The organism is Ruegeria sp. AA6 (genome assembly GCF_056542865.1).
In genome coordinates this window covers 1-50,108 of record NZ_JBQGAN010000026.1, presented here as the reverse complement: position 1 = coordinate 50,108, position 50,108 = coordinate 1, and the positions used below count along the sequence as shown (strand labels likewise).

Below are 50,108 nucleotides of genomic sequence, written 5' to 3'. Positions count from 1 at the left end.
AGAAGATGAAATCGCCCGCGTCGAGCGTGCCCTCGGCCACACCGAGCAGGGTCAGCGTGTTGCCCAGCCCATCGCTGATGATCGCCTCGGCACCACCCGACAGGTGCTCGGCCTGCAGGTCGGCGAACCCGGTGATCGCTTCTACGCCGCTGAGGTCGATCAGATCACCGGCGCTGAAGTCGAGCACCTCGTCCGTGCCGGTCGAGAAGACAAACGTGTCGCTGTCCCCGCCACCGCGCAGCGTGTCGTTGCCGCTGCCACCGTCCAGCACGTCCATGCCGGCCCCGGCAAAGAAGTCGTCATCGTCCGCCCCGCCCAGCAGCGTGTCATCGCCGGTGCCGCCAAACAACGTGTCGTTTCCGGCTCCGGCCCAGACCTCGTCATTGCCGGCGCCACCGCCGGCATTGTCGTCGCCGTCGCCACCGAACACGGTGTCGTTGCCGCTGCCACCGAACAACCCGTCATTGCCGTCGCCGCCACCGATATTGTCGTCGTCAGCTCCGCCATAGACCTCGTCGTTGCCGGCCCCGGCAAAGAACAGGTCATTGCCAGCTCCACCGCCCATCAGATCCGCGCCTTGGCCGCCGTAAGCCTCGTCATTGCCAGCGCCGCCATAGATCGTGTCGGCCCCGCCACCGCCGCCCAGAATGTCATTTCCGTTCTGGCCGAGCACCAGATCGGCACCCCAGCCGGCATACAGCTGGTCTGCCGCGTCGCCGCCTTCCAGCGTGTCCGAACCGTTGCCACCCAGCAGCGTGTCGATGCCGATACCACCGTCCAGCATGTCGTTGCCAACACCACCATTCAGAGCGTCCTTGCCGTTGCCGCCATAGAGGACATCATCGCCGCTGTGGCCGGTGATGCTGTCATGACCGTCGCCACCGTCCAGCGTGTCATTGCCGTTTTCACCGCCCTCGATGGTATCCCGGCCACCCCGACCTTCGATCAGGTTATCCTGGTCGTTCTTGCCGGTGAGGGTGTCGCCGCGATCACGCGAGCCCCACACCTCTTCGAAATTGCTGATCGTGTGGGTGAAGGCCTCACCCCGCCAGATGCCGGTCGCAATGCCGGTTTCCAGATTGACGTTCACCGCCTCGACCCCGGTCCGGTCATAGCGCAGCAGGTCGAACCCGTCGCCGCCATCGGCGGTGTCATTGCCCGCCATCAGGATGATCCGGTCGCGCCCGTCGCTGCCGATTACATTGTCGTCCAGCATCGTGGCTCGGAAGCTGGAGACGAGCTCAACCCCGTTGATCGTGTCCTGTCCGCCAAACCCGTCATTGGAGATGATGCCGGTCTGTAAATCCGCCGTCACACCGGTGCTGACACCCCACCAGATGGAGTCGATGCGCACATGAGTGCCACCGGTGCCGCTTAGATTGATGGTGTCGTCGCCACCCCGGGCGCCGATTGAGATATACCCTTCCGGTCCGGTGGTGAAATTGATCGTGTCGTCATAGTAGGTGGCGTAAAGTCCGAAGCCGCCATTGCTGGCGGTCAGTGGATTGTTGAGGTCGTAGATCGTGGTTGTGCCGTTCACGCCCTTGTCAATACTGCCGCTGTTGGTGGCGGCGTTGAGGGTGGCCGTTACACCGGCTTCCAGGCTATACATGCCGATTTCGGAAAAGTTGTCAGGGCTCGACGCACCCGAGAAATCTACAATGTCATTGCCCGTGCCGGGCAAAATCCAGTCAAACCCGTTGTTGTCGCCGGGATTGAGATAGTCGTGGCCAGCGCCACCGTGCAGCGTGTCGTCGCCCTCGCCGCCGTACAGCAGGTCATTACCATCCCAGCCATCCAGTACGTCGTTGCCTGAATTGCCATACAGCTGGTCATCTTCACCATCGCCGACCAGCGTGTCATGACCTTCACCGCCGTACAGCGTGTCATTGCCGAAATCGCCGAGCACCAGGTCATTGCCAGCACCGCCATACAGCTCGTCATAGCCACTCCACCCATCCAGCGTGTCATTGCCATCGCCGCCGTACAGCAGGTCATCACCACCATCGCCGCCCAACTCGTCATGACCTTCGCCGCCGTACAGCGTGTCATTGCCGAAATCGCCGAGCACCAGATCATTGCCTGCACCGCCTTCCAGCAGGTCATTGCCCTCACCGCCATCCAGCAGGTCATGACCTTCACCGCCATCCAGCGTGTCATTGTCGAAACCGCCGAACAGTAAGTCATTGCCTTCACCGCCGTCCAGTGTGTCATCGCCATCCAGTCCCCCGATGGCGTCATCCCCGGCGCCTCCTTCCAGTATGTTGTCATTGTTATCGCCGATGATATCGTTGTGCTCGATACTGGTGCCGCTGATCGAGCTGAACGGGATTTCCTTGTCCGGGCCAAACGTGCTGGCTGCAGGGGGGATATCAAGACTCACCAAGGAATTGGCGAGGAAGTCGTTCCAGTCCGCCAGCGAGTTGAAAGTGGGCAGTGCATCGCCGCCCAGAAAGAAGATGTTCTGGGCATCGACCAGTCCGTGGGGTGGTACATCGGCGTCGATATCTTCGACAATCAGGATGGTTGATACGCGCGAAATGCCACCCGCATCGATCCAGTCCACCTGAAAGATCGAGGTGTCGGGTTCGTAGTCGGAACCCGAAAACAGTTCGCCGTCGATGCGGACAAAGTATCCATCCAGATTAATTTCAAAATAGAGATCGTCCGGCGCCGTATCACCCGGAGCCAGAGGCAGAACGCTGTAGCTCAATGAGGTAGTGTCGTTGTCCACGATCAGTTCCAGCGTGGTGCTCGATTTCACGCCCACATCCGCGTCGGCAAAATAGTCGTAATAGACGGAAAATCCGTTAATCGTATAGGTTGTCATGTGGATGGCCCCTTAAGTTCACTTATTTGGTGGCACCTGGTCCGATGTGCCCCAAATTTTTGTTTTTACCCAATAGCATGAGCGTAGCTTCTTCTATTCACCGCTAGTGGATAGACGCAAGATGTATTTGCCGGGTGCATCAGAATGACACTGGCTACACCCACAATCTTTGGTTGAGGTGGCGGAATATTAAGATGCAAAAAGCCCGGGCGTTTGGCCCGGGCTTTGCAATTCCGCAATTGGTTTATGTGGTTCAGAAGATGAAATCTCCGACATCGAGCGTGCCCTCGGCCACACCAAGCAGTGTCAGTGTATTGCCCAGGCCATCGCTGATCACCGCCTCGGCCCCGCCGGACAGGTGGTTGGCTTGCAGATCGGCGTAGTTGGAGATCGTGGTTACGCCGCTGAGGTCGATCACGTCACCCGCTCTGAAATCGATGATCTGATCGGTGCCGGCTGAAAACACAAAAGTATCGTCACCGCCGCCGCCGTGCAGCGTATCGGTGCCGGCTCCACCGTTCAGAGTGTCGCTGCCCGAACCGCCATAAAGCAGGTCGTTGCCATTGCCGCCCCAAACTGCATCCTGTCCGGCTCCGCCACCCGCAGTGTCATTGCCGCCGCCGCCGTAAATCTCGTCGTTGCCGTCCTGTCCCCAGAGGCGATCCCGGCCGCCGCCGCCACTGATTTCATCGTTGCCGGCTTCGCCATGAACGTTGTCGTTGTCGGCCCCACCCCAGATCGTGTCGTTGCCGCTGCCACCGTTGAGGTTATCGTTGCCGTTGCCACCGCCAATCAGGTCGTTGTTGTCGCCGCCGCTGACTGTGTCATTTCCGGTTCCACCCCAGATCGTGTCTTGCCCGGCATTGCCGGTCAGCCTGTCGTTGCCGCTGCGGCCGTTCAAGAGGTCATCACCGGTATTGCCAGTCAGCGTGTTTGCGCTGCCATCGCCAAAAAGCTCCAGGTCCTGCGGGGGCGGGGGGGTGGTGTCGCTGCCGCCATCACTGCCGTTATCCAACTGCAGCGGGGCGCTGGTGCGGGCAAATTTCTGGGTGACAATCACCGCATCCCAGTTGTCGTAACCACCGGTTTCGATGCCAATGCCGATTACTTCGAAATTCGGGTTCAGGATATTGGCGCGGTGGCCGTCGCTGTTCATCAACTGCGCGTGCAAGGCAGCCACATCATCTTCCAGCCCCGGTGCGCCCCCCTCGCTACGCAGTGCGAGGTTTTCACCCCAGGTCCAGCTGCCCGAAAAGACAAAGCCTGCATCTTCCATCCGGTCATCCGGGCGCGAGCCGTCCAGCCCGGTATGCGAGAAGAAATCCTCGTCCAGCATATACTGGCTGTAGTCTTCCGCCGCATCGTTGAGACGCAGCTCGAGCTGAAGGGGGTTCAGACCACGCGAGGTGCGTTCCTCGTTGATCAACTCCAGCATCAAGCGTTCGAGTGAGTTTGCCTGTGACATTTAAATGCTCCTGTGCCTGCCGAGGAGATGGCACGGAGGGCGCAGTTGGTGCAATCGGCCCGGCACAGCTTGGAATTATCCTGCTCATATCAGGCACAAGCTTGGCGGGAATTTGCCATAAATAAGGCCCGCCAGCGGATTGCGGAGCACTGCGTGCAGAAAAGAAAGCCCCCCTACATGGCTGGGCGGCTTTCTTGCGATTAGATGTGACGCGGATCAGTCGCCAGTAGTCGTTGTCGTTGTCGAGCCGTTGTCATCGTCGCCATCGCCACCGCCTGAAATTGCCACGATAGCTGCAATACCGAGTACAGTAGCAGCTGCAATGGTTCCCGTGCCAAACGTCGTGCCACCAATCGTCGTGCCTTGCGTGACAGCACCCTGGGTAACGGTCCCCGCTTCGGGAACGGTCTGTGCCGCAGCAACATGGGCCATGCCCAAAAGGCTGACAGCGAAAATCGCAATTATCTTTTTCATAATCAAAGAAACCTCTGTCGCTGGAGTTCTTGGCAAGCCTAGTCGAAAACGAGACCGTTTTCAACGAAACCTGTAACAATTTAACGTATATGTGGCATCTTGCCGAAGGATTAATCCTATCTCGTCAGTCGCCGGAAGCGCAGATAGCCGATATGGGGGCCGGCCCATTGCCGGGATTGCCAGACCAGCCCAGCCGAATCGTCCACCCAATAGTCGTTCGTCACCGCGTCACCACCACCCCGGCAACGTTGTTGCATGTGCCGTGTCTGATGCCTGCGTTCGACGATCACAATGACTTCCGGCCCCAAATCGACCAGATCGCAGGCCAACGCCAGCGGCACCTGCCGGTTGTCCAGAGAGTGGATCATCTGAACATGTTCTCCGCCCGAGGCCGGGCCGGGGCGGGTGCCTGCCACCTGTACCGTGCTGGACAGCAGATCGCCGCGCAGGCCGCGGGTTTCGATCAGCACCCCGTTGCGGGTGGCTAGCGTGACGTCATCTTCGCTGCGCCAGACCACGATCTGGCCCGGATATTGGTCTGTCCGTTTGGCATTAACGTATAGATAGGCCAGAGCATCGGTGCGTTCGAGAGTGGCCTCAAGGAATGATCCGTTCAGCCCGTCCAAATCGGCCCGACGCAAGGGCGGACGTTCAGGGGGCGGGCCTGCGCGGCGCTGATTGATCGCGTCCCGGCCGGCCTGAATCACTTCCAGTTCCAGTGGCACCTGATCCGTGCCGCCGGAACACCCGGTCAGGATCAGCAGGGTCAGAGTCAGAAATCCACGCCAGATCATTGCCAGAACCTCGGCCATCCGTCGCTCAGCGCCTTGCGATGCGCCCCGCGCACCTGCCCATAAAGCCGCCCGGGCACATAAACCCGCGCACCGCCATCGCGCTGGATCGGACGCACGACCATGCCGACCCGTCGTTTGTTAGGCCTACCCAGGAACCAGTTCAGTGGCATGCTGAAGCGGATGCCCTTGTCGAATGAACCTTCGCCGAATTCTTCGGATGACACATTGGTCAGGGTAAAGAACCCACCAACGGACCAGCCATTGTTGAAAACCCGGTCAATTCCAAACGTGGCGCCGTAATCTCCGGCCAGATACCGCCCGGCGTCAATCTGACCGTGAAATCCGTTATTGAAATCCATATAGGCCGAGGCATGCCCGGTCACGATCCGGTAGTCCTGAAAGCCGAACAGCTGATCAAAGTCGCGTTTGATTGCATAGTTGACCTCGGCCCCCAACCCCAGCTGGCTGTTGACCGGTTTCCACAGCAACTCTGTCGACAGGCCGCCATAACCGTATTCGAAATACCCGCCCGTTGCCCGAGCGTAAAGATTTTGCCCCGGGCGCCAGTATTTTGCCGCGTACAGGTTGTTTATCGTGGTGTCGAATTGTGCATATTCCAGCTGATCGGTGCGTACCGGGGGCAGTTCCGAAGGTGATGCGGTGCCGTCCTCGATATTGCCGGCCAGGCGCTGGCGCAATGTGCCCGAGAGGATCCAGCCCGGGGCAGGCCGGTAGGAGCCCTCCAGATCCAGCCCGACATCTATAAGGATCGGTCGTTCGGGATCGAAGTAGGCGGGCTCGAGATACGGGGCCAGCGACCAACTGAAATCGGGGTAGATATCGGTGAACACAGTGGTTTCGGACAAAGCTGGCGCGTCGCTGAATCCGGTCACCGCCAGCATGGCGTCCACCGCGTTCGGGTCAAATTCCAGCGCTTCCAGATCCGACCGGCGGATTGTTGTGCTCGACAGGCCCATTTCACGCGATGTGGGGATCAGATGAAATGTCTCGACCGAAGGGGGCATCGTGCGCGCCATGGCCCGCGCCGCCCGGCCAATCGCGGCAGCATAAGGTAGATAACGCGTGTTGCGGAACCGTATCTCGGCCGAGTGTGCCGAAACATCCAGAGATTCCAGGATCAATCCGTCCTCGGCCAGCACAGGATCAATCCGGTCGCGCAGGGTCAGGGCCGAAGCCTGGCTTTGGGCCCAGCTGGTATCCCAGGCCTCGGGGTTTTGAGCCCGGTTGGGTCGCAGCAGTACCGGCTGCGGGGCGGGTTGGCGCAGCAGGGTAACGGGATATTTCGGGTTCAGCTGAATCTGCGCGTTGATCCCGAAGGAGGACCCGTAAAGATAATAGGCCCCCAACCGGGTGCGCGGCGTGGCCTGATATTCGACGCCAAAATTGACCGGGGACTTGCGCTCGAACACGTCGGAAGTCTCAGTTTCCAGCGTATAGGCATCTGATGAGTATTCCATCTTGAAGGCCAGCTTGTCATTGGCCTGCCATTCGATGCCACCGAAGGGTGCGAACGGCCCACGGAACCATTGATCGACCGAAGGCTCGCCTCCGACATTGTCGCTGCCGTCAAAGACGGGGCGCTCGCCGGTAGAACCGATCGAGTCATATGAGCCCAGCCGCCCCCAACCCAGACCGGCGGTCAGCTTGAGCTGTCCGGGTTTGAGCGACGTACCCAGAACCGGCGTCTCGAAGGTCTTGGTGGCGACGATATATTCGCCCGAGTAAAAGCCGGTGCCCGCAAAATCCTGCAGACCCAATGTGATCTCGGGAAGGTACTCTCGCTCTCGCAGCAGGCGGAAACGCACATCGAAACTGCGGTCGTAGTAAGTGGAAAAGCCGAAAAGGTTCAGATCCTGAATGCCGGAATAACGAAAGCTGGCAGACATCCAGGGCGTGGCCTGAAAGGTCAGCGTCAACCGGGTCTGCCCTGCAAAGTTCGAAATCCCGGTGGTGAACTGGCCTTCGGGAAGCATCTCGGCCGATGGCATGTCGATCAACCCGGGAGATCCATAGAAATTCAGGCTGGGTGCTGGCGGTGGAACGAATTCCGGCCCCGTCGGTTCGGTATCCTGCGCCTGTGCGGCGACTGCCATAAAAGAGGCTGCAACAACCAAACCGCATCTTATCCTGCGGCTTCGGTCTGCAGGGAAACTCAGCATGCCCGGATCACACTCATCAGGGAAGATCTGCCTGTAATTATTGTTCTTCTATCTAAGAAACTTAGAACACACGTCCTTGCGAGAATCAATGTGGCGTAAGGGCGGATGCTGACGCGGGGCACAATTTGCCGCTAAAGTGGTATCGGCGATATGTGACTCAATCATATATCACGATCTTATGCGCGCATTCCCGCCGATTTTGCCTTTTGGGGAAGGATGATAGGGCTATCATGCGCCCTAATTGGGCTGTTTGCTTGCCCGGTTTTTCTACGCTTGTTACTCTGCTCATGCATTTTTGAAGAAAGTTTATTCAGTAGTTGGTTTTGGGGGCTGTCGGGGGACATGTCTGCAGTTGATTGTAATGTGCAGGAATATGATAGCCGGGTGAAAATGGCATCACGGCTGGCGGTTTCGGCTGATGTCGGAGCAGCCTGTATCGGAATCATGGATTGGCGGAGGCGCAAGCTGGTCGACAGTTGGGTCGGACCGGGTCGATCTGATGCCGATCTGCGCGAGGCTGATGTCATCCAGCTTGTATCAAAATCTCTGGCGACTTTTCTGGCCTGCCAACAGCCGGACCCCGCGCTGCGTCCAAACAATCAACGATCGTCGCCGACAAGCGAGGCGGAAACCTGGCTGCAATCCACACGCTATCTGATCGGTGTTGGCGAGCGGGTCGGTGACTTCGTCCCGATAACGGCGTTTGTGAATGCGCCTTCGGTGGTGGTTCCAGGCGGTTTGCTGCGGCTGGCGCGTATCGGCCTGACCTATGCGGATCAGGTTCTCCGTGATTATTCCGGCAATCAGCGTGAGCGCCAAAAGACCGGCCGCGGAGGTATTCCCGAGACCATCCTACACAGCCTGTCCTTTGGTTTCGTGGTAACAGACGCCAATGGGGTTGTCGGGTATATGACCGAGCAATCCAGGCAATGGCTTGAAGACAGCAAAGAGCTTTGTGTCGCCGGTGGCCGGTTGAGCGCACGTCTGCCGCAGAACCAGAAGATGCTGCATAACGCGTTGGCGGCGGCGACCGGAGAAGAGGGGAAGTTGTCTGTCGTTCAAATCGACGTGTCCGGCGGGTTGCCGACAACCATCAGCGTACTGCCGTTGGGTGCGTCGTCAGGATTGGCACTGGTGGTGTTCAGATATGTGAGCGGCGATGGTGCACTACGCGACGGGTTGTTGGAAACGATGGGGCTGACTGTGGCCGAAAAACGCTTGGCCAAGCAATTGCTGGCAGGAAAATCCCTTGCGGACGCAGCCGAGGAAAACAACCTGACCATCTCGACCGCGCGCAGCTATCTCAAACGGATATTCGCCAAGACAGGTATCCATCGGCAAAGTCAGTTCATCACGCTGTATCATACACTGATGCCGCCGCTGCTGGTTGACGATAAGGGCCAGCCGGAAGAGCGGTCGCACTGACCCGAGGCTACAGACCCTTTCGTTTGCGGAACCGGTCGATATGGCCAAAGGCAAGGCCGGGTTTGATCATCAGCACCACCAGGTCGCCGGGCCGGGCTGTGTCCAATATCTGCCCGACCAGCGCATCGGTGTCGGTGTCGATAAGGATTTGATCGTCGGACGCTCCGTTCGCGATCAGCGTCTCCCGCGAGACCTGCAGCATTTCTTCTTCCGGGTTGTCGCCTGTGTAATAACCGTATTTGGGCAGGCTTACCGGATCAGGCAGCACTGCAATGTGGTCAAAGACAGGCAGCAGGAAAGGGGCACCGCTTTCAAGCTTGAAGGGCCCGCTGTTGCCCAGAATCTGGACGGCCAGAAGGCGGCGACCGGATACAGGCATTTCTCGCACAACCCGGCAGAGCTCGGTCACGCCGGTATCGTTATGGGCGTAATCAACCAGCACCGAAAAGGGCAGGTCGCCGATCATGTTATAGCGACCCGGATTCATGTCGCGGCTGCTCTCAAAGTCTGACAGGGCGCGGCGGATCACATCCCCAGGCAATTCCTGGGCATCCGCCAGGGCAATGGCGAACATCGCGTTCAGCGTGTTGAAGCGCAGCAGACCGTCCAGCGTGGCCGGGATGTCCCTGACCGGCATGACTGGGACGCGGTGTTTCCCGCGTGCCATTACGATCCAGTCTGTGCCGTCCTGCGGGGCGACAAAGACACCGTCGCCACCCTGATCCAGATGCGCGGCCAATGCCGGAGCCTCGGCGGACTGGGCCACCAGAATGCGACGTGGCGCGGTGACCGTCTGCAGTGCCTGCAGGCACAGGGGGTCTTCGGCATTGACCACCACGGCTGTCCGAGCCCGCTGGATCACACTGGATTTGAGACGCGCCATATCTTCAAGCGTTTCGACGCCATCCTGCCCCAGATGGTCCTCCTGCACATTCAGCAGCGCCGCCACATCATAGTGATCGCATGCCTGACCAAAGCGAATTAGTCCAAGGCGCGGCATCTCCAGCACCGCAGCCTCGACGGCCGGATCGCCAAACAACATCTCGGCTCCTGGCAATCCGCTCAGGTTTTGCGCGTCGATCTTGTCGGGGCCGATCCACGTTCCGACGGTGGTGCAGACACCAGCGGTTTTCCCGGCGCTCTGCCAGATGTGATGCAGCATCATTGCCGTGGTGGTTTTTCCGTTGGTGCCGGTGATCGCGGCGGTCGGGATGCGGGCAGGGCGCCCGGCAAACAGCGCGTCGAGCACCTCTCCGTTGATATCGCGCTCGGGATTGCTCAACCAGTGCGGGCGGAATCCCGGCTGGGCGTTGACCTCGCAGATCGCGCCACCGCCCTCGCGGTAACTGACCGAAATGTCAGGGCAGATGAAATCCACCCCCGCGACGTCCAACCCGACCAGCCGCGCGGCGCGCAGCGCGGCCATCCGGTTGTCGGGGTGCACCTTGTCGGTCACATCGACAGCAGTGCCGCCGGTGCTGATGTTTGCCGTCCGGCGTAGGGGCACGAATTGCCCCGCTTCGGGGATGCTGTCTGGGGTCAGCCCGGCATCCGTCAGGCAGGCCAATGCTTCGTCATCGCCGCGAACCCTTATCAACATGCTGCGCATGTCGCTGCCGCGCCGGGGATCTGCGTTGAGCTGGTCCAGCAGCGCGTCCACGCTGTGCTTGCCATCTCCTGTCACACCACCGGGGATGCGCCTTGCGGCCATCATCATGTTGCCGTTCACCACCAGCAAGCGGTGATCGTCGCCGGGAATGAGAGCTTCGATCACAACCCCCTGGTCTTGCAGTTCGGTTGCTACACCAAAGGCTTTAGCCAGCTCTTCGTCCGAGGTGATCCCGACATGCACCCCGCGCCCCTGATCCAGCGCAACCGGTTTCAGTACCACTGGCCATCCAAGCTCTGCTGCTGCGGCTCGGGCCTGATCCAGCGTGCGAACATAGCGCTGTTCGGCCACAGGTAGTGCTGCGCGGGCGAGACGTTGATTGCAGAAAAATTTGTCACGCGACAGCTTTTCGGACAGCGATCCGGTTTGGTCGGTAAAGCTGCTGCGGAATTTGCGTGCATGGGCGCCCCAGCCGATTTGCACGGTAAGCTGGTTCAGTGCCGTGACCGGCATGTCCCGCTCAATAGCGGCCCGGGCAAAGCGCATCGTGCTGGGGGCCACCCCGCCGGATTGCTCCCGTTCGAGAAAACCGGACAGGCGTTGCTGAAGCGCGGCGAGATGGTCCGGCTCGTCCGAGGCCAGCGCGGACAGCGATGCGATCATCATCTCAGTTGCATCCCGCACAAGCTGCTGGCGCTGCCATGGCAGCGCCAGCCGAATGCGGTCCGAGGTCTGATTCAGAACCTGTGCCCGGCCTATTGGCGTTCGCGCCCATTGTTGCAGAGCCACGATCAGGGCTGCAGACAGATCCGCCAGCGCAAACGGGCTGCGTCCTCCGACCAGCAGCGGCGGCACCCAGTCCGGCCCGGCGAGATCAGGCATTTCACCGGTTAAGGACAACTGAGCCAACCCTTCCGGTTGCCCAAGACGCGCCAGTACCGTGTCAGGGACCAGCCCGGTGATGCCCAGATCAAGCAGCGCGGTTTTGCCCGCGATATCGTGCTTGCAGCCGTGAAAAAACGTCAGAGACCGAACCTGAAGACATGTCTGCATATGCGCTCTCCACAATAGGTGCCACGAGCTTTAACACGGTTTTTGGGGCTGCCGGGTCAGAACTTCCCGAACATCTGATGACGTGAAACCCAATGGTGGATTTGTGCCACAAACGGTCGATCTGCTCCGGAAACGAAATATCCCATCTTGGACAATTGTTTCCCCAGATTGGCAAATTTTGTAGCTCTTTGAGCTCACTGAACTAAATCTTGTCAATTTTGGGGCGAAAATATTGACGGATGATGCCACCTGGTTCCTTATATTACGTGAAGTCCGAAACAAGGAACTTTAACCAAGACAGAATACCGGGGGACGAGCATTTTTGGCCTGTGACACATTAAGTCTGTTTGCCATGAATGTATTGACTATATCGATTGGAAAAATCTGATCGTCGGGGGCTGCGTGAACTCATTTTAGTGCAGCCCCTTTTGGCAGATATCGGTTTTTTGAATGTTCCCTGATATCTGCATCCTGCTTACCGCAGGTGGCGTTTTTTGAGTACGAGTATATAGGTAAGGGGAACAACTGTGACCTACAGTTATCAGGAATATGAATGGACGGCTTTGACCGAAGCCGATCTTCTGGGCCAGGGCGGCAACGGTTCAAGTATCGGGTGTGGCGACACATTTACCATGCCCGGCAGCGCAACTGTCTGCCTGTCCACCAAGGACGACGACTATTCTCTGTCGGGTGACACCCGTTGTAACGAAAATGCTAATGATCGCAGCGGTCAGAAAGCATATGTCGATGGTGAAGCTGTTGGCGGGCAGATGTATGCCGAAAGCTACCATGTCCTGAAAGGGTCGGACGGCCAAACTTATTACATGATCGAAATCGAGATCGAAGGCCACAACGCACCCGGGGCAGGCGACGATTATTTCACATTCTACGGTGATGTACCCCCAGCCGGAACGGAACTGACCGTTGTGCGGACATGTAATGTCAAAGGCAACTGGGTTGACTACAAATGCCTGGGTGCCGGTGACAAGGTCGAAACCGGTTCGATCTCGGGCACGGTTTTCTGTGACGTGGACTGCGACGGGATCAATGGCGAAATTAAGGTTATCCCGGGTTGCGATTACACCATCGAAGCCGAAGACATGTACAGCAGCGGGTTCAAGGTGGTCGGCGGGGCGCAGGCCTCAGGCGGAGAGCTGGTAAAGCTCTATTGCCCCGGTGGTAAAGGTGCGCTTTGCAAAACCTTCGATGGTAAATCCGGGACCTATGACGTGAAAATCCGGGTGCAGGACGAAAATGATGGACAGAGCACCATCAAGCTGAAGGTCGGAGGTGAGTTTGTCGAGGCAATTCGCCTTGATGGAGATGCCGATGGCGGTGGGTCGAACAACGGCGGTTTCTCGACCTACATCATCAAAGACGTTGCAATTCAGAACGGCGAGGACCTGACCATCAAGGCCTGGGGCGACGGCTACGAGTATGTCCGCATCGACAATATTGTCCTTGAAGGTCAGGACGAGGTTGAAGTTGTTTCGGAACCCACCAAGGCCGGTGTCACGATCAAGCTACTGGACCTGGACGGGAACGTTATTGCCACGACACAAACCGATGCAGATGGCAATTACCGCTTCGATGATGTGCTTGTCGGCGATTACAAGATCATGGGTGTTGCTCCGGACGGCACTGAATTCACCATTCGGGATGCGGGCTCCAACGATGCGATCGACTCGGATGTCGATGCGAATGGTATGTCCGGCGTTGTTACTGTAACTGGCGACAGCGAAACCGACATCGACCTTGGTGTTTGCGAGAAACCCGAGCCGGGTTCGCTGTCGGGTCGCTATTTCCGTGACACGGATGGGGACAGCATCGATAACAACAACGGGGACGAACCAGGCATTGCCGGGGTTCTGGTCACCTTGCTGGATGCGGCTGGCAACCCGACCGGTGCGACCACTGTGACGGATGCAAGCGGGAACTACGCGTTCACCGGACTTGAGCCGGGCACCTATGGGGTCAGGTTCACCGATCCTGACGGTGTTCTGGTTGGTAAAGAGTTGGTGGATGCCAATGTCGGCGGTGACGATACATCTGACAGCGATGCGATCGGCGATTCCACGTCGTCGCTCATTGAAGGTATCGAGGTCGTCTCCAATGCCGACACCGGTGATAATGACGCTGGCGTTCGCAACTCCGACCCGATGACGGCCGAACTGGGCGACACCGTTTGGCTGGACACGTTTGGTGACGGTATCCTCAACGACGAGACCCTTGATCCGTTCTTCTCGGGTGCTGAGCAGGGCGTGGAGGGCGTGACCGTACATCTGCTTGCATCGGATGGTACCGTACTGGACCAGCAGGTCACTGATGCGGACGGTAAATACCTGTTCACTGGCCTTGCGGCTGGTGATTACAAAGTTGGATTTGTTCTGCCGGCAGGCTTTGCCTTTACCGCGGCTAATCAGGGTGGCGACGATGCGCGGGATTCCGATGCCGTAACCATGGCTGGTGACCCGGACTATGCAATGACGCAAGTGGTCACGCTGGCTGAAGGGGAATCCAACCTGACGCTGGACGCTGGCCTGCTGCGCTGTGGGTTGATCGAGGGGTCTAGTCAGATTGACGAAAACTCGCCCGTTGGCGGTTTCGATCTGCTGGTGGGCTGCGAAGGAAGCGACACGATCTTCGGACGCTCGGGTGAGGATACGCTGATCGGCAATGGTGGCGACGATACCCTGAACGGTGACAGCTATGACGACCTTCTGGAAGGTGGTGAGGGCGCAGACGACCTGAATGGCGGGTCGGAAAATGATACCCTCATCGGTGGCGCCGGCGATGACGATATCAACGGCGATGGCGAGGTTGACACCGCCGTCTTCGGTGGAAACTACGCGGACGCAACGATCGAGATCGTAAACCTGTTCACCGGCGAGTTGATGATCAATTCTGTCGACGGTTTGGACCGGGTGCGCAATGTCGAATTCCTGCAGTTCGATGATATGACAGTCGCGGTTAGCGAGATCCTGCCGGGCGGAACGGGCGATTCAGTGGCGGCCCCGCTGCCTGGCGGCTCGGTCAATATCGATGTTCTGGCCAATGACATTGAGTTGTCAGAAGGGACCTTGTCAGTGGCGCAGGTCAATGACGGCGGGTTTGGTTCTGTTGTGATCGAGGCCGATGGCACTGTGACCTACACGGCAGGTGCGGATTTCAATGGGTTTGATTTCTTCAACTACACCGTTACCAATAGCGTCGGGTTCGTCAGAACGGTCGAGGTTCAGGTTGGTGAAGTGCCCATGCTTGATCCGGCTGACTCCGATGTGACCGTTCTGGTTGAGGCGCCGGGTGACAATGGTGTGACTTATGACGGCACCGGGGGTGATGACCAGATCCTTGGCACACGTGGCGAGGATATCATCAACGGACTGAATGGAAATGATATTATTGATGGCGGCCGCGGAAACGACAATCTGCGTGGTGCGTCAGGCAACGATATGCTGATCGGTGGCGAAGGTGACGACCGCATTAACGCAGATGGTCAGGGTGATGTCGCTCTGGGTGGTATCGGCGACGACGCCTTGGCTGGTCAGACTGGCGATGACATTCTGTTCGGGGGCGTCGGAAATGACTTCGTCCGCGGCTTGCAAGGTTCTGACTTTGTGTCTGGCGGTGCAGGAAATGACCGCTTCCTCAGCCCCAATGACGGTGCCGATACAGTCCTCGGTGGCGCGGGGTCGGACGAGTTTGTCTGGTCCGAAGCCGATGATGCTGGCGAACGCGATTTTATTGATGGGGAAAGCGGTGTCGACACGCTCGAGATTACGCTGAACGGTGCTGATGCGGTTGAGGTTCAGGCCGAAATCGATGCCTACTTGGCAATCGTCGATGCCAATGCACCGGCACCGGGCAGCATCAATGACGGCAGTGTGTTGACGGATACGTTCAGCTTCACAAGCATTGAACTGGATATCCGCAATATCGAGGATATTCAGCTTCTCTGATTTGCCTCGAAGGTTCCTGTATTCACAGCGGACCATTCCATTTTAAGATTCGGGCCTGTTTCTTCAGGCCCGGATTTTTGTGTTTCAACACACTCTTGAAGCTAGCACAGTCAGCCCCTTCGAGGCGAGTGGGGTCTATTCCAAGGCGGAGGAACGCGCTGTGTGAGAATTGCGAGGCTGAGAGCCTTTTCCGGATGGATGATTGCGGAGGCACCATCTTGCAGTGCGCAGGTAGTCAGTCATGCGCTGATCTATGATGTTGTCTCTGACCAACCCGGGAGAGATTGCGCATATGCTTGAGGTATGGAGCCTTGCTCAAACCTATGTCGCCTCGGGTGTCTAAAACCGGATGTGCAACGATGCCGGACAGTTTTTCAGGGGATTACAAAATCAGAACACCGCCCCTGAAAAAATCAGGGGCGGTGCCCGGGGGACGAGTTCCAGGTCTGTCCTAAACCGACCGGGCGCTCGGTCCTTTCTCGTTGGAGTTATACGATGACATCTTCTGCCAGAAGGTCATAGTACAGGTAGCCGCCTCCGGAAGAAACGTTTGCGTCTGCATCAAGATAACGGTCGACAAAATCCGGAACGGTGGTGTTCGGCAATGTGTCGCCTGCAAATCCGTCAAGCGGCTTGTAGCCAGCCGGATATTCCGGACGTGTGCCTTCCCAACCGGTATCCGGGCGATCCGGATCGCAGGTTTCGACGCCAATGCACTTGTTTTCAAAGTAGATGACGCCTTTACCTTCACCGAAGTCTGTTTTCTCCAGATACTCCAGCAGAGCTGCGTTGAATTCACCTTCATCACCCGGAACATCTTCCGGAGGCAGGAGATCCAGACCCAGTTCCGAGAACAGATCTTCGACCAGAACCGTATCACCGGTCAGGTTCGATCTGATCTCAATGTCATCGCCATTGACAACCATGGCTTCCAGGAAACCTTCATGGGCTTCATGGAACACGAGACGGTCATTGTTGATGTAGCTGAAGTCAGTTACCACATTGCCTTCGCCAAAGCTTGCATAGGCAGCAAGTACGATTGGGCCACTGCAAATCTGATAACCGAAGACGAAGTCGTCGCCATCCGCACCACCGGTCAGGGTGTCAGCACCCTGGTCAGCGATCAGGCAGTCTTCGTCCTTGTTACCAAAGAGCGCGTCGTCGCCATCGCCACCCAGCAAGGTGTCGTTGCCTCTGCCGCCATGCAGGCCGCCAAACGGCGCGTCCGGATCAACGGTGTCGCCGCGGAAGTCGTTTCCTGCCTGACGATAGCCAGCTTCACCCGCGGTCATGTCGCGGTCGTCGCCGCCGCCACCAAACAAGAGGTCGTTGCCTTTTCCGCCGAACAGTTCGTCGGTTGATCCCTCTTGGTTACCTACGTTGAAGAACACGTCGTCGTCATCGCCGAACAGGACGTCATTACCGCCATCTCCAGCGACATAGTCTTCGTCTTCACCACCGCACAGCGTGTCAGCACCGCCGCCACCGCGCATCCGGTCATCGCCCGAGCCACCATCGGCCAGGTCAGCGCCGCCGCCGCCGCCGATGTTGTCTTCACCTTCACTTCCGTGAATGTGATCGCGGCCAGAGCCACCCCAGATCCGGTCGTCGCCGTCGTTGCCGTCGATTGTGTCAGCACCGGAGTCGCCGCTGATGTCATCATCGCCGTAGCCGCCGTTGATGTGGTCGCCGTCTTCGCCGCCGTAGATGGTGTCGTTGCCCCAGCCGCCGTCGATTTTGTCAGACGCCGGGCCGACTGCCGCGTCACCGTTGGCATTGTCACCCCAGATAAGGTCATTGCCGAAGCCACCGTCGATGCAATCTTCGTTGTCATTACCCTGGATGTTGTCGTCGCCCCAGCCGCCGTCAAGCGAGTCGTCGCCGCCGTTGCCGCGAATGACGTCATTGCCGCCGTCGCCATAGACTTCATCGTGACCGCGTTGACCAGCCAGGAAGTCGTCGTCCTCGCCGCCCGACATCCAGTCGTTGTCATCGCCGCCGCGCAGAGCGTCCTTACCGGAGCCACCCCACATGGTGTCCTCGCCGGCACCGCCATTGAGCGCATCCATGCCCGCATTACCGGCCATCACGTCGTTGTCGTCGCCGCCATACATGGCGTCATCGCCTTCGCCGCCCGACATGTGATCTTCGCCGGATCCGCCGTACATGAGGTCATTGCCCGACTGGCCGATCATCAGATCATTGCCCAGCCCGCCATACATATCGTCGTTACCCGATCCGCCGATCAGGCAATCGTTGCCGGTACCCCCGACGAGGGTGTCTTTTCCGGCATTGCCCATCAACAGGTCGTCGCCGATACCACCGTTCAGCAGGTCGTTACCGCCGTTACCGGCGCCCACGTCGTTTCCGGCTTCACCGAACAGGCAGTCGTCGCCGGCAATGATATCCAGTACTGCGCCGTCACCGAGCATCACGTCGTCGCCCCAGCCGCCGCCTATTGTGTCGTCGCCGAGTTCGCCGCGCACATAGTCGTCGCCTTCATTGCCGAGCAATACGTTGGCGTTGTCGTTGCCAAGAATATAGTCGTTATCACCAAGACCTTTGGCTTTGTTGATGCCGGCATTATCAGCGAGTTTAAGGTTGAGATTATCCGATTGCGGCGTGCCAATTAGGACTCCGCCAGGCAATGCATCCCATGCTTTTGAAAGTTTATCAGACATATTTACCCCCGGTAAAAATGATCACTTGAACAAATTCGAGCCGGGCAATCCGGCCCGAGTGCAAAAAGCATGGCGGCATAAAACCGCCAAGCACTGTACAACTGAGCCATTTAAGAGAGACGCAACGCTACCCCCATTTGGGGGCAATCACCGGAGATGGGCTGGAAACAATGCGGGCATATTGTCTTTATTGCGGGAACCTCGAGGCGTCTTGCGCCTTGAGGCCCCAGGACCCGCCCCCCGAGAGCAGGATAATACGCCTGACGGTTGGAACCCGTGCGTATTCCGCATGTACCACGGTCAGAACCCGCCCGGCAAGCCGGGCAAGGGTGCCGCTCACGTCATGTTGATTGAAAAACAAGGCAAAATTTAGGCGTTTGCGCTAGGTCGATCTGGTCGACAGGAATGCTCAATGTCCCGGGTATTACCCGTAAAGGCGGATTCGTGCTTTAGGCTCAGCTATCCCGGAACGCCCTGTCAAAATAAGTTGTCAGCGGCGTCAGCAGATAGGCCAGCGGCGTCCGGTCCTGCGTGCGGATGAACGCGGTGACCGGCATCCCCGGAATCAAAATCTGACCTTCGCCCAACTTGTCAAGCTCTTCCTCCGGCAGTTCGAGTTCGACATTCTCGGTCCTCCGTTTCTCAAACATAACGGTGGTCCAAATCAAATGGGGCACTCCAAAAAAGCGGATCTTTGACAATGGCTGAGAGTATGGGGACTAGTACATTGGTGGCAGAACAATTCAAAGTACCTTGTGTGTATAAGCTTGATTGGTGTGTGAGACGGCGGCAGTATAAGGTATTCTATTTGGGAGTGTTGGATGAACGATATTAAGGTGTGATCCTTTTGCGTTTACTGCGGAGAAGTAAATAAATGGGATTGAGCTAGTGATGAACTCACTCGGAGTTTCTAGGAAAGCTATCAGGTACCTCGCTTAAAAACAGGATTTATTGATTTAGAGACGATGAACCCAGCAAGTTCGGCACTTATCAAAGATTGCCTGCATGCAGTCGCAGGAAGAGTTTCAGAAATTTTTCTGCCAGACCTCAAAAAATATGTCATTATTTCTTCTGGGCGGTCAGGATCTAACCTTCTTGTTTCATTACTTAAGGCCACTCCCAATAACATTCAGCACGGTGAGATACTTGGTGAGTTCCAACTGCAAAGCATGGCCGTACGCCGCCGTATTAACAAGATAGGTCCTAACGCGTATCTCGACCGCCGCTTGAGCCGCATGACGACCGAGAGGCTTACCGGTGTTAAACTACTCTATAGGCACCTCGAGAACGACTACGGTGAGAAATTTGGTGTTCCGGGCACCGGCGCATTAATCAGTCATTTGCTTTCGAACGCAGATATTCGAATTATCCATTTGAGCCGCAAGGACAAACTGGCCGTCCTGATCTCTAGTCGTCTGGCATATGAAACGGGGGAATGGGTCGGGGGCTCCTATGGTGATAGAACCGTTGTTCTGCCCGTTGACTGGGTTCGCGGTCGGTTTGCGTGGCTGGAAGAATGGGAGAGACGGATTGCTGAAGTATTTCCTGCGCAGCGGATATTGCAGATGACTTACGAAGAGCTCGTGTCTGACACCGAAGAGGAGATGGGGCACCTTTTTCGGTTTCTCGAAATACCAGTTTCGCCTGTACACTCAAGTTTGTCGAAGCAGAACAGACGTCCTAAGGCTGAAGTGATCGAGAATTATGCTGAATTGTCAGAGGCGTTTTCCGGTACGCGGTATGCTTCCTTGTTTGAAGGGTAATGCTAATCGCAAGGGGCTTGCCGGAACACGTTTGTCTTATGATGTGCCCCAGACTCTGCTCAGTTAGAGTCACCTTATGCCAAGCCAATTGCCTTCGATGCTTGCGTTTGTGCGCCTCACCATCCTCAGCTTTGGCAAGCAAGGGTGTATCCCGGAGCGCGTCTCAGCTGTCTCTGAACGCCCTGTCGAAATAAGTTGTCAGCGGCGTCAGCAGATAGGCCAGCGGCGTCCGGTCCTGCGTGCGGATGAACGCGGTGACCGGCATCCCCGGGATCAAAATCTGACCTTCGCCCAACTTGTCAAGCTCTTCCTCCGGCAGTTCGAGTTCGACACGATACCACGAGGTGCCGGTCTGGTCGTCCACGAAGGCATCGGGCGAAACCTGGGTGACCGAGCCATAAAGATCCGGTGTGCTGCGCGTGTCGAAGGCGGAAATCTGCATTACCACGTTCTGGCCGTTATAGACCTGATCCACGTGAATTGGGTCAATCCGCGCCTCGATGATCAAAGGCCGGTCCTGTGACACCAGGTACAGGACCGGATCGGCCGGTCGGATGACCGACCGGCGACCAAAGACACGCAGGTCATAGACAACCCCGGCAATCGGTGCGCGGATGTCCAGCCGTTCCAGCCGCTCGATCAGCGAACGGCGCTGTTCGGCCAGTTCCAGTTCGTTGAACTGCAGATCGCGCAGGCGGGTGATGGCCCCTTCGCGGCGGGCCGTATGGATCTGCAACTCTTCGATCTCCAGCTCGGAGATGCGCTCCAGGGTCTGGGCACGCTGTGCCACAAGATTGCCGAGCGTCCCGGCCAGGCGGGCATCTTCCCGTTGTAGGCTGAGTACTCGCGAGGCCTGCGCCAACCCTTTTTCCAGCAGGGCCTCCTGGCTGATCAGTTCGCTTTCAAGCAGCGTTTGTTGGCGGTACAGCGCATCCATCTGAGCATTGATCCCCTCGACCTGATTGTTCAGCTGGACCCGCTGGGCCCGCAACTGTTCAACTTCCTTGGCTTGGGTGTCGTTGCGCGCTTTGAACAGCCGTACCTGCCCGGCGGCCACAGTGGCAATCTCGGGGCGCTGTTTCACATTTTCCAGCAACATGGGATCGAAGCGGACCTCGTCCAGACCGTCGCGCTCGGCCTCAAGCCTCCCGCGCCGGGCGATCAGTTCAAACAGCTGTCCTTCAACGATCGTCAGTTCCGATTGCAGCAGCGTGGGGTCGAGCTTTACCAGGATGTCATCCTCGGCGACGGTGTCGCCTTCTTCGATCAGGACCGCCTCGACCACGCCACCGTCGGGGTGCTGGACCACCTGCCGGTTCTTGTCGACGACGATCCGGCCCGTTGCCACCACAGCCCCTGCAATGTTGGCCATCACCCCCCAGGCACCGAAGCCGCCGATCAGAAGGGCCATCATTGCCACTCCCACGATCAGGGGGCGGGTGGCCGAGAAGGCGCGTTTTGGGTCTTCACTCATGATACACCGACTGGATTGTTGGCCGCCTTGCGGATTTCAGCGTGGTTCTTGACCACCTCGGCCAGAACGCCCTCGCGCGTGCCCCAGGCCTTGCGTCCGCCGTTTTCAAGCATCAGCAACATGTCACATTCCTTGATGGCTGCCGGGCGATGCGCCATGATCAACACCGCATTCCCGGCCTGTTTCATCTGCCGGATCGCGCTATTCAGCGCATTCGAGCCTTCGTTGTCGAGGTTCGAGTTCGGCTCATCCAGCACCAGGATCACCGGGTCCCCGTACATGGCACGCGCCAGGCCGATGCGTTGAATCTGGCCACCGCTGAGCTGCCCGCCCATCACGCTGACCTGTGTGTCATAGCCATCGGGCAGCTTCAGGATCATGTCATGCGCGGCTGCCTTTTTGGCGGCTTCGATGACCTTGGCGTGATCCGGCTGGGTGCTGAGGCGGGCGATATTTTCGGCGATGGAGCCATCGAATAGCTGCACCCGCTGCGGCAGGTAGCCAATATATTGTGCTAGTTTTTCGGCTTCATATTGTTCCAGCGGAGCACCATCCAGACGGATCTTGCCACCCGCCGGGAGCCACACCCGGGTCAGGGCGCGGGCCAGGGTCGATTTACCCGATCCGCTCGACCCGATCACGCCAATGGCCTGTCCGGGTTCTACGTTGAAACTCACCATCCGCAGCGACGCCTGCCGCGAATTCGGCGGCACCACAATGAGCTGCTCCACGTCCAGTTTTGCCTTGGGTTTTGGCAGTTGAACACGGGGCACTTCGGGCTGCACTTCGGACAGCAGTTCGATCAGATTGTCCCAACCGCGCCGGGCGCGCTGAACCATGGTCCACTGGCCCACCACCAGATCGACCGGCGCCAGCGCTCGGCCCAGCAGGATCGAGCCGGCGATCATCGCACCCGGTGTCAGTTCACCATACAGCACCAGATAGGCGCCAAGCGCCAGCATCGCCGATTGCAGAAACAGCCGGAAGGTCTTGGTCGCCACCGAAAAGCTGCCGCCCAGATCGTTGGCATGCACGCTTTGCTCCAGAGCTTTGCCGCGGGCCTTGTGCCAGCGTTCGAACGAGCTCTCCTGCATGCCCAGACTGCGAATATGCTCGGCTTCGCTGTGCAGGTGCTCGGCCATGCGGTCGGCGCTGTAGGTGGCCGCGGTCGACTGCATCACTGCGTTTTTTGTGGTCAGCTGGTTCAGCACCGTGATCAGGATCAGCAGACTGCCGCCGGTAACCGCCAACGCGCCCAGCCAGGGGTGAAAAATCGTGATGCCCAGCAGGAAAATCGGGGTCCACGGAATGTCGAACAGGGCGGCAAAGGTCGGAGAGGCATAGAACCGCTGGACAGCTTCGAGGTCCTTGAGCTGATTGTCTGATTGCTTGGTATCCTGTTGCAGTGACGCTTTCATTAGCATCGCGCTGAACACCCGCCGGTCGAGCTGGGCCTGGAAACGCGCGCCCATGCGCGCCAACACCCGCCCGCGGGCCCAGTCCAGCACCCCCATGGCCAAAAACAGAAAGGCCATCAACACGAATAGTGCTAGCAGCGTTTCTTCGGACCGGCTGCCCAGAACCCGGTCATAGATTTGCAACATGAAAAGTGGGCCGGTCAGCATCAGCATGTTGACGAAAATGCTGAATATTCCGGCCGCCCAAAGCAGCCCCTGGTTCTTGCGGCGTATATCGCGCAACTCGGCTTGTCCGGCCGTGCGTTCAGACTTCCGCATTCAAAATCTCCATTTCCGTCCGCCCCCCCCGGCAATTCAGTCTGTATCCCGTCCGTATCGCAGTGGAGCACTGACCCTGCGGTCCAAAAAATATCATGTGTCAAAGATAGGTGAATGTAATCAAGTGAATCGTCCATAAAGATTAGCCTTTCGGGGGGCGACCCGTCACCATCGGATTGCGGCGGCGCCTGAGGGGTCTTGCGGACGATCAGTATATTGAGGGCAGGCCACCAGGCCACACTCCATATGGAGTTGCTCTGGTCGGCGATTGTGCTTTTCGGGTCATACCTGCACCGAAAGAACATGTGACCGTTAATTTTTTGGACACAATAATTCCAATTCCCCGCGTTTGTTTTCAGGTCTGTCGCGTCGGTTCAGGAGGTTTTCAATTCCGGTGCTACCGTGCGACCGACTTCAACGCAGTGCAGGATCAGAGCATGGGCTGCCGCTTCGTCGCCGCCCGAGATGGCCTCGCGCAAGGTACGCAGCGCGCCGGCAATCTCGATTTCTGACAGGGCCTCCTCGCGGGCACAGAAAATCTTGGGATGCCGGGTGCCGGTCAGATCCTTCGACAGGGTCAGCTCTTCCTCGATCTTTTCGCCCGGGCGCAGGCCGATCACCTCGATCTCGATATCGCCGTCGGGTGTGTCCGAGTCGCGTACTGTGTAACCAGCGCTGGCTATCACCTGCCGGGCCAGTTGCATGATTGGCACCGGTTCACCCATATCCAGCACGAAAACCTCACCGCCGCAGGCTTCGGCCCCGGCCTGCAACACCAGTTGCGCCGCTTCCTGGGTGGTCATGAAATAGCGTTTCACATTCGGGTCGGTGACGGTGACCGGGCCACCCCGGCTGACCTGATCCTGAAACAGCGGGATCACCGAGCCGCTCGACCCCAGCACGTTGCCGAACCGGACCATGGTGAAAACCGTTTCCGTGCTGCGGGTGGCCAGATCCTGTACGACCAGCTCGGCCAGACGTTTTGAGGCCCCCATCACATTGGCCGGGCGCACCGCCTTGTCCGATGAGATAAGGATGAAACGTTCGACTCCGGCCCGGGCCGCTTCTTGCGCCAGAGTCTGGGTTCCCAGAACATTGTTGGCCAGCCCCGGCAACGGGTTCATTTCGACCAGGGGGACATGCTTGTAGGCCGCCGCGTGCAGCACCACCTGCACCTCATGATTGATCAGCGTTCGGTTGACCTGCTGCGGGTTGGTCACCGATCCCAATATCGGAATAATCTCGGTGTCCGATCCTTCGTTCAGCTGCATCAGCTCCTGATGGATGGTATAAAGCGCCAGTTCGCTCAACTCATATAGCACCAGCCGATTGGGGCGGCAGGTCAGCAGTTGGCGGCAAAGTTCCGACCCGATCGATCCCCCGGCGCCCGACACCAGAATTGAACGTCCGGTATAACTGCCGCAGGCCCTGGCCATCTCCATGTCGCGGGCGGCGCGGCCAAGAAAGGCCTTTGGCGCGATAGGGGTAAGCTTGTCGACCAGTTCCTCCTTACCGATCAACTGCGCGAAAGAGGGCAGCGCCTGTACTTCAAGCCCCATCTTTTGCAATCGACGGGCGATCTGGGCCTGTTTCGGCTGGCTGAGCGATGGCATCGCCAGCAGAACCCGGTGGATGTTGCGCTGCTCCACCAACTCGGCGATTTTGTTGGGCGAGAGCACGGGCAGACCTGTCATTAACACCCCCTGCAAAGAGGTCTTGTCGTCGACAAAGGCGACAGGGGTGATGCTGTCATGGGCACGCAGGGCCTGAACCAGCTGCATGCCGGTGGGCCCGGCGCCATATATCAACACCCGGCAGCTTGGCTGGCCGCTTTGATAGATGGCGCTGACAATATGAAATAACAGGGTACGGATGCCCGCAGTCATCAGGAAATAGATGATGCCAAAAACGATGTAGGTCCCCAGTGGCAGGCTCAGCCCGGAAACCCGGGTCAAGGCCACAGACAAACCGGCCACTGCCGCCGCGTAGATCGCGGTCAGACCGACGGCGTTTCTTTCGTAAGATTTGAGCTTGATGTTGGGCAGCCCCAGTCGTCGCGCGATGAAGGCCGACGCGAATATCAGACAAAGCAGAACCGGAATGATCTGATCCGAGGTGATGTCAATTGTTTCGGGAATAGGTTGCAAGGCATAGGTTGCCAGTACGGCGAGCAGGATCAGCCCCAGATCAATGGATAAAAAAATCCACGCCTTTTGTTTCCGGCTTAGAGAATTAATCAAATTCAACATTATTCGTGTCCCTCGCAGGATATCCCACAATCCCCGGCTGTCTGCTCAACCAGCGTCATGAGATGCCCCGTCGGTGCCCGTTTTCGGATCTCCCGGCGGGGTACTCGTCAGGAAACACTAACGCAAGGTCAGCTATCTCCCAAAAGGAATTCTTCAATGAATCCAAGCGGGCAAATAATTGCCTGCAGGGTGGCAATGCTGAACCCCGTTGCATTGACCCCGAGGAATGGCCGCCCTTTTCCAGGATCATCGGATGCCTGCCCGTGGCCATCTTGCGTGCCATCTTCAATTCCCAAAAATGACTTTGACCGCTGTTTTGCATCTTTTGCGTTCATACTGGTAAAGGCTTAGTTAATGATCAACGCCGTTTGGGGGCCAAACGGTGAAATTTAATGAAACTTAATAAATCGGTATGCGATTTGGGCATCGGATTAGTGTGTAGTGCACTAAATCCGAGCATGTTTCTCTTTCACGCGTTCAGTAGCACGATCCGATTCAGCGGCGAAACAGATTGCCGATCGTCTCAAACACCAGCGTGAAATCGTAGCACATGTTCTGGTGACGCTGATAGATCAGGTCGAGCCGCGCCTTGGTCGGAACGCAGCAGCGGGTGTAAACTGCGTCGGTTTCTTCGGGTGTGGTGCAGCGTGCCAACAGCGCGGCTTCGTGCCGGTGATAAACGATTGTGGCAAGACCGGTGACGCCGGGGCGTGATTTCAGCACCTGCGCGTAAAGATCGGGACAGCGTTCGACATATTCGCGCAGAGGTGGGCGCGGGCCGACAAAACTCAGATCGCCCTTCAGGATGTTCCAGAGTTGCGGAAGCTCATCCAATCGTTTTTCCCGCAGCCAGGCGCCGGATTGGGTTATACGTGCCGTCTTGTCGCCACCCGACACCCCGCTATCGGTGTCCACCACCGTCATGGTGCGCAGCTTCCATAGGTTGAATGGCTTATCCACGCCCTTCATCCGCTCGGCCACGTAAAACACCGGTCGCCCTTCGCGCCACAGGACCCACAGCGTCAGCGTCAGCAGGAACGGCCCCAGGATTACGATCAGCAGGCTGACGAAAAACAGATCGAATATGCGTTTGCGCCAGGTCATGCGTGGTGGCTCTCCTGTGTCACACGTGGTTTCAGACCGTACCACTCTGCCACCATATCCTTCGGAGCGGCAGGGGCGGGGGGGCACAAACGCAACAGTCGCTCGGCTGACAGATGAACTTGCGGGATCGCGTCTTCGGGAGCCGGGCGCGCAGCCCATTCCAGCCCGGCGGCATCCAGCAGAGCGCCCATTTCGATCGGGGTGGGGGCGGCAATGTTCAGCACGTCAGGCAGATCCGGCGCGATGCACAGTGTGGCCAACACGCGGGCCAGCGACACCGGTCCGATATAGCTGCGCAGGGGCGTCCTGCCATCGGCAAACCGATCCAGCATAAAGCTCGGTCGCCAGCCGCCCAGTATGGCGTCGAGTCCGGCGATATTGCCGATCCTCAACGATGTCACTCTCGCCCCCAGTTGCGCGCCCAACTCTGCGCCCTCGGCCTCCATCGCTGCTTTGACACGACCGTAATCCGATACCGGTGCAAGGGTGCGGCTTTCCTCCAGAAGCCCGGGGGTCGTCCCATACACCGCTGCTGACGAGGCCAGCAATACCCGCGCTCCGGTCTCGGCCCCGGCCCGGATTGCCGCGCGGGCCAGTGTCAGATTGTCATTCAGATCATCCCCGGTTGCGGCGCGGGCGCTGGTGACACCGGCCAGGCATAGGACCGTGCCACACTCTTGTGCGGCGCGGATCAGCGCCCTCGGATCATTCAGCGGATCGAAATGAAACCAGCCCGGTCCGGGTATCGGATGCCGGGTTTGCCAGCGGGCTTGGTCCGCAGACCAGCATTGCCGCAATACGCGCCCGATCCGACCTGTTGCGCCAAGGACCAAAACCTCAGGAAATTGCATGGAAATCTCTGTTCATGTTGACCCTTTTTCAGGGGTCAGTATCTTAGCCGCAAAAATAATCACAAGGCGTTTCGCCAAATCGAGCAGTCGAACATGCGCTTCAAGATCCATATTCTGGTGCTGATCAGCCTTGCGCTGGTGACAACTTCCTGTGCCCGCGGGCGTCTTCCCGGCGGTGCCCCGGTCAGCGAGGAGATCCTGGACCAGGCCAGTGCCGAAGGTCCCGGCTTTGCCCTGTATTCGGTCAACCGCGCCTTTCTGCCCACTGCCGCGCAATGGCCGCCCACCGGCACGCAGGAAAATCTGCGCTGGATCGGTGCCAGCCAGGGCGCGAAGACCCAGATCATTCAGCCCGGCGACAAGCTGACATTGCGGATCTGGGACAGCAGTGAGAATTCGCTGCTCACCTCGATCGAGCAAAAGCTGGTGCAGTTGCAGGATGTCACCGTGGCCTCGAACGGCACGATCTTCATGCCCTATGTCGGCAATGTCAGCGTCATCGGCCTGACCCCGGACCTTGCCCGCGAAGAACTGCAGGGCGCGCTCGAGGCGATCATCCCTTCGGCGCAGCTGCAGTTGGATATGACCGAAGGGCGCAACAACTCGGTCGATCTGGTCAGCGGCGTGGCCCAGCCGGGCATCTACCCCATGCCCGACCGCAACTTTACGGTGATGGGGCTTATTTCCGCGGGTGGCGGCATCAGCTCGACCCTCAACAACCCGCAGATTCGGCTGGTGCGCGGCGGAGCCATCTATGGCACCTCGGTGGATCGGCTGCTGAACAACCCCGGGCTTGATACGTTGCTGCGCGGGGGCGACCGTGTGTTTGTCGAAGAGGATGAACGCTATTTCCTGTCCTTCGGCGCCACGGGTGAGGAATCTCTGCATATCTTTCCCAAAGATCAGGTCTCGGCGATGGACGCGGTTTCGATCATGGGCGGGTTGCAGGATAACAAGGCAGACCCCAAAGGGCTGCTGATCCTGCGCGAATATCCCGGATCGGCGATGCGGGCCGGTACTCGCGGGCCGCGGCAGACGCGGGTGGTGTTCTCGGTGGATTTGACCAGCGCCGACGGGCTGTTTTCCGCCCGCAAGTTCCAGATCAATCCCGACGATCTGGTGATCGCAACGGAATCGCCGATCAATGACGTTGTAACCGTATCCAACATCATCGGTAACTTCGTCGGCGTGTTCAACGCGACCAGTAATATCGGGAATTAACCTGCAACGTGTCAGCCCGGCATCGCGATCCGTGCTGCTTCGGGCACCAGGCTGTTCATGCGGGCGATGTGTTCGGGTAGGCAACGGGTCAGGAAGTCGTATTTCCCGACGACATGCGCCCGTGCCTCCGGGCCTATATGGGCGTAGGCATCCGGGTTGGCCAGCACGTCGATCACCTGATCGGCCAGTGCGCCGTGGTCGAAAAAATCCACCAGTAGTCCGGTTTCGCCATGGGTGATTGCCTCGCGCACCGGGGCCACATCGGAGGATACTACTGTGGCCTGCATCGCCATCGTCTCGAGCAGCGACCATGACATCACGAAAGGCATGGTCAGCGCGACGTGGCAGCGGCTGAGCTGAACGATCTGGCAATAGTTGGAATAGGGCACCTTGCCGACGAAATGGACCCGGTCCCAATCCAGCAGATGGCCGACTTCGGCTTCCATCTCGCCGCGGAACCCGCCGGGATGGCCGCTTTTCTTGCCGTAAGAGATATCGTCGCCGCCGATGATGATCACCCGCGCATTGGGCCGCGCCTCCAGGATTTTCGGCAAGGCCCGCATGAAGATATGGAAGCCCCGGGCGCGCTCCATGTTGCGCGCCATATAGGTAAAGACCTCATCTTCACGCGAGAGGGAACGTCCCAACCGACCCAGCGACAGGCTGACCTGCGGGTCGGGGCCCAGCAGATCGGTGCGGATGCCGTCATGGCAGGTGTAGAACTTGTCATGGAAGCTGTTGGGAAAGGTGTTTTTCTGCCATTCGGTGGGCACATGACCCAGATCCACTGTCTGGATATTGGCAAAGGGCACCGCATTGCGCGCATGCAACAGGAAGGGTGTATGCTCTGAAACAGGCTCTTCGGGGTCGAACCCGACCATCCCGCCGCTGCGCAGGTAAAAATATTCGAAGAACCCCAGGATCGGAACATCGGGCCAGATTTCCTTGAAGAACAAAAGCTCGCCCCAGCCGGTATGACCCAGCACCAGATCCGGTTTGAACCCTTCCTGACGCTCAAGCTGCCGCGCTGCCATGGCCGCACCGAACCCGGCGCCGGTGGCCTCTTCCCAAACCTTGGACAGGCCGTAGGCGTCATTGGCCGGGGTGTGGTGCGGTGTGTAGACAACGGATTTCACGCCAGCGATCTGAGGTGCCGGGTTGCGCTGGGTCAGAAAGACTAGCTCATGCCCGCCCTGGGCGGCCAGCCATTGGATCAATTCGCGGTACTGGCCCGGCATGTTTTGATGGACGAGCAAAATCTTCATTTCAAAAGCCTTTCCAGATAGGCACCATAGGTGTTCTTTGAAAACATATCGGCCCGGTTTTGCAGCGCCTGATCGCTGATCCAGCCCTGCCGCCAGGCGATCTCTTCGGGGCACCCGGCCTGCAGGCCCTGCCGTTCTTCGAGCGTGCGCACGAAGTTGCCCGCATCCAGCAGGGACGCATGGGTGCCGGTATCCAGCCAGGCATAGCCGCGCCCCATGGTTTCGACCTGCAGGCTGCCCGCGTCCAGATACATCTGCAGCAGATCGGTGATCTCAAGCTCACCCCGGGCCGAAGGCGTGATTTTTCGCGCCCGCGCCGGAGCGGTGCCGTCGAGGAAATAGAGGCCCGTCACGGCATAATTCGACGGCGGTTGCGCAGGCTTTTCGATGATTTCTTTCGCGTGGCCCTGATCGTCGAAATCCACCACCCCATAGCGCTCGGGATCGGCCACGTGATAGCCGAACACGGTGCCGCCGCCCCGCGCATCCGCAGCCGCCAGTAATTCCGGCAGACCGTGGCCAAAAAAGATGTTGTCGCCCAGCACCAGCGCGCTGGGACCGCCATCCAGAAAATCCTCGGCCAGCAGATAGGCCTGCGCCAACCCGTCCGGGCTGGGCTGTATAACGTAGGTCAGCCGCACCCCCCACTGGCTGCCGTCCCCCAGCGTGCGTTTGAATTGATCCTGATCCTGCGGCGTGGTGATGACGCAGATATCGCGAATACCCGCCAGCATCAGAACACTGAGCGGGTAATAGATCATCGGCTTGTCATAAAGCGGCAGCAGTTGCTTGCTGACGGCCATGGTGATCGGATAAAGCCGCGTGCCGCTGCCGCCGGCCAGTATGATCCCCTTGCGTGTGCTCACCCGATCTCTCCCAATTCAGTCAGAATATCTTTTAAACCTGTTTTCCAGTCCGGACGTGTAATGCCGAATGTGGCCGTCAGTGAGGTGCAATCGAGGCGGGAATTGAGCGGGCGTTGCGCAGGCGTCGGATAATCGGCGCTGGGAATATCCACGACATCGCAGGTGATCCTGGCCTGCGCGAAAATTTCGCGCGCGAAACCGGCCCAGCTGACATCCGGAGTGCCCGCAAAATGATAGGTCCCCGCCTTGCCCGGATCGGTGCCGAGTTGCCTAGCCATCTCTAGACAGGCTGCGGCGATGGCGCGGGCTGACGTCGGCCCCCCGATCTGATCGGTGACGACGGTCAGACGGTCCCGTTCCCGCCCGAGCCGCAGCATGGTCTTGACGAAATTTGCCCCATGGACGGATACCACCCATGAAGTGCGCAAGATGGCCGCCACACCCCCCGCTGCAGTGATGGCCTGTTCGCCTGCCAACTTGGTACGCCCGTAAGCGCCCAGTGGTTCGGTTGTGTCGCCGGGCGTCCATGGGGCCTCGCCCGTCCCGGAAAACACGTAATCGGTCGAAATCGAGACAATGGGAATCCCCAAGGTGGCGCATTCCCGTGCCATTTCACCCGGCGCGGCCCCGTTGATGGCCATGGCCAGCGCCTCTTCCTCGTCGGCCCGGTCCACTGCGGTATAGGCGGCGGCATTGATGACCGCATGTGGCTGCGCCGCGCGGATGGCTGCAGCACATGCGCCCTGCGTGCTGAGATCCGCTGCCGTCCGATTCAGACATTGTACATGCGGATACCGTGCCAGTTCGCGCGCCACCTGCCCGGTTTGCCCGAACACAAGAACGGTCATAGGCGCTGCTCCCCATCTTCATCCTTTTCCAAATACTCCCGCCGGAGGCGCGATTTTTCTGGGAAAAATCGGTTTTTTATGCCTCCGGCGGGGATATTTCCGGCCAGATGAAGCAAGCGGATCATGCCTTCACCCCCAGCCGTTCCCCCACGCCATCCCGGTTTTGCAGGGCCCGCCACCAGCCTTCGTTGTCGAGATACCATTGCACTGTGCGCTCCAGCCCTTCCTCCAACGTCACTGAGGGCCTCCAGCCCAGTTCTTCACGGATGCGGGTAGCGTCGATGGCATAGCGCAGATCATGGCCGGGGCGGTCGGTGACAAAGGTGATCTGCTCCGCATAAGGCACAGTTTTGGGGCGTTTAGCGTCAAGGATCGCGCAGATCATCTGCACCAGATCGATGTTGCGGGCCTCGTTTTCACCGCCGATATTATAGGACCGGCCCACCCGGCCCTGCTGCACCACCAGCAGCAGCGCTGCGGCGTGATCCTCGACATAGAGCCAGTCGCGCACGTTCTCGCCCTGTCCGTAGACCGGGATTGGCTGCCCGGCCAGTGCGTTCAGGATTACCACCGGGATCAGCTTTTCAGGGAAATGATAGGGGCCGTAATTGTTCGAACAATTGCTCAGCACCACCGGCAGGCCATAGGTTTCATGCCAGGCGCGCACCAGATGGTCGCTGGCTGCTTTGCTGGCCGAATAGGGGGAACGCGGATCATAAGGCGTTTCTTCGGTGAACTGCCCGGTCGCGCCCAGCGAGCCATAGACCTCATCGGTCGAAATGTGATGAAAGCGAAAGTTGGCGGGTTTGCCCAGCCCAGCCCAATAGGCGCGTGCCGCCTCGAGCAGCGTATAGGTGCCAGTCACGTTGGTGTCGATAAATGTGCCCGGCCCGTCGATCGAGCGGTCCACATGGGATTCCGCGGCCAGGTGCATCACCGCGTCCGGCCTGTGTTCGGTAAAGATCGCGTCCAGCGCCGCACGGTCGCAAATGTCGGCCCGCACAAAGGTGTAATCGGGCGAGCCCGAGACCGGTGCCACATTCTCAAGGCAGGCGGCATAGGTCAGAGCATCAAGATTGACCACCTGATGCCCGTCGCGGACGGCCCGCCGCACCACCGCCGATCCGATGAAACCGGCACCGCCCGTGACCAACAGCTTCATCCCTACCCCTCCCAGACAAACGGGCTGTCGAGCGCAGCCAAGGGTGGCGCCGCTTTGTCCCTTTCACTCAGCACAGGTTCCTCGTTGAACCCCCAGTCGATATTGCAACTGTCCCAGCGTACCGCACCGTCGCATTCAGGCGCATAATAATCGGTGCATTTGTACAGAACCTCGGTATCCGGCATCAGGGTGACAAACCCGTGCAGAAATCCTTTGGGCACCAGAATTTGGCGCCCGTTTTCAGCAGAAAGCTCGATACCGAACCATTGCCCGTAGGTGGGTGAGCCCTTGCGGATATCAACGACCACGTCAAACAACGCGCCACGTCCGCACCGAACCAGCTTGTCCTGAGCATGCGGCGGTGCTTGGTAGTGCAGCCCGCGAAGGGTGCCGGTAACGGCAGAGAGCGAGTGGTTGTCCTGCACGAAATCCAGATCAATACCCGCCTCGGCCAACCTGCGCCGGTTCCAGCTTTCACTGAAGAATCCCCGCGCATCCCCAAACCGCGCCGGCGTCAGGATAAGTACACCTGGCAGGGCGGTTTTTTCAATTTTCATACTCTATAAGCCTTCTCAAAACCTTTCATTTTGCATAGCAACCAGTATGGGGGATGTCACGTCTTACACGGGTTGACCATTACGGCTTGCGCAGTGCGCATTCACTGTGTCGCCTCAAAACGCAGCCATGGGTTCTACCGGGCTCGGAGCTGTCGTTGGAAAATATTCGGTGCCGAAAATCTCGGGGTGCTGAATGGCCAGTGAAACTTCGGTGATGTGCAACGAGAATTCTCCGGCCAGCCGCGGGGTGGCACCGTTGCGAATTGCCCCGGCCATTTCCGCGATCCCCAATGCGAAATCCATCGGGTAACCCCGTTTGGCCGTGGATATTTCCCGGGAGGTTTCAGGTGCAATCCAGCGGCCGAAATCAAGCCCCAGAAGCTTTTTGGCTCCGCGTTGAAATCGGGTTGTCGGCGCTGGCGATGATCGGACAGGAGAGGAGAAGTCCCATGTTTCTGCAAGGCTCAGCACACCATCGTCGCAGAAAATCCGGAACTGGTGATCGTGTGGTGCCAGTATGCTGTTGGTCAGCCGAGCGGCCAGGCCATTATCAAACTCCAGACAGGCGACGGTGAAGTCTGGGGTCGAATAATTCGGCGGCGTATGAGGGCCTTTGTCGCGAACCAGGCAATTGGCGAAGGAAACCATACGGCGCACCGGCCCGAACATGCCGACCATCCAGGTCAGGGCATAACCAGCATGTTCCAATGTGCATCCGGTCTCGAATTCATTTTCAGCCGGCCAATATGCCCCTGACGCCGTCTTCCAGTTTTCGTACCCAATCCGATGCACCATGCCATCGTCCATCTCGGCATAGATCAGCCTGGGTTTCCCGCGTTCACCGCTAAGTACGGCCTTGTACAGTGTCTGCGCCGCTGTTCCCAGAAAGCTGGACGGCGCAGAAACCACATGGAGGCCCTGTTTTTCGGCCAGTTCGACCAGGTGTCGCGCCTCGCCGAAATCAAGCGCCAGAGGCTTTTCGGAATACACATGTCGACCCGCATCAAGGCATTGTTTTGTAACAGCATAATGCTGCTCCGGAGGCGTCAGGTTGACCACGATCTCGACGCTTGGATCCGTCAGGACTTCATCAATGCCGCCAAACTCTTCCAGATTGTAGTATTTTGCGAATTGTCGCTGTCGGTTGGCATTGCGGTCATGGACGCCGCGCAGGGAAAGCAACGGCGCCCAGTTGGCGAGCGTGGCCTGGTATAGATCAGCCACATAGCCACATCCAATGAACGCAATTCCGATACTTTCAGAACTGCTGGTCATCGATACATATGTCTTTTGCTCGGTGGGAAGCAACGACTCCCCAATGATGCCAAATCACCAATCTTCACAGAATGCACCATTACCCAAGGACACCCGAAACAAACCGTTGCCGGCAATACTAATTCCATTTCACCAAACGCTACAATCATTATCATAGGAACGCGAATACAGTGTCTCTGGCTCATCTCTGGCTTGCGCCTTCTTTTTCGTCTGTTGCCAGTTTGGAAATAGGCGGCTGACGCGCGGGCGGTCCGGTTTGCAGGGATTTTCCCGCTTTTCCCATCGCCACATGTTTCCAAGTGCGAAGGCAGGCGGTGTCACCGAATGGGATTGTTGCCGAAATGTGGCAGACCGAGCCGTCGTGTAGCCCGGTTGATGGTGCCATCGGTGATTTGGTGTGCAGGTTTAATCATTTGGCTCCTTTGGCTGAACAATTCAGTTAATATGGACCTGATTGCCTTATTTTTATCGACAGTTATTGGGGGCGAAACACAAATCTTTGCGCAGGGAACGTCCTGACTTTTCACAGGTTGGAATTGGCTGTAGTCTCGGAAATCGAGATATGGTTGTGTTGATGGGCGAATTTCGCTCAAAAGTAGTGATCTTGGACGGAAGAAGGGTTCCGTGACCTGCGGCAAAGTAACCGCCTGGGAATAATGGCCTCTGAATCCTGTGAAAAAATATGAACAAAGCTATACCGCCTGACGGAAAACTTAACCTTCGTATGCCGAGCGCTGCAAGACCCGCTCCGAAGGCGCTCGAGTTCGGGGATGTTGTAAGGGCATTGCGCAATCGCATAGTCCTGATCGCAGCGACGGGGATGATCTGTCTTGCGGGCGCTGTCTATTATCTTCAGTCGATCACGCCGACCTATACATCAGGTGGCCAGCTTCTGCTGGGCGGGCAGGGGCTGAGTGAGCAGAACTCGTTTGATCTTGTCGAAGCTCAGGTGCTTAGCAACGCGGTGATTGAAGGTGAGATCGCAATCATGCGATCCAATGATATCCTGATCAATGTCGTGCGCAAACTGAAGCTGGATGAAGATCCGGAATTCAACCCGGCCCTCAGAGAGAAACAAGATCTGAACCCGGTGATCACCTGGCTCAAGACAACAGTAAAAGCGATCATCAGCCCACCCCAGCAAGATACGGGCGCTAGCACCACTGCAGGGGCCCTTACAAACTCGGAAATTTTCGAAGCAGCTACTCTCAATGACCAACTGGTCGGAGAACTCGGTGGCGCTGTCAACACCGTGAGAAATGGGCTGTCCATCCGCCAGCAGGGAACCTCGTTTCTGATGTCGATTCAGGTAACCTCCGAAAACTCTCAAAAAGCTGCCGCCATCGCAAACACGGTTATGAGCGAGTATATCCGTTTTCTGGCCGACAAACGCTTTCAGGCGGCAGGGCGTTTTACCACCTGGCTGGAAGGGCGCGTTGAGGAACTGGCCAACAACGTAGAGGCCTCGGAGCGGGCGGTTCTGGAAATGCGCAGCGCGATGGAGGCCGATGCGGAAAACGGGGCGCGTCTGGACCAGCAGATGCAGGAGTTCACGACGAAACTTGTGAACGCCCGTGCAGAACTGGCGCAGGTCGAAGCGCAGGTTCGGCGCGCCTCTCAGATGAACGAAACCGAAGGCCCGATGGCAACGGCCAATATCCTGGCCAGCGATGCCCTCAATGATTTTCGCAGAACGCTTGTTGAACTGCGGCGCGAAGAAGCGGCGGAATCTCTGAACTTTTCTGAAGAATCCGCGCGGATGGAATCGATCCGCCGGGCAATTGCGAAAACCGAGTCCGACCTGTCCGATGAGGTTGATAACCAGTTGTTGCAGTTGAACAACCGCATGGAAACCCTGCGGCTCAATGTAAGAACGCTTGAAAGCAGCCTGCGGAGCTTCGAAGGTCTGAACTTGGAACGCTCCAAACAATTGATTGAATTGAATCAGTTACAACGTGTCGCAGACATCAACCGCAGCGTCTACGAGGACTTTCTTGGGCGCTACAGAGAAATCAGCGAATTCCAGAAAATCCCAATCTCGGACGCAAGGGTTGTCAGGTATGCAAACCCACCGTCCAGCCCATCTCATCCACGCAAGAAAGTCTCGGCGGTTTTGGCTTTGATCGGGGGGCTGTCGCTCGGCGTAGCATTGGCGCTGGCTCTGGAATGGCGGCCAAGGAAACTCTCGACCAGCAGACAGGTTTTTAATGAGACCGGATTGCCCATTTTTGGCAATACGCCGCGCCTGTCGAAGATCGGGTCGGCGCATGACTTGATCAGAAGGCTATCCAAAGACGAAGATCTGGCCCAGGCGGCTTTGCGCCTGACAGACAATGTAAACCTGCATACCGAGCATACCTTGCGATCCATTTTTGTGACGTCGCATAATACGAATACAAGCAAGACACTTACGGCTGTACTTCTGGCCTGGGCAAGCGCCCAAAACGGTAAGAGTTGCGTTTTGGTGGACGGAGATTTCCGGACTGCTCAATTGACCAAAAGCCTTGGTATTCGAGAAAAGGCCAACTTGTTGCCAACGATTCACAGCAACAAACCGTTGAATGAATGCGTGCTGACGGCACCCTCGGATGGCGGTTTCGATTGCATCGGAACGCAGGTGTCCGCAGCGGACCCCTCGATCATTTATAACGCAGATCGAGTTCAGGAACTGATAACGCTGTTGCGCAAGAATTACGATGTGGTGATTATCGACGCACCGGGGCTTGAATATACCTCGAACAGTTTTGCCAATCAAGGTGCACAGGATCTTGGTATTTTTACGATTGAAGCAAAGAAGGTAACTGCGGGGAGCATTGCGGATAGCATGGATATATTTAGGGAAATTAACCTGAGCGGAGCTGGCATTGTCCTGAACGGACCAGCCTGATAAATTCAGCGGTCTTCACTTTTTCCGGTTGGGAGTTTTGACCCCAAGCACATTTGAGGCAAAGCACTCTGAAATATTGATGGGGCAGCTTTCTGCCCGATTTCAAATGCGAATTATATTCTGGTTCGAAACAGCAGCAGACATGGCAGCACATTGAAACCGATATCCGTGGCAGATGCGCAAAAGGTCGGCTGGGATATCATCCTGATTGGGTCAAGTTTTGCCTCGTGTTTTTTTGCCTACAAGCTGAAGGGCAAGGGCCTGAAAGTCCTTGTTGTCGAACGTGGATCTTTTGTCGACCACGCGACACAGCTTGAGAACCGTCTGGATCCTACGCCGTTCCCAGTAATCCAGGAGAACAGTTCCGGTCAGCGCAAAGACTGGATCGTGCGCCATCAGTTCGGCGGATGCTCGAACTGCTGGTGGGGGAACACGCCACGCCTGCAACCCAGTGATTTTGAGTTGTATTCGCGCTATGGCGTGGCGCAGGACTGGCCGATTTCGTATGCCGAACTCGAGCTTTACATGGTCGAGGCGGAATACATCATGGATATCGCCGGTTCTGACGAGGCCGGGTATGCGCAGCGCAGCGCACCGTTTCCCTTTCCGCCACATGTGCCAACCCGCGCGGAACGTAGGATGTTTGAGGCCGAGCCAAGCTGGCAACCTATGCCCTGCGCCCGCTCCAATGGGGGGCGGCGGGCCAATTGCTGTGCGTCCGGGGCCTGTAACCTTTGCCCCATCGATGCAAAATTCACGATCCTGAACTCGCTGGATCTATTCGAGGATGAAGGGTTCCATTTCCTTCTCAATGCCGAATGCAGAACGGTGGAGAATGCTGCCGGGCAAGCGACAGGGGTTGCGGTCAATACCGCTGAGTCAGGCCTGGTCACCTTGCGCGCTGATTTTGTGGGGCTGGGTGCCAATCCGATTTACAACTCTGCTATTCTTCTGCGGTCCGGCATAGGGTCCGATCTGGTCGGGCGTGGGATTCATGAACAGCTGGGTCAGTTCGTTTGGGTCGATATTCCATTCGACAATTATTACGGCGGCACGTCTTTGACCGGCATGGGGTACGGGCTTTACGACGGTGATTTTCGTAATGAGGCGGCGTCAGTGTTGATCGAAAGCTGGAATGCACCGCCCTCGCTGCGGCTGGAGCGCGGGAAATGGCTGCAACGCCTCAAGCTCAAACTGGTGGCCGAGGATTTACCGCAAGCCAGTAACCGGGTTGTGTTGAAAGACGACGAACCGGTTATCCTGTGGGCCGGGCATAGCGACTACACTTACGCGGGCCTTGCGCGTGGGCGCGAAATTCTACCCTCTCTGATTCCGTTTGAGCATACGATCGCCAGAACTGGCGGTTTTGAACCAACCGAGGCGCATATTATAGGTGGCACGCCCATGTCCACTGACAGTTCCACCGGTGTTGTCGACAGAAACTGCCGTGTCTTTGGCGTGTCGAACCTGGCCTGTCTGGGGTCAGGTGTATTCACGACTGGGGCGGCAGCGAACCCGACTCTGACACTTGCAGCTTTGTCGCTTTATGCGGGAGAAACGTTATGAGCATGCACCGCCGGATGTTTCTGATTGGCGGTGGTGCCGCTGCAGCGTTGGTCGCGCTGCCCCTGGCCCTGGGCGGAACAACGCAGTTTCTAAGGCGCACACTTCGGCATCACTTCGGGCCTGAGGTTCTAAGACTTGACGGCATTGATGATTTCATCAACGAGTTTGCGTCTCTGGCTGGCGAAGGCAGCCCGGCCAAACAACTGGCCGCCGAGGTGTATTTTGCATGGCACGGTGACAGAGTGCGATTGATCGGTCCGGCCGCAGCCCTGCAGGATCGGTTTCTCTATACTATTCTGACCAGAAGCAACATCATTGCGATCCAGCAGAGCCGGGAAACCGAGTTCGACTATGGTTTTGTCGACCCATGGATACCTGTCTGCGATCAATATCTGTCAGCAGCTGCTGACGATACAATTTGAGGTTTGGACTGTCCTGCTAAAATGCGTGCAGCCGCTGACGGTACGCCGAATTCTGGCAGGTCTACGCATTCAGCGGGTGGCACCATTGTGGTGCCGTGCTCCCATCCGACTAGAGATACTCCGTTTCCAGTTTGCAGCGCGAAGCCGATATCCGACCCGCGAGTGTCCTGAAGGACTTTGATGATATTTGGTTTTTGGATGCCGTTTTGGTTCGTAATGAAAACGCCTACCTGTATACAACGGACCGTCAGTTCGAAATCAGAAAAGTCTCCAATCAGAGGTCGCCCGTTTCTGTGATCTATACTGAAGGGCGCTGCTTCAGTGCCATGCCTGTAAAGAAATTCCGAAAACCGCGGTTTATTGTATGCCAGATCGAAGTCACCCAGCCATTCGATGGCGCGCATCTCTTCATCCGTCACGATGAAGGCATTTTTTATAAGCCATGGCGTAATTAAAGCTTCAGCGTCCACCCACTGCCATCGAATTTTGCCCAACAACATGTTTTTGTCTTCTCCCAGCATCAGTTTTGTGCTGCGTACAAAGGCCGGGTTGGCAAAAATGAGGAATCCGGAGGTTATGGCGAGCACTAACCAGGAGAATGTTTTTCCCAATGAGGTCGGAAAAATAAAAGACATCGCCTCGGTCGCGGCACTGTTCAAAAAACGCCAAATAGTAGGCAGAACAGCTTGCAGACCGATTCCCCAAAGTACGAAAAAGAAAGGCATCGTCGGATAAAGATAACGGATATTCTTTAATCCACCGAAGGATTGCAGCACGAAGGTTGTGCCGAATAAGATTAGACAGAACGCTGCGGGTACGAAATTGGCCCGTAGCGCGATGATGGCGATAACAGGAAACAACGGCCAAAACGTGGGATAGTTGTCCCTGAAATTCCGGTGATAAAATGTCGTGTCGTTCTGGGCAGGCCACGGCTCCCAGTTGTATGTAGTCCAGAGCCAGCGGATTTCTTCCGAAAACACACCGTTCAGCAACATACCTGCCATCACTACCAATATAGCGCCAACTGGCCACCACAGGCGCGGATATTTTCGTAGCCAATCCGGCACAAAGACCACAAGCACCCAAAGCCCGACCGCGCCGACTCCTAATGCCGTAAGCACTTGCAGATCAAGTGCACACAGAAACAAAACCGCTGCAGACACCAGCGCCGCAATTCGCCGAGAAATGGCTCTGTGGCTGGTAAGTGCCAAGTAAACGAGAAGTGCACCGGCCACAAAGAGGATACCCTGTAACGAATAGAACCTAATATACTGGGATACTTCGATGCCGTTTGGCCAAAAAAGCAAAAAAACGAATGTAATCAGGGCCGCTATCGTACCACTGACATGATAGGTCCAGACAACAACAAACGAAACCAACAAGGCCCCGGGGATGATTGATGGGATTAGGCGTGCTGCAAGGGCTGATTGTTCTCCGATGACGCTGAAACTCGTGGCAATCAATCGAGTAAAACGCTCAGCTCGATCATAGACGCCATCCAAAACCGTAAAAGTCTGATCTTCTTGCCAGCTGACAGCGGGCAAATATTGATAAAGCTCGTCATAGATCAGAGGGTGATCGATCATTCCAATCCGAGTGAGAAGAGCCGCTGCAAACGTGACCACGGCAATCAGAACAAGAGGGGTAACGCGTACACTGTTACGGCCATGCTGGAAGTGCCGGTCTGAACTGCTCATCTCTAATGCTTCCCTGAAGGCAGCGCACAGCATTCAGAATAGGTAGCGAGCCAAGGGGGCGGGTCACCCCATTGACTATCAGACCCTTCAAGAAAGTGTGCCACTGTTAGTAAACTATTTTCCGAGAAGAAGAGACCCATACACTAAATAATTCCAACCTCAAACCCTGCACGGCAACAAAGGGATGAGCCAACAAAACAAGCGTTCGCCGCTGAAGATTGAGTGAAGCAGCGCATGCGTCTTTCGTCAATTACAACAAACCTAGTCCATTTCTAACACTTTGATATGTTTCCCCATCCGGGACAGTTTGGCAAATAGTGTTAAATTAAAGCAAATTACAAAGCCTTTTCGATCTGCCCTGCAATCGCCTCCACGCTATGACATGAATACTGATTTGATAGTGCTTCAACACCGGCGCCGGGTTTAGTATCGGTAGCGAATTTTGGAGGTATCCAGTGTTAGAAATGGACTTCACTTCAAGTAATATGGCTAAGGGCCAAGGTGTTTTCTTTTGGTTTTTTTATCGTGCATAGTCTTTTGATTGTCGATCCCTGTGCCGGGTCGTTGCTATGAAGATGGCTACAGTGACTGCATCAAAAAAGCTGATTGCTTTGGACGATACCAGATTGGCGAATAACCATACCCCCCCTAAAAGTTCATAAAGAGTTCGGATATTCTTATTTTCAGCTAGATTTAGGTGTTGCACAAACACTGGACGGTGCCCTCAGTAGTCCTGAGGGCACCGTTACACTGCAAAAATAAACGGAGCTCTATATATTTGGCCGGGATTGTAGATATCATCCATCGCAGCCAGTTCGCCGATGATGTGGGCGCGTGATTTATGCCAGCCACGCTAGGTCATATTGGAGCGCAGTACCTGGTGACGAAACTGTGCTTACCTGAGGCCGATACGAAGTGGGTATTGGCTGGGTGCGTTGTGCCAGATGTCCCGTGGATCCTTCAGCGTGCCCTCCCAAACGCGACTGATTTTTCACCGACTGAACTGCGCTTATACGCTATCGCTCAAAGCACATTGCTGATGAGTTTGATCTTGTGTGCTTTCCTGGCGCAATTCAGCCGCAATACCCGAAGCGTGTTTGTCGTTCTTGCCCTGGGAACGGTTCTGCATCTGGGTTTGGACGCATTGCAGACCAAATGGGCAAATGGGGTTGTTCTGTTTGCACCGTTACGCTGGGATCTGCTGAATTTTGGTCTGTTCTGGCCCGAGGATTGGCCCACCTATGCATTGTATGCTCTTTCAGGTGCCGTCGGCGTCTGGATCTGGGTAAAGGAAACGCGATACGGCAAGGATCTTCAGCTGCCCGGTGGATGGCAGGCAGTGATAGCCGCGCTATTTTTAGTGGCCTATGTCGTTCTTCCGGTGGGTATGAAGGAGGGTGCCCGGGCTGCAGATTTACACTATGCCGCAACACTGACTGATGTCGAAAGCCGGGCTGGAAAACCGATAGAGTTCGATCGGAGTCGCTTGATTACCCATCCAGACGGAGCTCACCTGAAGGTTTGGGCCGGAGAAGAGTTTGAGCTGATTGCACCGTTCCCCATGCGGGGTGAAGTCGCCTCGATCCGGGGGCAGTTTGAAACACCCGCAACGATCCGCGTCGCGGAGTTTCACATTCATCCCTCAACCATCCGCAGCCTTGCGTCTTATGTCGGACTTTTGATGATCGTCATTTGGTGGGGTCTCTGCCTTATGGATCGTTTCCGCGTCTGAACTGGGTACAACTGAAGGCCGACCACGCAGGACCTCATCGATTTCATAGCTTCGCAATCTTCGACTTGACGAGAAGATGATAATTTCTCCCACCAGCCCCAGAGCCACGACCTGAATGCCCAAAACCAGCATCAGGACCGCAAACACCAGTGCCGGACGGTCCGCGAGAGGTGTGCCGAAGAAAAGACGCTCAATCACCAGATAGGTGGTCAGCAGCCCCCCGATCAGGATGAGGGGCACACCGACCGATCCAAAAAAGCGCAAAGGCCGGCGGAGATATTTGAGCCCGACAAATAAGGTGAGCACATCAACCAAAGCCCCAACATGGGCGTTCGGTTTGAACTTATAGATCGCCTGCGCATCAACATCCCTGACAATCGGCAGATCCACTTCTTTGACGCTGTAGCCTTCGGAGGCAGCAATCAGAGGCAAAAAATGTTGGCGTACGCCAAGCTCTGCCACCTTCAGGAAGACGTCACGACGTCCCGCCCGCGCGCGGCAGAAGACATCTGTGAAATCCTGTTTAAACAGCAACTTCAAAAGGCCGTGCGTAGCCCGGGCCCGGGCCTTATGCATCCCACTTCTATTCAGTTCGCTCCGCTTGCCCACGACCATGTCATCCTCGCCAAGCGCATCGATCAGCGTATTGATCGAGGACGGGTCTATTTCGGGCCAGGACGGCAGGGTCACAACAATATCTCCAACCGCTTGGCCGATCCCAAGTTTGATTGCCGCGTCTTCGCCGTTCCACGGTCTTTGCGGGACTGGTTTCAGGTTAGGCCACTGGGTCGCCAGTGGCTCCAGCGCCGCACGGATACCGGGCGAGGCCTGCTCGAATACAACGATAATCTCGTATGGCTCGGGTCTTTGATCCAGCACGGATAGAAAATCCGTCAACAGATCCGCCAGACCCTTGCCATCGCCTTCCGTACCGACGATCACGGATATCAGCCCGGTTGCGGCTGCGTTGGTTACGGTCGGGTTTTGGTCGTGAATCATATTAGTCCCTTTCAGGCAGGGTACGTGCGGATTGGCCGCCCAGCCAATACAGTTCGGCGGGCTCGATCTGGCGATGTACCAGGGCGCACACCACGCCGATTAAAAGCAAAAACAATGTCAGAGATCCGCAGAGCATCGCAACCGACGTGTACACCATGACACTGCCCGACCCGGTCGCACCCGTTCCAAACAGGATTGGCCAGGCAAACAGAACAGCCACGATAGCCGAGACAGCCGCCAGACCCGTAAACCGACGCATCGGCCGCCGGGCGAACAAAAGCAACGTTTTGATCGCAATCAGATCCAGCAGAACCTTGAAGATTCGGGATAGCCCATACTTTGACTCTCCGAACTGACGCGCGTGGTGACGCACGCCAACCTCGGCGATCCGGGCCCCGACGGGCTGCGTCATGGCCGGGATAAAGCGATGCATGTCGGAATAAAGCGGTACACGTTTGATGATGTTCGCGCGGTACACCTTGAGCGAACATCCATTATCTTTCACCGGCAGGCCCGTGACCTTGCCAATCAACCGATTGGCAATCATCGATGGTAGCTTGCGCGACAACCATTTGTCCTGCCGGTTGATCCGCCAACCGATCACCATGTCATAGCCTTCGTCGATCTTTGCAAGCATCATCGGAATGTCCGCCGGATCGTTTTGCAGATCACCATCCATAGTCACAAGAACCGAACCGCGCGCATATTCGATGCCAGCAGTCATCGCCGCTGTCTGACCGTAATTCTTGCGAAATTTAAGCACGACAACCCTCGGATCAGCAGCGGCCAGTTCCGACAATTTCTGAAAGCTCGTGTCTGTTGATCCGTCATCGACAAAAATCAATTCGAAAGAAAGACCAGCGGCATCCATCGTGTCAGCAACCTTGCTGTACAACAGACCAACGCTTTCTTCCTCGTTCAGTATCGGAACGAGGACCGAATACCTGATGGCCAATATCTTACTCCCGATCAAACATCTAACGGTACAAAATCTTAAATGCGCTACCAATATGGGCCGTCGCTTTACGAAGCGCGCTGACCCTAGCAACGCGTGTATCTGAAAGCAATTCTTGAAAAGAATACCATCATTCTGTCACTCACCGCCAACAGAGCGCACTCAATGGTGACTACAATACGATGTCTTATCCGCGATGAGTTTGACGGCCTCGCCGCTTCATATGAATTAGATTAAGAATTTGTTTTATAATTACAAAAATTAGTTTTATGTTGTTTGGCTCTTTGCTGAATCTTCTGAAGATAATTATTCTGGTTTTTAGTGAATTGGCGCAATGTAAATAAGCAACAGTGAACCAATCCGACCGATCTCGGCAAGACTGTTGACCCACAACCTCAGGTCGGAGGATTGAGATGTTGATGGGCTGTGCAGGTTCAGAATGGGCTATAAAACGCAGATGCGTGCGCGGATCAAGGCAGGTTGTTCAACCCGGAGAGGCTCAATCCACTTCTGTATTGAACCCGATACTCACATTGCTACTTGATCAAAATAACCCATGCACGTTTGATGCGCAGGCAATATGCGAGACACCAAATTATAGATACCTTGAGGCAAACCAAAGCAGTTTTGCAGATACGGCTGATTAGCATGTCAAAGAGGGGTGATTATGAAGGATGACCAGCGCATACACCCGGTGGGCAAAAGAGCGGAGATGCTTGTCGTCGCGCCGCACCCTTTTTTCACACCCCGCGGCACACCATTCAGCGTCTACTATAGGACGCTTGTGCTGGCCGAGGCAGGTGTAAAAATAGATCTGTTGACGTATCATCCTGGACAGGACGTGGATATTCCGGGTGTGCGCATCGTGCGTATCCCGCGCATCGCGTTTCTGGAACCTGTTCCGGTCGGGCCGTCTATAAAGAAGATGTTTCTGGATGTCTTTGTCCTGCTCTGGACGATCGGCATGCTCATCAGGCACCGGTACGGATTGGTCCATGCCCATGAGGAATCCGTCTTCTGGTGCCGGGCGCTGAAGCCGATCTTCCGGTTTCGGATGATCTACGACATGCATTCCAGCCTACCTCAACAACTCGAAAACTTCGGCTTCACGAAATCGAAAATACTGATCGGCATCTTCCGCTTTCTGGAGGATAGCTGTCTGAAAGCTGCGGATGCGGTAATCACGATATGCCCGGATCTGCGCGACTATGCCCTGCAACAGGGTGTCGCCAAGCAAAAGCACTTTCTAATCGAAAATTCGATCTTCGACGATGTCAAACTGAAGGCCTCTCACGGCGCATCTGCAGCAGTGGATTTCGAGGCTGAAGATGTCGTGTTTTCCGCAGAAAACCCAACTATGGTCTACGCTGGGACATTCGAAAAATACCAGGGCATCGATCGGGTCATCAAAGCGTTTGCAAAGATTGCCAATCAACACCCAAAGGCACGGCTAATATTGGCCGGCGGTACTCCGGATCAGGTCAATGCTATGAAAAAAGTGGCGGTCGATGAAGGGTTGTCAGATCAATGTGTGTTTACCGGCCGAGTATCCAAGAAGGCTGCCTTGAGGTTGAACCGGGACGCAGACGTTTTGTTGTCTCCCCGTATCGATGGCACCAACACGCCACTGAAGGTCTACGAACAACTTGCAAGCGGTAAGCCGTTGATTGCTACGCGCATCTGGTCGCACACGCAGGTGCTGGATGATGAATATTGCTTCTTGGTCGACCCGACACCAGACTCGATCGCCGAAGGTATGCGTGAAGTGCTGGATAGCCCCGACGAAGCCAAGCGACGCGCGGGGAATGCCCGCACACTCTATGAACGAAAATATGCGCGCCCAATCTATGAGGCTAAGATTCGCGACCTCTTAGCTGAGGTCGGCTTCGAAGGTGCTTACCCCACAACATCTTCCCCCGGGGGCGAAGAGCAGGTCGGGCACGGACCATCTGGTTTGATTAGGTCCCGAGTCGAGCGTATCGCTGACAAGTAATAGTAATAAATGTGCGGATCTCAGGAAAACGAGTAGTCTATTACAATCACGCCATTTATTTGCGGTCAGTAGACGGAATGGGAATTTGAGAGTAAACGTTCCAATAAGGGAAACGATTATCCGGTGATTTTGGCGTAGAGTTGATTTGCCCTTAGGCCCTTCTTAGCTATACAAATACATAGGGCTGAGATTGTTTGAGTTTTGTTTTAGCCAGTAGGGTGACAACAACCTAGTTTCACGCGCTAGTTTCGCGCGGGGTGTGGTCACTGGTTTAATAGTGGGTTGGGTTACATGGCGACATTTTCTGAAGAATTTGATTCTCCGTTGCATGCCAGTGATTGGCTGATATCCGACTACGCATTGCCCGGAGGCTGGATTGATACAGCCTGGTCGCCTTCCAATGTCACGGTTGAAGCGGGTCAACTTACCCTGACACTTGATGATCAGCCACTGGATGGAAAATCCTATAGCGGTGGCGAAATACGTACGGTCGAAGACTTCAGCTTCGGGACCTATACCGTCACAATGCAGACGGCAGATGGTGGCGGTGCAAACTCGACATTTTTTCTATATTCCCCCCAGACCGAAATCGATTTTGAGTTCCTTAGCAGTGATCCAACTCAGGCACTGGTGACATATCACTTTGGCGGCGAGAGTTCGGGAGTCGTTGTTGACCTAGGCTTCGACTCTTCAGCCGGATTGCACACCTACACGATCGAATGGGGACCAGACTCGATTGAATGGTATGCAGATGGGAATCTTTTGCATTCTGTGGTCGATCCCACCGATCTAGAGGTCCCAACTGCAGACGCGCAGATTTTTCTGAACATCTGGCACGGGACGCCAAGCTGGATGGGCGACCCCGTGTTCGCGCCATCTACTTCCGCAAGCTACGATTCCGTGAGCTTCACTGCGCGCACGGCACCCGTTGCACAGGACGATTGGGTCGTCTTGGCCGAGAGCGGGCCGGTTATTTTGGATCTGCTGGCAAACGACAATGATCCCGATGGCCTACCACTTGAAGACAGCAATATCGTAATCACGCAGGCGCCGATATTCGGCAGCCTGTCACAAGACCCCGGAACTGGCACGTTTACATATACACCATCTGATCCCAATTTCGTGGGAATCGAACGCTTCGAGTACACGGTTTCGGACAGCAATGGAGAAGTCTCAAACACAGCCTGGGTTACTGTACAGGTCGGACTGGACCCGATTGATCCCGAGGCGGTTCAGCTGACGGATGGCAATGATGACAATCTTGCGCTGATCAGTGGCGGGACGGATATTTTTGACGGTCTGGCTGGCGATGACACGCTGTATGGCGGCGATGGCGGCGACCGTCTGTACGGCAATATCGGCAATGACGTGCTGTACGGCAATGGCAGCGGCGACAGTCTCTATGGCGGGTCGGGCGATGATGTGCTGGATGGCGGCAACAACAACGACGTTATGGACGGCGGTGCCGGGGCGGACACGCTGACCGGCGGCAAGGGCAATGACACGTTCAAGTTCTCGGTGGTCGACGGCGCGGTGGACACGGTCGAGGATTATGCCTGGTGGAACTTCCTGGATGTGGGCGACGCGCTGGTGGGCTACACGCAGGGCGTAGACACGCTAACCGATTTCGTGCGCTTCACCACGGTTGGCAATGACACGCTGCTCGAGATCAACCCGGACGGCACCAGCGGCTTCGTCCCGGTCGCACTGCTCACCGGCGTCAAAAACCTCGCCGGAACCGAAACAGACATGGAAGCCAATGGACGGTTGCTGACGGCGGGCACGAATACGGCGCCGGATGCGGTGGATGACGCGGCAACCGTGGACGAGGATCAGAGTGTCACGATCGACGTGTTGGCCAATGACAGCGATGCTGATGGCGGCACGCTGTCGCTGCAATCGGTGACCCAGGGCCAGTTCGGCTCGGTGGTGATCAATGCCGGCCAGCTGGAATACACCCCGGATGCGGATGCCAACGGGATCGACAGCTTCAGCTATACGGTGTCGGACGGGCAGGGTGGCGCAGCGGTTGCCACGGTGACCGTGACGGTGGCGCCGACGCCGGATGCGCCGGTGGCGCAGGATGATGCGGCCAGCGGTGAGCAGGACGGCCCGATCCAGATCGACGTTCTGGCCAATGACAGTGACGCGGATGGTGATGCGCTGACGATTGATGTGTCCGGCTCGGTGCCGTCGAACGGCCAGGTTGCGGTGTCGAATGGCCAGATCGTCTATACCCCGAATGCCGGTTTTGTCGGCGAGGACAGCTTTACCTATGCCGCATCAGATGGCACCTCCAGCAACACCGCCACCGTGACGGTGACGGTCTATGAGACCAACGCCGCGCCGGTGGCCGCACCCGATGCCGCCACCACGGACGAAGATCAGGCGGTGGCGATCGATCTGCTGGCCAATGACAGCGACGCCAATGGCGACCCGCTGAGCGTGACCGCGCTGACCAGCGCTTTTGACGATCCCGGCACCGCTGGCGTGGTCGAGACCGAGCATGGCTCGGTGACCCTGGCAAACGGGATTGCGACCTATACCCCGGATGCGGATTTCAACGGGGTGGACAGCTTCGGCTATACGCTCAGCGACACCAAGGAGAGTTCGGTGGGCACGGTCTCGGTGACGGTGGACGCGGTCAATGACGCGCCGGACGCGCAGGATGACACGGCAACCACCGATCCCGATGTGGCGGTCTCGATCGACGTTCTGGCCAATGACAGCGACGTGGATGGCGATGCGCTGAGCATCGATATCTCGGGCTCGACCCCGGCCAATGGCTCGGTCTCGCTGGTCAATGGCGAGATTCTCTATACCCCGGATCCGGGCTATATCGGCTCCGACAGCTTTACCTATGCGATCAGCGACGGCACCGAGAGCCGGACCGCCACGGTCTCGGTGACGGTGGGCTCGCTCTATGACCCGATTGATCCCGAGGCGGTTCAGCTGACGGATGGCAATGATGACAATCTTGCGCTGATCAGTGGCGGGACGGATATTTTTGACGGTC

General features: G+C 57.0%; 34 protein-coding genes. 10 read left to right on the top strand and 24 right to left on the bottom strand.

Annotated elements, in window-relative coordinates:
• The 5 genes from ACR0LN_RS20335 to ACR0LN_RS20315 all read right to left on the bottom strand — a co-directional run.
• A partial coding sequence (locus tag ACR0LN_RS20335) for a calcium-binding protein (RefSeq protein ID WP_480432247.1) occupies nucleotides 1-2,830 on the bottom strand: 2,830 nt, incomplete at its 3' end.
• Between the two features lie 253 nt (nucleotides 2,831-3,083).
• Entirely contained in the window at nucleotides 3,084-4,295 is a 1,212-nt protein-coding gene (locus tag ACR0LN_RS20330; protein WP_480432245.1) for a CAP domain-containing protein, read from the bottom strand.
• A 216-nt stretch (nucleotides 4,296-4,511) separates the two neighbouring features.
• Entirely contained in the window at nucleotides 4,512-4,769 is a 258-nt protein-coding gene (locus tag ACR0LN_RS20325) for a hypothetical protein (RefSeq protein ID WP_480432243.1), read from the bottom strand.
• A gap of 116 nt (nucleotides 4,770-4,885) precedes the next feature.
• On the bottom strand, nucleotides 4,886-5,581 hold the full coding sequence (locus ACR0LN_RS20320) for a YjbF family lipoprotein (protein ID WP_480432240.1): 696 nt from the start codon (nucleotides 5,579-5,581) through the stop codon (nucleotides 4,886-4,888).
• On the bottom strand, nucleotides 5,560-7,743 hold the full coding sequence (locus ACR0LN_RS20315; RefSeq protein WP_480432238.1) for a YjbH domain-containing protein: 2,184 nt from the start codon (nucleotides 7,741-7,743) through the stop codon (nucleotides 5,560-5,562). The genes ACR0LN_RS20320 and ACR0LN_RS20315 overlap by 22 nt, the downstream gene beginning before the upstream one ends.
• Nucleotides 7,744-8,085: 342 nt before the next feature.
• Here ACR0LN_RS20315 and ACR0LN_RS20310 point away from each other — a divergent pair, with 342 nt between their 5' ends.
• Nucleotides 8,086-9,168: a helix-turn-helix transcriptional regulator gene (locus tag ACR0LN_RS20310; protein WP_480432237.1), complete on the top strand. Its 1,083-nt coding sequence runs from the start codon at nucleotides 8,086-8,088 to the stop codon at nucleotides 9,166-9,168.
• Between the two features lie 7 nt (nucleotides 9,169-9,175).
• On the opposite strand, the gene ACR0LN_RS20305 is transcribed toward ACR0LN_RS20310, so the two are convergent.
• Nucleotides 9,176-11,830 (bottom strand): Mur ligase family protein, encoded by a 2,655-nt coding sequence (locus ACR0LN_RS20305; protein WP_480432235.1) that lies wholly within the window; start codon nucleotides 11,828-11,830, stop codon nucleotides 9,176-9,178.
• A gap of 527 nt (nucleotides 11,831-12,357) precedes the next feature.
• Here ACR0LN_RS20305 and ACR0LN_RS20300 point away from each other — a divergent pair.
• Nucleotides 12,358-15,789, top strand: coding sequence for an SdrD B-like domain-containing protein (locus tag ACR0LN_RS20300; protein WP_480432233.1), 3,432 nt, complete (start codon nucleotides 12,358-12,360; stop codon nucleotides 15,787-15,789).
• A 488-nt stretch (nucleotides 15,790-16,277) separates the two neighbouring features.
• On the opposite strand, the gene ACR0LN_RS20295 is transcribed toward ACR0LN_RS20300, so the two are convergent.
• Together ACR0LN_RS20295 and ACR0LN_RS20290 are read right to left on the bottom strand one after the other, a co-directional pair.
• Nucleotides 16,278-18,470 (bottom strand): calcium-binding protein, encoded by a 2,193-nt coding sequence (locus ACR0LN_RS20295; protein WP_480432231.1) that lies wholly within the window; start codon nucleotides 18,468-18,470, stop codon nucleotides 16,278-16,280.
• Nucleotides 18,471-18,925: 455 nt separating this feature from the next.
• Nucleotides 18,926-19,120: a hypothetical protein gene (locus ACR0LN_RS20290; protein ID WP_480432230.1), complete on the bottom strand. Its 195-nt coding sequence runs from the start codon at nucleotides 19,118-19,120 to the stop codon at nucleotides 18,926-18,928.
• 315 nt (nucleotides 19,121-19,435) lie between these two features.
• Between ACR0LN_RS20290 and ACR0LN_RS20285 the strand changes: the two genes are divergently transcribed.
• Nucleotides 19,436-20,233, top strand: a complete 798-nt coding sequence (locus tag ACR0LN_RS20285; protein WP_480432229.1) for a Stf0 family sulfotransferase — start codon at nucleotides 19,436-19,438, stop codon at nucleotides 20,231-20,233.
• Between the two features lie 163 nt (nucleotides 20,234-20,396).
• Here the strand turns inward: ACR0LN_RS20285 and ACR0LN_RS20280 are convergent, their stop codons facing one another.
• From ACR0LN_RS20280 to ACR0LN_RS20255, 6 genes are all read right to left on the bottom strand, one after another.
• Nucleotides 20,397-21,707 (bottom strand): HlyD family type I secretion periplasmic adaptor subunit, encoded by a 1,311-nt coding sequence (locus ACR0LN_RS20280; protein ID WP_480432227.1) that lies wholly within the window; start codon nucleotides 21,705-21,707, stop codon nucleotides 20,397-20,399.
• Nucleotides 21,704-23,443, bottom strand: a complete 1,740-nt coding sequence (locus ACR0LN_RS20275) for a type I secretion system permease/ATPase (protein ID WP_480432226.1) — start codon at nucleotides 23,441-23,443, stop codon at nucleotides 21,704-21,706. The genes ACR0LN_RS20280 and ACR0LN_RS20275 overlap by 4 nt, the downstream gene beginning before the upstream one ends.
• Nucleotides 23,444-23,817: 374 nt before the next feature.
• Entirely contained in the window at nucleotides 23,818-25,692 is a 1,875-nt protein-coding gene (locus ACR0LN_RS20270; protein WP_480432224.1) for a polysaccharide biosynthesis protein, read from the bottom strand.
• Nucleotides 25,693-25,820: 128 nt separating this feature from the next.
• Complete coding sequence (locus tag ACR0LN_RS20265; protein ID WP_480432222.1) at nucleotides 25,821-26,027, bottom strand: hypothetical protein; 207 nt, start codon at nucleotides 26,025-26,027, stop codon at nucleotides 25,821-25,823.
• A gap of 160 nt (nucleotides 26,028-26,187) precedes the next feature.
• Nucleotides 26,188-26,796 (bottom strand): sugar transferase, encoded by a 609-nt coding sequence (locus tag ACR0LN_RS20260; protein ID WP_480432220.1) that lies wholly within the window; start codon nucleotides 26,794-26,796, stop codon nucleotides 26,188-26,190.
• Nucleotides 26,793-27,647 (bottom strand): NAD-dependent epimerase/dehydratase family protein, encoded by an 855-nt coding sequence (locus ACR0LN_RS20255; protein ID WP_480432218.1) that lies wholly within the window; start codon nucleotides 27,645-27,647, stop codon nucleotides 26,793-26,795. The genes ACR0LN_RS20260 and ACR0LN_RS20255 overlap by 4 nt, the downstream gene beginning before the upstream one ends.
• A gap of 93 nt (nucleotides 27,648-27,740) precedes the next feature.
• Here ACR0LN_RS20255 and ACR0LN_RS20250 point away from each other — a divergent pair, with 93 nt between their 5' ends.
• Nucleotides 27,741-28,868 carry a polysaccharide biosynthesis/export family protein gene (locus ACR0LN_RS20250; protein ID WP_480432216.1) on the top strand — a complete coding sequence of 376 codons (1,128 nt, stop codon included), beginning with the start codon at nucleotides 27,741-27,743 and terminating at the stop codon, nucleotides 28,866-28,868.
• Between the two features lie 11 nt (nucleotides 28,869-28,879).
• Here the strand turns inward: ACR0LN_RS20250 and ACR0LN_RS20245 are convergent, their stop codons facing one another.
• From ACR0LN_RS20245 to ACR0LN_RS20215, 7 genes are all read right to left on the bottom strand, one after another.
• The gene (locus ACR0LN_RS20245; protein WP_480432214.1) at nucleotides 28,880-30,133 is read right to left on the bottom strand and encodes a glycosyltransferase family 4 protein; all 1,254 of its coding nucleotides are present in this window, start codon (nucleotides 30,131-30,133) and stop codon (nucleotides 28,880-28,882) included.
• Nucleotides 30,130-30,999 (bottom strand): glucose-1-phosphate thymidylyltransferase RfbA, encoded by an 870-nt coding sequence (gene rfbA / locus ACR0LN_RS20240; protein ID WP_480432212.1) that lies wholly within the window; start codon nucleotides 30,997-30,999, stop codon nucleotides 30,130-30,132. The genes ACR0LN_RS20245 and rfbA overlap by 4 nt, the downstream gene beginning before the upstream one ends.
• The gene (gene rfbD / locus ACR0LN_RS20235; protein ID WP_480432210.1) at nucleotides 30,996-31,847 is read right to left on the bottom strand and encodes a dTDP-4-dehydrorhamnose reductase; all 852 of its coding nucleotides are present in this window, start codon (nucleotides 31,845-31,847) and stop codon (nucleotides 30,996-30,998) included. Before rfbD ends, rfbA begins: the two co-directional genes overlap by 4 nt.
• Nucleotides 31,844-31,972 carry a hypothetical protein gene (locus tag ACR0LN_RS20230; RefSeq protein WP_480432208.1) on the bottom strand — a complete coding sequence of 43 codons (129 nt, stop codon included), beginning with the start codon at nucleotides 31,970-31,972 and terminating at the stop codon, nucleotides 31,844-31,846. Before ACR0LN_RS20230 ends, rfbD begins: the two co-directional genes overlap by 4 nt.
• Nucleotides 31,969-33,009: a dTDP-glucose 4,6-dehydratase gene (rfbB, locus tag ACR0LN_RS20225; RefSeq protein ID WP_480432206.1), complete on the bottom strand. Its 1,041-nt coding sequence runs from the start codon at nucleotides 33,007-33,009 to the stop codon at nucleotides 31,969-31,971. The genes ACR0LN_RS20230 and rfbB overlap by 4 nt, the downstream gene beginning before the upstream one ends.
• 2 nt (nucleotides 33,010-33,011) lie before the next feature.
• Nucleotides 33,012-33,566: a dTDP-4-dehydrorhamnose 3,5-epimerase gene (gene rfbC / locus ACR0LN_RS20220; RefSeq protein WP_480432205.1), complete on the bottom strand. Its 555-nt coding sequence runs from the start codon at nucleotides 33,564-33,566 to the stop codon at nucleotides 33,012-33,014.
• A gap of 114 nt (nucleotides 33,567-33,680) precedes the next feature.
• On the bottom strand, nucleotides 33,681-34,841 hold the full coding sequence (locus ACR0LN_RS20215; protein WP_480432204.1) for a Gfo/Idh/MocA family protein: 1,161 nt from the start codon (nucleotides 34,839-34,841) through the stop codon (nucleotides 33,681-33,683).
• A 682-nt stretch (nucleotides 34,842-35,523) separates the two neighbouring features.
• Here ACR0LN_RS20215 and ACR0LN_RS20210 point away from each other — a divergent pair.
• From ACR0LN_RS20210 to ACR0LN_RS20200, 3 genes are all read left to right on the top strand, one after another.
• Nucleotides 35,524-37,728, top strand: coding sequence for a GumC family protein (locus ACR0LN_RS20210; protein WP_480432202.1), 2,205 nt, complete (start codon nucleotides 35,524-35,526; stop codon nucleotides 37,726-37,728).
• 153 nt (nucleotides 37,729-37,881) lie between these two features.
• Nucleotides 37,882-39,294: a GMC oxidoreductase gene (locus ACR0LN_RS20205; protein WP_480432201.1), complete on the top strand. Its 1,413-nt coding sequence runs from the start codon at nucleotides 37,882-37,884 to the stop codon at nucleotides 39,292-39,294.
• Entirely contained in the window at nucleotides 39,291-39,716 is a 426-nt protein-coding gene (locus tag ACR0LN_RS20200; RefSeq protein WP_480432199.1) for a hypothetical protein, read from the top strand. Before ACR0LN_RS20205 ends, ACR0LN_RS20200 begins: the two co-directional genes overlap by 4 nt.
• Here the strand turns inward: ACR0LN_RS20200 and ACR0LN_RS20195 are convergent.
• Entirely contained in the window at nucleotides 39,680-41,413 is a 1,734-nt protein-coding gene (locus ACR0LN_RS20195; RefSeq protein WP_480432198.1) for a hypothetical protein, read from the bottom strand. The two genes, ACR0LN_RS20200 and ACR0LN_RS20195, sit on opposite strands and share 37 nt — an antisense overlap.
• Before the next feature lie 1,039 nt (nucleotides 41,414-42,452).
• Here ACR0LN_RS20195 and ACR0LN_RS20190 point away from each other — a divergent pair.
• Nucleotides 42,453-43,145 carry a hypothetical protein gene (locus ACR0LN_RS20190; protein ID WP_480432196.1) on the top strand — a complete coding sequence of 231 codons (693 nt, stop codon included), beginning with the start codon at nucleotides 42,453-42,455 and terminating at the stop codon, nucleotides 43,143-43,145.
• Here the strand turns inward: ACR0LN_RS20190 and ACR0LN_RS20185 are convergent.
• Entirely contained in the window at nucleotides 43,056-44,144 is a 1,089-nt protein-coding gene (locus ACR0LN_RS20185) for a glycosyltransferase (protein WP_480432194.1), read from the bottom strand. The two genes, ACR0LN_RS20190 and ACR0LN_RS20185, sit on opposite strands and share 90 nt — an antisense overlap.
• A 1-nt stretch (nucleotide 44,145) precedes the next feature.
• The gene (locus ACR0LN_RS20180; protein WP_480432192.1) at nucleotides 44,146-45,099 is read right to left on the bottom strand and encodes a glycosyltransferase family 2 protein; all 954 of its coding nucleotides are present in this window, start codon (nucleotides 45,097-45,099) and stop codon (nucleotides 44,146-44,148) included.
• Nucleotides 45,100-45,766: 667 nt separating this feature from the next.
• On the opposite strand from ACR0LN_RS20180, the gene ACR0LN_RS20175 reads away from it, so the two are divergent.
• Complete coding sequence (locus ACR0LN_RS20175) at nucleotides 45,767-47,092, top strand: glycosyltransferase family 4 protein (RefSeq protein ID WP_480432191.1); 1,326 nt, start codon at nucleotides 45,767-45,769, stop codon at nucleotides 47,090-47,092.
• A 291-nt stretch (nucleotides 47,093-47,383) separates the two neighbouring features.
• Nucleotides 47,384-50,108: Ig-like domain-containing protein (locus ACR0LN_RS20170; protein ID WP_480432189.1), on the top strand; the 2,725-nt coding region annotated here is incomplete at its 3' end.

Coding starts and splice junctions, on each gene's coding strand:
- ACR0LN_RS20250 (WP_480432216.1), top strand. CDS start 27,741: ATGCGCTTCAAGATCCATATTCTGGTGCTGATCAGCCTTGCGCTGGTG.
- ACR0LN_RS20185 (WP_480432194.1), bottom strand. CDS start 44,144: ATGATTCACGACCAAAACCCGACCGTAACCAACGCAGCCGCAACCGGG.
- rfbB (WP_480432206.1), bottom strand. CDS start 33,009: ATGAAGCTGTTGGTCACGGGCGGTGCCGGTTTCATCGGATCGGCGGTG.
- ACR0LN_RS20280 (WP_480432227.1), bottom strand. CDS start 21,707: ATGAGTGAAGACCCAAAACGCGCCTTCTCGGCCACCCGCCCCCTGATC.
- ACR0LN_RS20275 (WP_480432226.1), bottom strand. CDS start 23,443: ATGCGGAAGTCTGAACGCACGGCCGGACAAGCCGAGTTGCGCGATATA.
- ACR0LN_RS20320 (WP_480432240.1), bottom strand. CDS start 5,581: ATGGCCGAGGTTCTGGCAATGATCTGGCGTGGATTTCTGACTCTGACC.
- ACR0LN_RS20245 (WP_480432214.1), bottom strand. CDS start 30,133: ATGAAGATTTTGCTCGTCCATCAAAACATGCCGGGCCAGTACCGCGAA.
- rfbD (WP_480432210.1), bottom strand. CDS start 31,847: ATGACCGTTCTTGTGTTCGGGCAAACCGGGCAGGTGGCGCGCGAACTG.
- ACR0LN_RS20195 (WP_480432198.1), bottom strand. CDS start 41,413: ATGAGCAGTTCAGACCGGCACTTCCAGCATGGCCGTAACAGTGTACGC.
- ACR0LN_RS20285 (WP_480432229.1), top strand. CDS start 19,436: ATGAACCCAGCAAGTTCGGCACTTATCAAAGATTGCCTGCATGCAGTC.
- ACR0LN_RS20190 (WP_480432196.1), top strand. CDS start 42,453: ATGAGTTTGATCTTGTGTGCTTTCCTGGCGCAATTCAGCCGCAATACC.
- ACR0LN_RS20310 (WP_480432237.1), top strand. CDS start 8,086: ATGTCTGCAGTTGATTGTAATGTGCAGGAATATGATAGCCGGGTGAAA.
- ACR0LN_RS20200 (WP_480432199.1), top strand. CDS start 39,291: ATGAGCATGCACCGCCGGATGTTTCTGATTGGCGGTGGTGCCGCTGCA.
- ACR0LN_RS20270 (WP_480432224.1), bottom strand. CDS start 25,692: ATGTTGAATTTGATTAATTCTCTAAGCCGGAAACAAAAGGCGTGGATT.
- ACR0LN_RS20290 (WP_480432230.1), bottom strand. CDS start 19,120: ATGTTTGAGAAACGGAGGACCGAGAATGTCGAACTCGAACTGCCGGAG.
- ACR0LN_RS20210 (WP_480432202.1), top strand. CDS start 35,524: ATGAACAAAGCTATACCGCCTGACGGAAAACTTAACCTTCGTATGCCG.
- ACR0LN_RS20305 (WP_480432235.1), bottom strand. CDS start 11,830: ATGCAGACATGTCTTCAGGTTCGGTCTCTGACGTTTTTTCACGGCTGC.
- ACR0LN_RS20295 (WP_480432231.1), bottom strand. CDS start 18,470: ATGTCTGATAAACTTTCAAAAGCATGGGATGCATTGCCTGGCGGAGTC.
- ACR0LN_RS20230 (WP_480432208.1), bottom strand. CDS start 31,972: ATGATCCGCTTGCTTCATCTGGCCGGAAATATCCCCGCCGGAGGCATA.
- ACR0LN_RS20260 (WP_480432220.1), bottom strand. CDS start 26,796: ATGACCTGGCGCAAACGCATATTCGATCTGTTTTTCGTCAGCCTGCTG.
- ACR0LN_RS20265 (WP_480432222.1), bottom strand. CDS start 26,027: ATGAACGCAAAAGATGCAAAACAGCGGTCAAAGTCATTTTTGGGAATT.
- ACR0LN_RS20315 (WP_480432238.1), bottom strand. CDS start 7,743: ATGCTGAGTTTCCCTGCAGACCGAAGCCGCAGGATAAGATGCGGTTTG.
- ACR0LN_RS20325 (WP_480432243.1), bottom strand. CDS start 4,769: ATGAAAAAGATAATTGCGATTTTCGCTGTCAGCCTTTTGGGCATGGCC.
- ACR0LN_RS20330 (WP_480432245.1), bottom strand. CDS start 4,295: ATGTCACAGGCAAACTCACTCGAACGCTTGATGCTGGAGTTGATCAAC.
- rfbC (WP_480432205.1), bottom strand. CDS start 33,566: ATGAAAATTGAAAAAACCGCCCTGCCAGGTGTACTTATCCTGACGCCG.
- ACR0LN_RS20175 (WP_480432191.1), top strand. CDS start 45,767: ATGAAGGATGACCAGCGCATACACCCGGTGGGCAAAAGAGCGGAGATG.
- ACR0LN_RS20255 (WP_480432218.1), bottom strand. CDS start 27,647: ATGCAATTTCCTGAGGTTTTGGTCCTTGGCGCAACAGGTCGGATCGGG.
- ACR0LN_RS20215 (WP_480432204.1), bottom strand. CDS start 34,841: ATGACCAGCAGTTCTGAAAGTATCGGAATTGCGTTCATTGGATGTGGC.